52 protein-coding genes, 8 pseudogenes and 1 other annotated feature (2 of these 61 cut by a window edge) are annotated in these 57243 nt (G+C 59.3%); of the genes and pseudogenes, 26 read left to right on the forward strand and 34 right to left on the reverse strand.

What is annotated here, in order from left to right; translation table 11 throughout:
* Together ACS5RD_RS08990 and gspL are read right to left on the reverse strand one after the other, a co-directional pair.
* On the reverse strand, positions 1-126 hold the start of the coding sequence (locus ACS5RD_RS08990) for a type II secretion system protein M (RefSeq protein ID WP_489930900.1). The gene continues 354 nt to the left of window position 1, outside the view; only the first 126 of its 480 coding nucleotides appear in the window; it begins with the start codon at positions 124-126; its stop codon lies off the left edge, out of view.
* Positions 123-1322, reverse strand: coding sequence for a type II secretion system protein GspL (gene gspL, locus ACS5RD_RS08995; protein ID WP_489930901.1), 1200 nt, complete (start codon positions 1320-1322; stop codon positions 123-125). The genes ACS5RD_RS08990 and gspL overlap by 4 nt, the downstream gene beginning before the upstream one ends.
* Before the next feature lie 118 nt (positions 1323-1440).
* Here gspL and gspG point away from each other — a divergent pair, with 118 nt between their 5' ends.
* The 9 genes and pseudogenes from gspG to ACS5RD_RS09040 all read left to right on the forward strand — a co-directional run bounded on the left by gspG (position 1441) and on the right by ACS5RD_RS09040 (position 10123).
* The gene (gene gspG, locus ACS5RD_RS09000; RefSeq protein WP_489930902.1) at positions 1441-1965 is read left to right on the forward strand and encodes a type II secretion system major pseudopilin GspG; all 525 of its coding nucleotides are present in this window, start codon (positions 1441-1443) and stop codon (positions 1963-1965) included.
* Positions 1966-1985: 20 nt separating this feature from the next.
* A complete protein-coding gene (locus ACS5RD_RS09005; protein ID WP_489931357.1) occupies positions 1986-2504 on the forward strand; it encodes a prepilin-type N-terminal cleavage/methylation domain-containing protein in 519 nt (172 codons plus the stop codon).
* A complete protein-coding gene (gspI, locus tag ACS5RD_RS09010) occupies positions 2501-2881 on the forward strand; it encodes a type II secretion system minor pseudopilin GspI (RefSeq protein ID WP_489930903.1) in 381 nt (126 codons plus the stop codon). The genes ACS5RD_RS09005 and gspI overlap by 4 nt, the downstream gene beginning before the upstream one ends.
* Positions 2878-3720, forward strand: a complete 843-nt coding sequence (locus ACS5RD_RS09015) for a type II secretion system protein N (RefSeq protein WP_489930904.1) — start codon at positions 2878-2880, stop codon at positions 3718-3720. The genes gspI and ACS5RD_RS09015 overlap by 4 nt, the downstream gene beginning before the upstream one ends.
* Before the next feature lie 12 nt (positions 3721-3732).
* Positions 3733-5715, forward strand: coding sequence for a type II secretion system secretin GspD (gene gspD / locus ACS5RD_RS09020; RefSeq protein ID WP_489930905.1), 1983 nt, complete (start codon positions 3733-3735; stop codon positions 5713-5715).
* Between the two features lie 223 nt (positions 5716-5938).
* Complete coding sequence (locus tag ACS5RD_RS09025) at positions 5939-7114, forward strand: hypothetical protein (RefSeq protein ID WP_489930906.1); 1176 nt, start codon at positions 5939-5941, stop codon at positions 7112-7114.
* Positions 7111-8199 (forward strand): HupE/UreJ family protein, encoded by a 1089-nt coding sequence (locus ACS5RD_RS09030; protein ID WP_489930907.1) that lies wholly within the window; start codon positions 7111-7113, stop codon positions 8197-8199. Before ACS5RD_RS09025 ends, ACS5RD_RS09030 begins: the two co-directional genes overlap by 4 nt.
* Before the next feature lie 20 nt (positions 8200-8219).
* Positions 8220-8354, forward strand: a pseudogene (locus ACS5RD_RS09035) (transposase); the annotation flags it as partial.
* 890 nt (positions 8355-9244) lie between these two features.
* Positions 9245-10123 carry an NAD(P)/FAD-dependent oxidoreductase gene (locus ACS5RD_RS09040; protein WP_489930908.1) on the forward strand — a complete coding sequence of 293 codons (879 nt, stop codon included), beginning with the start codon at positions 9245-9247 and terminating at the stop codon, positions 10121-10123.
* A 3-nt stretch (positions 10124-10126) separates the two neighbouring features.
* Here ACS5RD_RS09040 and ACS5RD_RS09045 read toward each other — a convergent pair.
* The 4 genes and pseudogenes from ACS5RD_RS09045 to tnpA all read right to left on the reverse strand — a co-directional run bounded on the left by ACS5RD_RS09045 (position 10127) and on the right by tnpA (position 14092).
* Positions 10127-10884 (reverse strand): IS5 family transposase gene (locus ACS5RD_RS09045; RefSeq protein ID WP_489927796.1). Its coding sequence is split into 2 segments (ribosomal slippage): positions 10127-10566 and positions 10566-10884, totalling 759 coding nucleotides; the frame shifts between segments, so codons are not numbered across the junction.
* Between the two features lie 684 nt (positions 10885-11568).
* Positions 11569-13262, reverse strand: a pseudogene (gene tnpC / locus ACS5RD_RS09050) (IS66 family transposase).
* A gap of 225 nt (positions 13263-13487) precedes the next feature.
* The gene (gene tnpB / locus ACS5RD_RS09055) at positions 13488-13721 is read right to left on the reverse strand and encodes an IS66 family insertion sequence element accessory protein TnpB (RefSeq protein ID WP_489927842.1); all 234 of its coding nucleotides are present in this window, start codon (positions 13719-13721) and stop codon (positions 13488-13490) included.
* On the reverse strand, positions 13718-14092 hold the full coding sequence (gene tnpA, locus ACS5RD_RS09060) for an IS66-like element accessory protein TnpA (RefSeq protein ID WP_489927843.1): 375 nt from the start codon (positions 14090-14092) through the stop codon (positions 13718-13720). Before tnpA ends, tnpB begins: the two co-directional genes overlap by 4 nt.
* A 285-nt stretch (positions 14093-14377) precedes the next feature.
* On the opposite strand from tnpA, the gene ACS5RD_RS09065 reads away from it, so the two are divergent.
* The 8 genes from ACS5RD_RS09065 (at position 14378) to ACS5RD_RS09100 (ending at position 21230) form a co-directional block, all read left to right on the forward strand.
* The gene (locus tag ACS5RD_RS09065; RefSeq protein WP_489930909.1) at positions 14378-15280 is read left to right on the forward strand and encodes a lysylphosphatidylglycerol synthase transmembrane domain-containing protein; all 903 of its coding nucleotides are present in this window, start codon (positions 14378-14380) and stop codon (positions 15278-15280) included.
* Positions 15277-15945, forward strand: coding sequence for a RibD family protein (locus tag ACS5RD_RS09070; RefSeq protein WP_489930910.1), 669 nt, complete (start codon positions 15277-15279; stop codon positions 15943-15945). The genes ACS5RD_RS09065 and ACS5RD_RS09070 overlap by 4 nt, the downstream gene beginning before the upstream one ends.
* Positions 15942-17135 carry an iron-containing redox enzyme family protein gene (locus ACS5RD_RS09075; protein WP_489930911.1) on the forward strand — a complete coding sequence of 398 codons (1194 nt, stop codon included), beginning with the start codon at positions 15942-15944 and terminating at the stop codon, positions 17133-17135. Before ACS5RD_RS09070 ends, ACS5RD_RS09075 begins: the two co-directional genes overlap by 4 nt.
* Positions 17136-17137: 2 nt before the next feature.
* On the forward strand, positions 17138-17395 hold the full coding sequence (locus ACS5RD_RS09080) for a Rieske (2Fe-2S) protein (RefSeq protein ID WP_489930912.1): 258 nt from the start codon (positions 17138-17140) through the stop codon (positions 17393-17395).
* On the forward strand, positions 17392-17994 hold the full coding sequence (locus ACS5RD_RS09085; RefSeq protein WP_489930913.1) for a CDP-alcohol phosphatidyltransferase family protein: 603 nt from the start codon (positions 17392-17394) through the stop codon (positions 17992-17994). Before ACS5RD_RS09080 ends, ACS5RD_RS09085 begins: the two co-directional genes overlap by 4 nt.
* Positions 17991-19127, forward strand: coding sequence for a GTP cyclohydrolase II (locus ACS5RD_RS09090; protein ID WP_489930914.1), 1137 nt, complete (start codon positions 17991-17993; stop codon positions 19125-19127). The genes ACS5RD_RS09085 and ACS5RD_RS09090 overlap by 4 nt, the downstream gene beginning before the upstream one ends.
* Before the next feature lie 779 nt (positions 19128-19906).
* A complete protein-coding gene (locus ACS5RD_RS09095) occupies positions 19907-20380 on the forward strand; it encodes a carboxymuconolactone decarboxylase family protein (RefSeq protein WP_489930915.1) in 474 nt (157 codons plus the stop codon).
* Entirely contained in the window at positions 20319-21230 is a 912-nt protein-coding gene (locus ACS5RD_RS09100) for a sigma-70 family RNA polymerase sigma factor (RefSeq protein ID WP_489930916.1), read from the forward strand. Before ACS5RD_RS09095 ends, ACS5RD_RS09100 begins: the two co-directional genes overlap by 62 nt.
* A 35-nt stretch (positions 21231-21265) precedes the next feature.
* On the opposite strand, the gene ACS5RD_RS09105 is transcribed toward ACS5RD_RS09100, so the two are convergent.
* Both ACS5RD_RS09105 and ACS5RD_RS09110 read right to left on the reverse strand, forming a co-directional pair.
* Positions 21266-21850 carry a glutathione S-transferase family protein gene (locus tag ACS5RD_RS09105; RefSeq protein WP_489930917.1) on the reverse strand — a complete coding sequence of 195 codons (585 nt, stop codon included), beginning with the start codon at positions 21848-21850 and terminating at the stop codon, positions 21266-21268.
* Positions 21847-22002, reverse strand: a complete 156-nt coding sequence (locus ACS5RD_RS09110; protein WP_489930918.1) for an NAD-dependent epimerase/dehydratase family protein — start codon at positions 22000-22002, stop codon at positions 21847-21849. The genes ACS5RD_RS09105 and ACS5RD_RS09110 overlap by 4 nt, the downstream gene beginning before the upstream one ends.
* 322 nt (positions 22003-22324) lie before the next feature.
* Here ACS5RD_RS09110 and ACS5RD_RS09115 point away from each other — a divergent pair, with 322 nt between their 5' ends.
* Both ACS5RD_RS09115 and ACS5RD_RS09120 read left to right on the forward strand, forming a co-directional pair.
* Positions 22325-23710 carry an amidase gene (locus ACS5RD_RS09115; RefSeq protein ID WP_489930919.1) on the forward strand — a complete coding sequence of 462 codons (1386 nt, stop codon included), beginning with the start codon at positions 22325-22327 and terminating at the stop codon, positions 23708-23710.
* 303 nt (positions 23711-24013) lie between these two features.
* On the forward strand, positions 24014-24313 hold the full coding sequence (locus tag ACS5RD_RS09120) for a transposase (RefSeq protein ID WP_489930091.1): 300 nt from the start codon (positions 24014-24016) through the stop codon (positions 24311-24313).
* A gap of 35 nt (positions 24314-24348) precedes the next feature.
* Here the strand turns inward: ACS5RD_RS09120 and ACS5RD_RS09125 are convergent.
* The 21 genes and pseudogenes from ACS5RD_RS09125 to ACS5RD_RS09225 form a co-directional block, all read right to left on the reverse strand.
* Positions 24349-24914 (reverse strand): annotated as a pseudogene (locus tag ACS5RD_RS09125) (transposase); the annotation flags it as partial.
* Positions 24511-24627, reverse strand: a sequence feature (AL1L pseudoknot). Its footprint overlaps the pseudogene before it by 117 nt.
* 49 nt (positions 24915-24963) lie before the next feature.
* Positions 24964-25281, reverse strand: a complete 318-nt coding sequence (locus ACS5RD_RS09130) for a hypothetical protein (RefSeq protein ID WP_489930920.1) — start codon at positions 25279-25281, stop codon at positions 24964-24966.
* Positions 25282-25285: 4 nt separating this feature from the next.
* Positions 25286-26320: a DEAD/DEAH box helicase gene (locus ACS5RD_RS09135; protein WP_489930921.1), complete on the reverse strand. Its 1035-nt coding sequence runs from the start codon at positions 26318-26320 to the stop codon at positions 25286-25288.
* A gap of 296 nt (positions 26321-26616) precedes the next feature.
* Positions 26617-27324, reverse strand: a complete 708-nt coding sequence (locus tag ACS5RD_RS09140) for an IS6 family transposase (protein WP_489930922.1) — start codon at positions 27322-27324, stop codon at positions 26617-26619.
* A gap of 58 nt (positions 27325-27382) precedes the next feature.
* Positions 27383-31324, reverse strand: a complete 3942-nt coding sequence (locus tag ACS5RD_RS09145) for a PAS domain S-box protein (protein WP_489930923.1) — start codon at positions 31322-31324, stop codon at positions 27383-27385.
* Between the two features lie 325 nt (positions 31325-31649).
* Positions 31650-32111: a preQ(1) synthase gene (gene queF / locus ACS5RD_RS09150; RefSeq protein WP_489930924.1), complete on the reverse strand. Its 462-nt coding sequence runs from the start codon at positions 32109-32111 to the stop codon at positions 31650-31652.
* Between the two features lie 17 nt (positions 32112-32128).
* The gene (gene queE / locus ACS5RD_RS09155; RefSeq protein WP_489930925.1) at positions 32129-32863 is read right to left on the reverse strand and encodes a 7-carboxy-7-deazaguanine synthase QueE; all 735 of its coding nucleotides are present in this window, start codon (positions 32861-32863) and stop codon (positions 32129-32131) included.
* On the reverse strand, positions 32860-33216 hold the full coding sequence (gene queD, locus ACS5RD_RS09160; RefSeq protein ID WP_305249327.1) for a 6-carboxytetrahydropterin synthase QueD: 357 nt from the start codon (positions 33214-33216) through the stop codon (positions 32860-32862). Before queD ends, queE begins: the two co-directional genes overlap by 4 nt.
* Positions 33216-33914 carry a 7-cyano-7-deazaguanine synthase QueC gene (queC, locus tag ACS5RD_RS09165; RefSeq protein WP_489930926.1) on the reverse strand — a complete coding sequence of 233 codons (699 nt, stop codon included), beginning with the start codon at positions 33912-33914 and terminating at the stop codon, positions 33216-33218. Before queC ends, queD begins: the two co-directional genes overlap by 1 nt.
* A gap of 108 nt (positions 33915-34022) precedes the next feature.
* The gene (locus tag ACS5RD_RS09170) at positions 34023-34721 is read right to left on the reverse strand and encodes a hydroxymethylpyrimidine/phosphomethylpyrimidine kinase (protein ID WP_489930927.1); all 699 of its coding nucleotides are present in this window, start codon (positions 34719-34721) and stop codon (positions 34023-34025) included.
* The gene (locus ACS5RD_RS09175) at positions 34718-35668 is read right to left on the reverse strand and encodes a ThiF family adenylyltransferase (RefSeq protein WP_489930928.1); all 951 of its coding nucleotides are present in this window, start codon (positions 35666-35668) and stop codon (positions 34718-34720) included. The genes ACS5RD_RS09170 and ACS5RD_RS09175 overlap by 4 nt, the downstream gene beginning before the upstream one ends.
* On the reverse strand, positions 35665-36267 hold the full coding sequence (locus ACS5RD_RS09180; RefSeq protein ID WP_489930929.1) for a thiamine phosphate synthase: 603 nt from the start codon (positions 36265-36267) through the stop codon (positions 35665-35667). The genes ACS5RD_RS09175 and ACS5RD_RS09180 overlap by 4 nt, the downstream gene beginning before the upstream one ends.
* Positions 36264-37049, reverse strand: coding sequence for a thiazole synthase (locus tag ACS5RD_RS09185; protein ID WP_489930930.1), 786 nt, complete (start codon positions 37047-37049; stop codon positions 36264-36266). The genes ACS5RD_RS09180 and ACS5RD_RS09185 overlap by 4 nt, the downstream gene beginning before the upstream one ends.
* Before the next feature lies 1 nt (position 37050).
* Entirely contained in the window at positions 37051-37248 is a 198-nt protein-coding gene (gene thiS / locus ACS5RD_RS09190; protein ID WP_489930931.1) for a sulfur carrier protein ThiS, read from the reverse strand.
* On the reverse strand, positions 37238-38200 hold the full coding sequence (locus tag ACS5RD_RS09195; RefSeq protein ID WP_489930932.1) for an FAD-dependent oxidoreductase: 963 nt from the start codon (positions 38198-38200) through the stop codon (positions 37238-37240). The genes thiS and ACS5RD_RS09195 overlap by 11 nt, the downstream gene beginning before the upstream one ends.
* On the reverse strand, positions 38197-40032 hold the full coding sequence (gene thiC / locus ACS5RD_RS09200) for a phosphomethylpyrimidine synthase ThiC (RefSeq protein ID WP_489930933.1): 1836 nt from the start codon (positions 40030-40032) through the stop codon (positions 38197-38199). The genes ACS5RD_RS09195 and thiC overlap by 4 nt, the downstream gene beginning before the upstream one ends.
* A gap of 226 nt (positions 40033-40258) precedes the next feature.
* Entirely contained in the window at positions 40259-40594 is a 336-nt protein-coding gene (locus tag ACS5RD_RS09205; RefSeq protein ID WP_489930934.1) for a hypothetical protein, read from the reverse strand.
* A 17-nt stretch (positions 40595-40611) separates the two neighbouring features.
* Positions 40612-43056 carry a Hint domain-containing protein gene (locus ACS5RD_RS09210; protein ID WP_489930935.1) on the reverse strand — a complete coding sequence of 815 codons (2445 nt, stop codon included), beginning with the start codon at positions 43054-43056 and terminating at the stop codon, positions 40612-40614.
* Positions 42986-43687 (reverse strand): annotated as a pseudogene (locus tag ACS5RD_RS09215) (transposase); the annotation flags it as partial. The pseudogene ACS5RD_RS09215 and the gene ACS5RD_RS09210, both read right to left, overlap by 71 nt.
* 1 nt (position 43688) lies before the next feature.
* A pseudogene (locus tag ACS5RD_RS09220) lies at positions 43689-44588 on the reverse strand (IS3 family transposase); the annotation flags it as partial.
* A 9-nt stretch (positions 44589-44597) separates the two neighbouring features.
* Complete coding sequence (locus ACS5RD_RS09225; protein WP_489930936.1) at positions 44598-45959, reverse strand: IS110 family RNA-guided transposase; 1362 nt, start codon at positions 45957-45959, stop codon at positions 44598-44600.
* Between the two features lie 455 nt (positions 45960-46414).
* On the opposite strand from ACS5RD_RS09225, the gene ACS5RD_RS09230 reads away from it, so the two are divergent.
* Complete coding sequence (locus tag ACS5RD_RS09230) at positions 46415-47353, forward strand: IS110 family transposase (protein ID WP_489927673.1); 939 nt, start codon at positions 46415-46417, stop codon at positions 47351-47353.
* Here ACS5RD_RS09230 and ACS5RD_RS09235 read toward each other — a convergent pair.
* Positions 47300-47593, reverse strand: coding sequence for a transposase (locus ACS5RD_RS09235; protein WP_489930937.1), 294 nt, complete (start codon positions 47591-47593; stop codon positions 47300-47302). The genes ACS5RD_RS09230 and ACS5RD_RS09235 overlap by 54 nt on opposite strands.
* A gap of 68 nt (positions 47594-47661) precedes the next feature.
* Positions 47662-48318 (reverse strand): annotated as a pseudogene (locus tag ACS5RD_RS09240) (IS110 family transposase); the annotation flags it as partial.
* A 135-nt stretch (positions 48319-48453) separates the two neighbouring features.
* Between ACS5RD_RS09240 and ACS5RD_RS09245 the strand changes: the two are divergent.
* The 3 genes and pseudogenes from ACS5RD_RS09245 to ACS5RD_RS09255 form a co-directional block, all read left to right on the forward strand.
* Positions 48454-48546, forward strand: a pseudogene (locus ACS5RD_RS09245) (IS481 family transposase); the annotation flags it as partial.
* Between the two features lie 329 nt (positions 48547-48875).
* Complete coding sequence (locus ACS5RD_RS09250; RefSeq protein WP_489930938.1) at positions 48876-49286, forward strand: TadE/TadG family type IV pilus assembly protein; 411 nt, start codon at positions 48876-48878, stop codon at positions 49284-49286.
* Between the two features lie 58 nt (positions 49287-49344).
* The gene (locus ACS5RD_RS09255) at positions 49345-50601 is read left to right on the forward strand and encodes a pilus assembly protein TadG-related protein (protein ID WP_489931358.1); all 1257 of its coding nucleotides are present in this window, start codon (positions 49345-49347) and stop codon (positions 50599-50601) included.
* A gap of 230 nt (positions 50602-50831) precedes the next feature.
* Here ACS5RD_RS09255 and ACS5RD_RS09260 read toward each other — a convergent pair.
* Positions 50832-51065, reverse strand: a pseudogene (locus ACS5RD_RS09260) (integrase core domain-containing protein); the annotation flags it as partial.
* Between the two features lie 898 nt (positions 51066-51963).
* On the opposite strand from ACS5RD_RS09260, the gene ACS5RD_RS09265 reads away from it, so the two are divergent.
* The 3 genes from ACS5RD_RS09265 (at position 51964) to ACS5RD_RS09275 (ending at position 56152) form a co-directional block, all read left to right on the forward strand.
* Entirely contained in the window at positions 51964-54057 is a 2094-nt protein-coding gene (locus tag ACS5RD_RS09265; RefSeq protein WP_489930939.1) for a calcium-binding protein, read from the forward strand.
* A 291-nt stretch (positions 54058-54348) separates the two neighbouring features.
* Positions 54349-54810, forward strand: a complete 462-nt coding sequence (locus ACS5RD_RS09270; RefSeq protein ID WP_489930940.1) for a hypothetical protein — start codon at positions 54349-54351, stop codon at positions 54808-54810.
* Between the two features lie 152 nt (positions 54811-54962).
* Positions 54963-56152, forward strand: a protein-coding gene (locus tag ACS5RD_RS09275) for an IS3 family transposase (RefSeq protein WP_156317321.1) whose coding sequence is annotated in 2 segments (ribosomal slippage) — positions 54963-55221 and positions 55221-56152 — 1191 coding nt in all. Because the reading frame shifts where the segments join, the coding sequence is not laid out codon by codon here.
* Between the two features lie 298 nt (positions 56153-56450).
* Here the strand turns inward: ACS5RD_RS09275 and ACS5RD_RS09280 are convergent.
* The gene (locus tag ACS5RD_RS09280) at positions 56451-57206 is read right to left on the reverse strand and encodes a DUF5681 domain-containing protein (protein WP_489930941.1); all 756 of its coding nucleotides are present in this window, start codon (positions 57204-57206) and stop codon (positions 56451-56453) included.
* Positions 57203-57243: the end of a site-specific DNA-methyltransferase gene (locus ACS5RD_RS09285; RefSeq protein ID WP_489930942.1), read on the reverse strand. The gene runs 1267 nt beyond the window's last position; only the last 41 of its 1308 coding nucleotides appear in the window; the start codon falls outside the window, past its right edge; its stop codon occupies positions 57203-57205. Before ACS5RD_RS09285 ends, ACS5RD_RS09280 begins: the two co-directional genes overlap by 4 nt.

The raw sequence follows: 57243 nt of genomic DNA on the forward strand, positions 1-57243 counted from the left end.
CTGCCAGATTACCGCAACCGCAATCCAAACCAGCGCGCAAATACCCAGCACACCCAACAACAGACGTTCGCGCGGGCTGCGCTGCATGAACCAATCTTGTGCTATGGCGCGATAGTTATCCATCATGGCAAGCTCTTGCGCAAAGTCATCTGAACTTCGGCAGCACCGTCTCCAGAGGTTGCAGCGCCTGCAACCACCACTAGCCCTGCATCGCCAAACGCCGTCTCAGCGCTTTGAAGGGCAGCAAGGTCAGGTGCCTCCATCGTCAGGGCCAAGCTGTTGTCGGCCTGTGAATACCGCAAATCCTTAATCTGAACTTGTCCGGCCTGAGGCTGCAAAGCGCTGAAAGCCTGCGCTAACAGGGGCAAAAAGCCCGCTGCGCTGCTCGGTTGCTGTGCTGCCAGTGCAGCGGTCAGAGCGGAGGCAACATCGCTCTCAACGCCTTGACCCGTGGCTTCAAGCGCCAAGCGGACAGCAGCTTCTTGGGTTTTTGCGATCCGACTAAGCCCTGCGACATCCAGCGCAAGCAGCATCAGATGGCCAAACGCAGCGATAGCCAGCACAACCGCCAAAGCGCGCGCACCTTTCGGAATGCTCGCCCCACGGCGCGCAAAACGGCCAGAGCGTAGATCAAAGCCCTTCAGGCTGGGGTCAACACTGGTCGCAAGTTGCCCCATCGCAGCGACAGGAATATCGGCGGGCAACTGACCGCCCAGAAGGACCACGCGCGGAGATCCTGCTGCGTGCCACAGCGTCGTCAACATCGCTGCTGACGCGGCAAAGCCCGTGCCATCCGGCATCCGCACCAGCACGCGATCTGCTTGCGCCAACACTGTCCAATCCCCTGCGTCTGGCACTTGTAAAGCCATAACATCCGGGATCATCGGCGCAGTGGTCGCGGAGTGCGCCGCAACCAGATCGGCCATCACAGCATTGCTGACAACGGCCACCAGCCACGAGCCCCCTTCGGCCACATCATCTTCGTGTTCTTGCGGAGCAAGATTCAACCGCGGACCTAAAACGACATGCACCTGTTCCAACGGCTGGGAAATCGACTCTTCGATGGCAAAACCTACCACGGCACGCCTTTGGCTCGCCGCCATTTTCGGCAAACTGACCTTCAACAAAAGCACATCTTCGCAGGCGATCCAGGTGATGCTGTCATGTAAACCATGCGTGGCAATTTCTGGGCTTTTGGCGATCACTGGCTGCGACAGCCGCGAAACTTGATGTTTTGGGAAGATCCGCGCGCGCAGACGCTCTGGCAGCAAAAAGCGCAAAGCAGGGTACAGCGCGACAGAAACGCCTTTGTGATCAATCATGTTGTCACATCCGCTCCCGGTTGCACCCACGCGCTGAGTATATTTATGATACGAAATGAAACCTAGTAAGTTTCACTGCGTATGTCAGGTATAAGTATCCTCAAGATCGGATGTAAAGATGATCGCGTTCGCTCAGATGTTGTCAGGCCGCAAAACCAAACTTGAACAAATTCGGTTGCAACGCGCACACGATAAATCATGCTCAAATGAATCCGAACGCGCCTCTGACGCCGGCGTCACGCTGATTGAGATGATGGTTGTGCTGGTGATCATTGGCATTGTGGCCGCGCTTATTGTGCCGAATGTGATAGGTCGCCCCGACGAGGCGCGGGTGGCCGTGGCAGGTGCTGATCTGCGCAGCGTGGCGGCCAGTCTTGAGATGTATCGCCTCGATAACCGCACCTATCCCACCACCGAACAAGGCTTGGCTGCGTTGACGCAGCGCCCCTCGGCGGCCCCGGTGCCGATCAACTGGGCGGCGGGTGGCTATCTGCCCTCGGCACCGGTCGATCCGTGGGGCAATCCCTACATCTACAAATCGCCCGCCGAAACCGGCCCCTACGAGTTGATTTCCAACGGCGCGGATGGTGTGCTTGGGGGTGAAGGCGCAGATGCCGACATTCGACACGGCGCTACGAACTGATGACAATCGGCATCGGCCCCATGCAGCTTTTGCGAACGCGGCGGTCTTGCCAAGACAGCGGGATAACCCTGATTGAAATGCTGGTGGTGTTGGCGGTGATTGGCGTGGCGACTGGGGCAACCATGCTTGGGGTCAATGCCTCAGACCGCAGCAGTCGTGCGCAATCGGAAGCCGTGCGTCTGGCGAATAATCTGTCACTGGGGGTTGACGAGGCGATGGTCACAGGCACGCCGCTTGCGCTGATTTGGGATCAAGATGGCTACAGCTTTGTTGCTTGGTCAGCAACACAGCAAGACTGGCGCGCGGCGGCACCGGGCATTCTGGCTGCGCGCCACACGTTGCGCGATCCCTTGCAGCTTGCCGTTGATGGCAAGGCTAACCATGATCCGATCTTAATCGCGCCGAGTGGTTTGGGTTCGCCAATAACCTTTGTGTTGTCATCCGCAGCACTTTCAGACATCGCCACGTCAAACAGCGCCGAATGGATTGTGAATTTCGACGGCTTTTCTGCAACGGCGACTGCCAAGGAGGGGATGTGACCAATATCCGCAGCCCCGAGGCAGGCTTTACCCTGATTGAGACGTTGGTGGCGCTGGTTATTCTGGCGATGTCCGCTATTTCGCTGCTGGGGGCGACCGAAGCCCATATCAACCGCATCGCGGCGTTGGAAAACCGTGCTGCGGCACAATGGGTGCTGGAAAATCACTTGGCAGAACTGACGCTGGGGTTAACGCCCGCACTCTCCCCTGAACCGATGAATGGCGTGGCTTTTACCGTGGCGGTCAACCTTGTGCCAACGCAGGATCCTGATCTTGCCCAAGTAGACCTTACTGCACGCGGTGCCACAGACGGGCGTGATTACACTGTGCTTACAGGCTTTTTGGACACCACGATCAAAGGTCTGCCCGCGCCATGATTGCGCGCATCCCGACATTGCCGATCTGGGGGCTGGCGGTGGCAACTGCCGTGTCATTGGGGTTGTCGGCGGGGCAAGTGTTTTGGCGGCTTAGCGGCGACGATGTTGGCGCACGGGTGGCGTCACGACAGGTGCCGTCCGTTGAAGCCCCGCGCATTGACCTTACACCGATTCTGAGCTTTGCACCCTTTGGCACCTCGGTTGTTCAGGCCCCTGTGCAGACGGTCGCAGGTGAAACCTCGCTTGGTTTGGTGTTGCTTGGGGTGACGATTGCGAAACCGGCCTCAGGATCGCGCGCGATCATCGCGGGCGGCACCGGGCCTGCAAGGGCGTTTTACATTGGCGAGAACATCACCGATATCGCCAGTCTTTCGGTCATAGAATCTGACCATGTCGTGCTGGATGTGGATGGCCGGCTGGAAACCTTATCTTTCGTCAAACCCGGCGATGCCCCTGGGGCCATCAAAAGCAATGGCCCCGATCTGCGCAATCTTATCCCGTCGGCCACCGCCGGGGCTGCGCCCGCCGCAGCCTCAAATGAGCCGGACGCCGTTATCGCCCGCTACCGCGCCGCCATTGCAATGGACGCGCAGGGCGTGATCGACAGGCTTGGGTTGCAAATCACCGATCAGGGCTACCGTGTGACCGAAAATGCGTCGAGCGGTGTCAAACAGGCGGGCTTTAAACCCGGAGATGTGGTCACAACCGTGAATGGCCAGAAAGTAGGCGACATGGCCAAAGATCAAAGCTATTTTGATGAAGTGGCGGCATCAGGCCGCGCGCGGGTGGAATTGGTTCGGGATGGACAGACGATCATCATGTCATTTCCTTTGCGATAGTCAGAGGCAGTCATGAACATAACCCGGATAATTTCTGCAACCCTGATCGCACTGATGCTCCAAACCGCCGCTCCGGCAGGCGCGCAGACAACGCCAAAACCTTCGACTTTCGTGATCAATCTGCGCGACGCGGACATCCGCACGCTTTCAGAGCAAGTCTCAGAAATCACCGGACGAACCTTGGTGCTTGACCCCAATGTATCAGGTACGGTCACTGTGATCTCGACCGAGCCTTTGAATGTCGATGGCGTTTGGGAATTGTTTCAGTCGGTGCTTGCGGTGCAGGGCTTTGCCGCGCTGCCATCTGGCAAGCTCTGGCGCATTGTACCGCAGGCCAGCATCCGCGAGGGCGGCGGTGTGATTGAAAGCAACGGCGATGTCGGTCGTCTTGACGTGATCACCCGACTGGTTCAGCTGAAAAACTTCCCAGCGACTACGGCTGTGGGTGCATTGCGCCCTTTGGTGGCCAGCTTTGGCTATATCGAGGCCGTAGTGGATACCAACACGCTTGTCATCACCGATACTGCGGAAAATGTGCGCCGGATTGAGGGCATCGCACTCGCTTTGGATGCCGATACCGGACAAGAAGTTTTCACAATCCAAGTTCGCAATGCCGATGCGGTCGATGTTGGGGCGGCGGTTGAAAGCGTGCTGAAATCCTCGGCAACCGACGGTGGCGTCGCCCGCGTAACGGTTGATCCACGCTCGAACGTGTTGTTGCTGAAATCGAACCGCGAAACCTACGAGATGGTCGAGCGGGTCGTGGCAGAGTTGGATGTGCCGGGCAAGGCCATCCCCTCGACCGTGCCTGTCACGCGGGTTTATAAACTGCGCTATGCCGATGCGACCTCGATGGCCGAAGTGCTGCGCGGCCTGATCGGTTCGGGCAGTGCGGTCAGCAATCCAGTGGCCGAAGCGTTGCCAGCGGATAATGCGACGGGAGCCGAGGGCGAAGCCGCGACCGATGCAGCCCCCGCCCCGCCACCTGTGATTTCACTTGCCGCAGAAGACATCACCATTCAGCCTTCAACTGAAACCAACGCAGTGGTGGTGCGTGCAAGGCGCGAGGTTCAATCTGATCTGGCGGCGCTAATCGCCGAGTTAGATCAGCGCCGCCCGCAAGTGCTGATCGAAGCTGCCATCGTCGAAGTTTCAGGCGATATATCCGAACAACTCGGCGTGCAGCTTGGCTTTGGCAGCGCTGCGCCGCCTGGCGGTTTTGCTGCCACCTCATTTTCGCCGACAGGGCCAACTTTGGATAACATCCTGACCTTGCTCGGTTCGCCTGCGGCCGTCGGAGTGGCCCCGACGGGGCTGTCAATCGGGCTGTCGCGGCAAGATAAATTTGGTCTGTTGTTGCAGGCCCTTGGGCAGTCGACCAAAGCCAACTTGCTTTCAACCCCCAGCATCACCACGCTGGACAATCAGGCCGCTGAAATTGTCGTCGGCCAGAACGTGCCGTTCCGCACTGGCACCTTTACCGGGAACGGCAACACTCAAAGCACCATTGAACGCCGCGATGTCGGCATCACGATGCGGGTACTGCCAAGGGTCAATCAGGGCGACGTGATCCAGTTGGACATCACACAAGAAGTCTCGTCCTTGGCCGCAGCTGCTGTGGCCGGTGCCGCCGATATCGTCACCAACAGGCGCAGCATCAAGACAACGGTTCTGGCGGATAATGGCGGCACCATTGTTTTGGGCGGCCTGATCACCAATGATCGTCAATCCAGTCGATCCGAGGTGCCGGGGCTTGGCAAATTGCCAATCGTCGGGGGGCTGTTCCGCTCTAAATCGGACTCGTCGCGCAGGCAGACTTTGTTCGTGTTTCTGCGACCTACCATTTTGCGCACCCGCAGTGACATCGCATCCGTCGCCGACAACCGCTTTCAGCGGCTTAAAGCCATCGAGTCTAACCCCGGCGATCCGAAAAGCCTGCTGGCAGAACCGAAACCCGTGCGCAGGCTTCCCGTCGAGATTGACGGTCTTTATTGATTTCTCACCCTGCGGCAGCGCAGCGTTACAATAAACACTGGCAGGGGGCTGTGTTCTGATTTTTGGCGCATAAATCAGCAAACCTCGCTGCAACGGTGAAACCTTCTGAAGTTTTCTGCGTAGCTTCTTCAGTTGGTTCTGGCAGGTTTTCACGCCGGGCCTTGGTTTTGCTGAAAGGGCACGGATGCCAATCATATCGCGCAGGCAGATTGGCGGCATTGCAATGGCTGTCGCGGTTGGTGGCATCATCGTGGTGGTGGCCGTAATCACAACCAACGCACCCACCAAAACCACTGCCGCGCAGTTGAGCGACGCGACCATCGTGGCAAAACTCCAAACTAGTTCAAAGGTTTACCCTGCCGAGTTGCAAGCCATGCTGCGCGCGACCCGTGCAGCCCCTGACGATCTGGTTGCAGCAAAAGCAGCCGCGACTGCCCTGATCGCCGAAGGACGCGCCGCAGGCGACTCGCGCCTTGTCGGTGCGGCGAGTGGTGTTTTAAGTCCGTTCATGGCTGACCCAGATGTAGAAACACTAAATCTGCTGGCGACCGTTCGGCAATATCAGCACGATTTTAGCGGCGCGCTGGTGATGCTGGATCGTGCCATCAAACAGGATCCTGCCAACGCCAGCGCATTGCTGAACCGTGCAACCATCCAGATTGTGCTGGGCCGTTTTGATCTGGCCGCCACCGATTGCAAACGCCTCTCGGATGTATCGCGCCCAGAGCTGGGCTTTTTGTGCCAATCAACGGCGCTGTTGCTGACAGATCGTGCGCCGTTGGTTTATCAACGACTTCAAGGCATTGTGGATAGCCCCGGCCTACTTGACGGCTCTTTGCGGGGTTGGGCGATTGGATTGATGGGCGAGATTGCCAAGTTGCAAGGCGATACCAAGACGGCGAAAATGTATTTTACGGATGTGCTGGCGGCAGACCCGCTGGCGCTGCGCGAGCGGCTTTTGCTCGCCGATCTGTTGTTGAACGATAAGGCCGCAGCCGAGGTTTTGACGCTGCTTGAACCTGCGCCAGATGTCGATGGTGTGTTGATCCGGCGCGTGCTGGCAGCAGAAATGACAGGTGATCAGCAGATGGCTGATGCGGCAAAGGCCGAGCTTGATCGCCGGTTCCGGTTGAACCTCGACTTGGGCCTAACCGCCCATGCGCGGGAAGAAGCGCGGTATTTCCTTGAATTAGCGGGCGATCCACAGCTTGCGTTGCAGCGCGCCGTCGTCAACTGGCATCTTCAGCATGAATTTGAGGATGCACAGCTTCTGATCGACAGCGCTGTCGCCGCCAAAAATCCCGAGGCAGCCGCCCCTGTGTTGGCTTGGATGGCCGAACAATCGGTGGCCGTACCCGCTTTGAATATCCCGGATTCCGTCAGAAAAGCCGCCAAATGACCCCAGTTTTACAAATTTGCGCGCGTTTCATGCTCGTGTTCATGATGTTATGTATGGTAACGGTTGCGCAAGCGCATGAGACGACACGGTCTTATGTGACGATCACGCGAGATGATGGCGCAATGACGGCGCAGGTCCGCATTGCGTTTCGGGATATCGAAGTTGCGGTCTGGATGGACGAAGATCTCGATGGCAACATCACTTGGGGTGAAACCAAGCAACGTCTGTCCGCCGTTCAAGCCTATTTTACTTCGGTTTTTCAGCTAGATACCAGCGGCTCCTGTGCCTTGACGCCAACCGGTGCCGATGTGTCCTCAGACGCCGGCATCGACTATCTTGATCTCGAGTTTTCCGTGATCTGCCCGGTGGCGGATGCGCCTTTGACAGCAACTTCACGTTTGTTCGCCGAAATTGATCCCGATCACCGGATGTTCCTGACGGCCAATCTTGCCGGAGCAATCACGACGACCCTGCTCAGTGTATCGAACCCAACTGTGGTGATCAACAACGAGACCTCAGGCTTGCTGAACTCGTTTCTAACCTATTTCAAATCGGGCGTAGAACATCTGACAGGTGGCACCGACCATCTTGTATTTTTGCTGGTGATAATGTTGCCTGCCGTAGCGTCCGGCATGGGCAGGCGTGCTGCAATACTGAACGTCATCGCAGTGCTGACAGGTTTCACGGCCGCACATGCCCTGTCGTTGACAGCCGCTGCGACCGAACTCCTTCGCCCGCCTTCAACGATAATCGAGATCCTGATCGCGCTTTCGATTGTCGTCACGGCCATAGATAATGTGCGGCCGTTCATCCCGGCACCTCGCGCAGCGGTCGCGGCATTCTTCGGCATTATCCACGGCTTTGGCTTTGCATCAGCCTTGGGCGTGCTGCAACTTTCGGGCAGCGGGCTTGCGGTGGCGTTGATCGGCTTCAATTTGGGGATCGAAGTGGCCCAAATCGTACTGGTTGTGATTGCGCTACCCATTTTGTTCTTGATTGGGAAAAGCAGAGTACTGCTGTGGGCAGGCAGCATTCTTGCAGGCAGCATAGGGATGTTTTGGGTTTGGGTTCGAGTAGGCCTTTAACCTTGGAAGCGGTCTGACAGGGAAACGGGAGTCATCAGCCAAATTACAGCGTTACCGCGATCCAGACTTGCCTGACGATGAAGGTGTTGTTCGGCATGGCATTCCGTCAAATGACTAGGTCCGACGAAAGCATGTTGCACCTGATCGGTCTTGACCGGAAGGAGATGGCCTTCAGAAATTATGCACTGAGCGCATCCAAACGCTTCGGTTGAATTATTTGACGACGATGTTTTGGTTACAACCGGCGGAGCCGCATAGGAACCAAGTAAACTGCGTCAAACTGCTCGTCCATGCGGGGTGTCATCGGACTATCCATCCCAATCAGACACCAATATGACGAGGCGGGATAGCGGAATGTGAAATGCATGACTACGCCGCGCATGTCTGGGGGCAGCGCCACTTTGACTGCAGACCCGAAGGATCGCCTGCCATCGACTAATACGTTGCAAAGGCAGAGATATCCTGCAACGGTCAAAGCGCTGGCTTTGCACGTAAGCGAATGGCTATGTTATTTAGCCGTCGAGTTCCCATTGCGACAACTGACCCTCAGCCAAAAACCATCCGATAATCGCAGTCTATTTGAAGGTAGGCTTTACGATCGCACGGACGGTTCAACAAACCAAATGGAGACTCATGCTTCCCATTGTTCCCCACCCCGATCGGAGCTAGCGTTTTTGCTGTCCAAACTTTGAAAGCGTTGGCGCAGTGATGCTGCAAGACCGACCAATGGCGTCTTTGAGAACGCTGAACTGCAGCGCCGATCGATGTCCCAACGTCGGCTTTGGGCCGGCCGCGTCGACTGTGCCCGCGCCAGGCCGGGCTGTTCCTCTGCTGCGCCGCCGAAAGCCGGCTTCGAGCCCATGTTGACCGCATACTGCATCGCGGCCAATGTCCGCTTTGCGGGAACTGGCCAAAAATCTGACAAAATTAAGCCGAGTTCCGCCAAAGATTTTTTTATCCCACTGATTTCCTGGTGATCTTGATATGTTCGTCTGGTTGGACAAAAACCCCCGTTTTGGGATGCCTCCACATTGGAAAACCGGCCATGAAAGACTGCATTATCATCGGTGGCGGCCCTGCGGGACTGACTGCCGCACTGTACCTTGCCCGGTTCCTGCGCAACGTCATGGTTTTTGACGCTCAGGAAGGGCGGGCCTTGATGATTCCGAAAGCGCACAATCTGGCGCCCTTTCCGGACGGCATTTCCGGGCGCGATCTTCTTGACCGGATGCGCTCTCATGCGCAGCGATATGGCGCCACGCTTGAAAACCGGACGGTCAGCGCGGTCGAAAAGCAGGGAGACGTGTTCCACGTCACGACCGATCGCGGGGTTGAGACCGCGCGCAGTGTTATCTTCGCCTCTGGTGTCGTCAATCATCGGCCGCCTTTGTCGGTCAGCGACCACGATCAGGGTCTAAGCCGGGGGTTGATCCGCTATTGCCCGGTCTGTGATGCCTATGAAATCCGCGGCAAACGCATTGCCGTTCTTGGGAGTGGCGCGAACGGCTTTGCCGAGGCGAGCTTCATTCGCCACTATTCCCTGACCGTCACGCTGATCCCATCTGACGGCTCTGTGGCGGTGGCAAAGGACGGTATCTACGTTCTGGCGTCACCGATGAGTGGCTTGGCGCTGTCGGACTCCGAAGTCATCGTGACGCTTGAGAATGGAGAGACCCAGCACTTTGACACTCTGTATGTCGCCTTGGGCACGACCCCTCGTACAGAGCTGGCGGCTAAGCTCGGTGTTCGTCTTACTGAAGGCGGTTGCGTTATCATCGATGCAAAGCAGAAAACCTGCATCGAGGGAGTCTACGCGATTGGAGACCTCACAGAAGGGCTCGATCAGGTCGCCTGTGCGATGGGCCAAGGTGCCGTGGCAGCAACGGCGATCCACAATGCCCTGCCTAGGGTCCAGACTCATTGATCGTCAAAGCCAGAACAAGACGGTTGCGGCGAGAGCGACGGCGGAGAGGAAGACTTTTGGGCATCTGTCGTAACGTGTTGCCACCCGCCGCCAGTCTTTGAGACGGCCAAACATGATCTCAATCCGATTGCGGCGTTTGTATCGGCGTTTATCGTATTTGACAGGCTTCGCGCGTGACTTCCGGCCGGGGATGCAAGGCGTGATCCCCTTGTTTTTCAGGGCGTCTCGGAACCAGTCGGCGTCATAACCCCGGTCAGCCAGCAGCCACGTCGCTTTGGGTAAGCTGCCCAGTAAGGCCGCAGCGCCGGTGTAATCGCTGACCTGACCTGCGGTCATGAAGAAGCGGATCGGTCGGCCGTTTTCGTCAGTGACGGCATGCAGTTTGGTATTCATGCCACCTTTGGTCCGGCCAATCAGACGACCGCGCCCCCCTTTTTCACCCCAAGGCTTGAAGCCGTGCGGTGCGCCTTGAGATAGGTCGCGTCGATCATCACCGTCTTCGGGACCGCCGCCTCGGAGGCCAACCCTTCCATCATCCGGGCAAAGACGCCCATGTCGCCCCATCGCTTCCAACGGTTGTAAAGCGTCTTCGCCGGGCCGTATTCCTTCGGCGCGTCAGACCAACGCAAGCCATTGCGATTGATGAAGATAATGCCGCTCAAGACCCGACGATCATCGACACGCGGCACCCCGTGGCTCTTGGGAAAGAAGGGTTTAAGTCGAGCCATCTGCTCGTCCGTCAGCCAGTAAAGGTTGCTCATTGCTCAGTCTCCTTGCGGAGCCTGAATCACGGCTGCGTTGCAAAATCAATAGGTCCTGACCCTAGCATAACAGTTGGATAGCCGCCGATTATGTTGCTCATGTAAGCATTCTGGCATTTAGGGAAAAAGTCCCGAGAACGGTTGTTTGCACCAGTATTGACCGTTTGCGTCAGAGGAAAAATCGAAACCGGACCTTCGGCGATCGAATGAGTCGATGAGGTCATGCTATCGGGCGATTATCCATTGCCCGTACAGACGCATAGTGAAAGCAGAAGGGAAGAGTTCGCTGCGGTTTATGGCGCGATCCGGCGTAGCGACGGCATGCGCGAGGGGGCTACAAGCCACGGAGAATGGCAAGATAGCGCGGGGCTGAGGAATTGTTGACGGTTCATTCCCTGCGACTCATATCCTGCAAGCCGCAGGCTAAACTTTGCACTGCAATTCTGGTAAGTTACGGCGGTTGGGTGTCCCCGCAACCAAAATATTAAGCAATATCAACACGCTGCAGCCTCCTCCGGGAGGCTATTTGCATTTGTGCCGCGCCCGTGGAAGCACTGTGGAAGCAGCAGGGGGCAAGTCAGAACTGTGGCGGGCGAGATACATGGAAGAAAAATGCTGATCCCCACATCAAACCTCTTGAGAAAATACCGCATTCGAAAGTAACCGCCCGATAAGGACCGCCATTCAGGCTGCGGCGGCCTGATTTGCGAAGGGTTTCCAGTTCCATGGCAGCAACTCGCCGATGCGGTTGATCTTGTGATCATGGATACGGGCGAAGATGTCGGCGAGGTAGGCTTGGGGATCGAGGCCGTTGAACTTGGCGGTCTCAATAATGGTCATCGCACTGGCGAGGGTTTCGCCCCCGGCGTCTGAGCCTGCGAAGAGGAAGTTCTGGCGGCCGATCACGACCGGTTTGATGGCCCGTTCGGCGGCGTTATTGTCGATGGCGACGCGACCATCGTCGAGGAAGAGGGCGAAGCCTTCCCATCGGTTCAGGGCGTAGCGGAAAGCTTTGGCAAGGTCGCTTTTGCCGGGGATGCGGGTAAGTTGGGCTTCCGCCCATGCCTTGAAGGCGCAGACTTTCGGGCGGGTTTCTTCTTGACGGACAGCCCGCCGGGCATCGCGGGATTGGCCTCTGATCTGACGCTCGATGTCATATAGATCACCGATCCGGTCCAGCGCCTCGCGGGCGATCTCGGATTTGGTGGCGGTGTGGACGTCGAAGAAGTCGCGCCGCAGATGGGCCCAGCAGGCCGCCTCGCGGATGCGGGGTTTGCCTGAGGTATCCGGGGTGTAAAGTGCTTTGAAGCCGGAATAGGCGTCTGCTTGCAGGATTCCGGAGAACCTAGCCAGATGACGCTGCGGATGCTCGCCCTTGCGGTCAACCGAGAAGAAGTAGGCCGCCCCCGGCGGCGCTGTGCTGCCCCACGGTCTGTCATCGCGCACATAGGCCCAGATGCGGCCTTCCTTGACGCCTTTGCCGATCCCATCGATGCGTTTTGACGGGTCGAGCACCCGGACCGGGGTATCATCCGCGTGCAGGCGATCCGAGGCCAGGATCTTGGCGCGGATGCGTTCGACTAGCGGTTCCAGCACCCGAACGCCCTGGCCGCACCAATCGACCAGGGTCGAGGCCGGGATGTTTGCGCCCATCCGGGCAAGTATCTCGTTTTGGCGATAGAGCGGAAGGTGATCGTCGAACTTCGACACCAGAACATGTGCCAGCAGACCCGGGCCGACCATGCTGCGCGGAATGGGGCGCGAGGGTGCGGGCAGTTGGGTGATCTTCTCGCAGCGGCGGCAGGACTTCTTCAGCCGGGCTGTTTCGATCACTTTCAGCTTGGCCGAGATCAACTCGAGGATCTCGCTGACGTCCTCGCCGATCAGGCGCAGGGTGCCGCCGCATTCCGGGCAATCATCACCGGGGTCCAGCACGATGCGTTCGCGCGGCGTGCCCTCTGCCACCAAGGGCTTGCGGCGACGCGGAGTGCTGGGCATCGCAGCTTGTTCGTCTGCGCTGAGTTCGGCGTCGTCATCGGGTGCAATCGCGCTGATCGCCGCCGCCCCGGCAATCTCCAGATGCTCCAGCGCCAGTTCCAGCTGTTCCGCTGCCCGGCAGGGCATTGCGCCGCAATGGCCCGAGAGGGGAGCTCCCGCTCGATGCGTTCTGAGCTGGTGCCAAACTTCTGCTTCTTCAGCCGTGCGATCTGGATTTGAAGCGCCTGAACCAGCGCCTCATGGGCGCGCAGGGTGGCGGATATCTTCTCGATATCGGCTTGAACGCGCATGTTCTCGGCTGCAATTCGGGCGTTCTCGGCCCGCAAGCCCGCGATCATCGCCTTCAAGGCGGCGGGATCATCCGTTGCCCGGTAGGGCATTGCGCAGCAATGGCCCGAGAGGGAGGTAGGATTGCGGGCGTATCGGACATGGCAGTCCATACCATGAGCCTTGCAGAGGCACCATAAAAACAAGTAAAAACAGCGATTTATCTATCCAACTCGGGCGGGCGGCGCGCCCCAATCCGGACGCCGCCAATCGATCCCCTCCCATAGCATTGCAAGCTGCGCTGAGGTCAATCTCGCCGCCCCGTCCTTTGCGGCAGGTCACGGAAACCGCCCCCGCTCCAACACCTTGTAATAGAGGCAGAACCCCTGGCCGTCCCAGTGCAGCAGCTTCAGCCTGTCGCCTCGTTTGCCGCGGAACGCAAACACAGCCCCACCCGCCGCCTTCTGCCGCAACACGTCCTGAGCCAGGGCCGCCAACCCTTCGATGCCCTTGCGCATGTCGGTCGTCCCGCAGGCCAGATAAACCCGAACACCGGTGCCCGGCCCAATCATGCCGCCTCGACCAACCGGATCAGCCGCGCCAGATCATCGTCGCCAATGCCTCCCCGGCACCGGATCTGACGGCCATTCCGCAACACGATCTCCACCATCGGCGCGGCGGACTCCGCAGCCACCTCCGCCTCAGGAACCGGTGGCGGCGCAAAATCGACCGGCAAGAACAGTGCCGCGCCCTCTGGCTCGCAAAGCCCCTTCTTGCGCAGATCATGCCGCCAAGCATAAATCTGCTGCCGCCTGAGATCGTGGCGCTGAGCAACCTGCGTCACCGAAGCGCCGTGACGACCCACCTCGCACACCACAGCAAACTTCTCGGCATCCGTCCAACGACGCCGACGTTCAACCGCACCCAGAAGATCACCTCGCATGCCGCCCTCACATAAGTGACGTCCATAATGACGTCATTATGGACGTCTCTAAGACAAGGCAGACACCATCATAAGGCGACCAATGTCGGGCGGTTACATTCGAAACGGCTTTGAGGCTTGAGCGCGCCCTCCGAAAGTGCCCCGCCGCATTGCTTCGGAACCATTCCTAGCGCTGTGCGTTTGCTGTGTATCGCTGCCTAATGGCATGATCACCTCACCGTTTATGGATGGCGAATGTTAAACACCTCATCGCCATTGCCGCAGCGGACCTCAACGCAGAAACGAATGCTGCATGTGGCAGTCACCGTTGCCGTCATTATATTCGCGTTTTGGCTGGTCGCACAGATTGAGTGGGGCCATGTCGTAGCGTCGTTGGGTAGCCGCTCAGGCGCAAGCATGATTGCCGCAGCTTTGGCGACGGGATTGAGCTTTAGCGGACTGGCTGCATACGACGTGATCGCGGTCCGTCATCTGCGGTTGTCTGGCATCTCAAACCGTCGGGCAGCGACGGCAGGAGCCGTAGCCTACGGCGTGACGAATTTCATCGGTTTTCCGTGGCTGACGGGCGCGATGGTGCGAAATGTGTTCTACCGCGATACCGTGGCGGGCATCGGGGCATTGATGACTGTTGTGCTGTCCTCGTGGGTTGCGTTCTGGGTCACGGCTGCGGCAATTATTGGAGCGGTTTTGCTATTGGACCCCGAAATCACCAAGCGCGCCGGACTGACATCGCACGGCGTAAGATTGGGCGTCGCGCTGCTGCTGGGCGTTGCCAGCCTGATGATATGGCAGGCCGATGGCAGGCATATCATGCTGGTTGGCCAAAGGTTTACCTTACTGAAACGGCGTGTCACGCTGGCGCAATGTAGCGCGGCGCTGATGGATCTGACCGGGTCCGCAACGGTGTTATACCTCTTTTTACCGACCGGGGCCGCAACTGATGTCGCGTCGTTCTTCGGGCTGTTTACGGTCGCTGTGGGCGCAGGCGTCCTTAGCCATATGCCAGCCGGGATCGGAGCATTTGAGGGTACGATTCTGCTGGGGTTACAGGGGGTTGATCAAAACGAGGTCACCACAGCGCTGGCGATGTATCGCGGCATGCGCACGGTTTTGCCGTTCTTGCTGGCCAGCCTAGTGCTGGTTGCCGTGGCGTTTGCCCGACGCGACCAACCGGAGCAAGCGTTATGAAAATCACCACGTTTTCTGAATTGACGATTGATGGCCGTATGACACTGGGCCACGGTCTGTCCAGCAAGGCCCTGTTCGACTTCTACGGAGCCGAGTTGCGCCAATGGTTTCACGGCGAACGCGCGGCGCATGATGCCATCATGGTGGGGGCGGGCACTGTCCGCACTGATAATCCCGAACTGACCGTCCGCCATGTGATAGGCCGTAACCCTCTGCGGGTTATCCCCACGAATGACGGCAATATTCCTTCGGGCAGCCATATTCTGAACGATGGCCATCCGACACTGTTCGCAGTTCCGCGAAACCTGCCGGATGTGGTGCGCAATCGCCTAGCAGCCCATCCCGGCGTAAACCTGATGGACTGCGGCGAGATCGCCGTGGATCTGAAAGAGGTCGCCACGGGGCTGTCTGCGCGGGGCGTTGACAGCCTGATGGTCGAGGGTGGCAGTCGCCTTTTGCACGGTCTGTTCGCGGCAGGTTTGGTGAACCGCATTGTCATCAAACATATTCCGGTGATCAGCGGGGCCGTGGATGCTCCAACCTATCTCGCGGCTGACGCAGGTAGCCTTGGGATGGCGCTGTCGCGCTGGCAGGTCGTCGATTGGCGGCTGATCGGCGGGATCGGCGTTTCAATTTACGAGCCGCTGAAAGGAACACCCGAATGACACGCGATGAGCTTTTGATCCTTGGTGCGGACTTGCGTGAGCGGACGGGTGACGCGCCACCTGCAGTTTATGATCTGCGGATTGACGACCCGAGCCTCGCAGACAGCCACTCACCACAACTGATGGAGCATGTGCAGCATCAAGCGTTGATGCGCAGCTATCAGGGGCGGTTTGTGTTGCTGCCGGATGTCGCAAACGGCTCGGTGGTGGATCAGATGCGCCGTCACTACGACCCGGCCTCCATGCTGCGGCTGGATCAGCACCGCAGCGCGCTAGAGACCGCTTTGATCGGACCGATGGCCGAGCGAGTTGCTGCGGAGGTGACGATCCAGACCTGCGCCGATTACATCGACGATATGTTGGGCGGCATACAATCCGCCCCGCCTAGCGATTTCCTGCTGTGGCTGGATGGAATTGACGAGCGCGAGCATCTCTATCGGAACTTCTTGATTCAGTCGTCCACTGACCTGCTGGCGGAAGCCTCTGCCTCGGCTTTGGGGGTGATTGGGGAATACGGCCCGCCGCAATCGGCGCTGTTCCGCATTCTGATCGACGAATTTGGCTACGGCGTGCATGACAAAAAACACAGCGTGCTGTACCGCAAAACCCTGCGCGGATTTGGCTTGTCTGAACAGTACAACGGCTATTGGCCGCTGTTCGACACTCCTGCGCTTGCGCTGCACAATGTTATCCATTCGCTGTTTCAAAGCCCGCGCAACTTCTTCCGCCAGATCGGTTTCCTGCTTTATGCCGAAACCAGCTATCAGCGCTCGACTGGCGATCACTACCGTCATCTGCGCAAATACCATCCGGCGGTGGATGCCACCTATTTCGGCGAACATGCCCATATCGACATTCATCACTCGGATATGGTGGTGAATGAGGTGGTCAAGCCGCTGGTCGCTCGCTTTGGCGAGGATGTTGGGCAAGAGATCATCTTGGGCGCAGAACTGACCCGCGCCGCATTTGGTGTCGCAGATCGGCACCTGCTGGCGGTGAGCCAAGCCTTTGATGCTGCGGTGCAGGCGGGCGAGGCCAGCTATGGCTTGGCCGCAGTCAACGCGACGGGGCGGTGCGTTACGCCTGATAGTGCTGCGGGTTTCGCCAAACTTCAGGTCGGCGGCATTGGTCAAATCTCGGCTGCCGCCTTTGCCAGCTTCCCCGCCGGCTCCATCGGGCGCGAGGTGTAGCGGTGGCAGCGCATACATGGATCGGCCGCGACCTGCCCCCCATCACCCGCGATGGCCGCGATTACTTTCTGCTGTCGCATCAAGGGGCGCTGTATCTGGTGCATAACCTTTGCCCGCATCGCGGCGGCCCGTTGAAGTTCGGCTATGTCAACGACAGCGATGCGGTGATCTGCCCGATGCACGGCAATGCCTATTCTGCCGAGCGACTGATCGCCCGCCCCACCACCCTGCGTTTGATCATTGAGGAAAACCGACCATGAGCGTGACCTATCTGCTGGATGAAGGCGGCACGTTCAAAGCTGCCAACTTGGTGTCCTTGCTGCGCGGCGTCTTGATCCCGCCGATTGTGGTCTTGCTGATACGCGACATGAACGTGGCGGCACTGGCGCTATATGTGCTGGCAGTGTCGACCGACGGGCTGGATGGCTGGATGGCACGGCGGTCCGGGCGCTGTTCAGAGTTCGGTGCCGTGCTGGATTCCGTGATCGACAACATATTCTCGCTCTCCATCGCCGTCTTTCTGTGGCTCGCTTTGCCCGGTCTCTATGCAGAGTATCCGATGGCTCTGGCCGTGCTGTTCATCGCGCCGATTGCCTATCTGGCCGTATCTTGGGCGATGACCGGGTGCGTGATTATGTTTCATTTTCACTCGGCACGGCTCGGGGCATTGGTGCTGTTTGCGCTGTGGCCAGCGGTGGCACTGACTGGGGCCGCATGGCTGGTGCCTGCCGCCGCACTGATGATCGCGGCCAGCCGCATCGAGCAGATCCTGTTCATGGCGCGCGGCGGCCGCGACCCTGACGCGCGGCACCTGTGGCAAGCCATTGCGCCCGCACCGTCAGAAGGACGCTTGCCATGAACGCACCGATCCAATGGGGGGCTGCAACGGCATGGTCGCGTGGGCCGATAGTCACCTCGCCCGCGCCCGACCGCAACGCCATCGGTGTGTCCGCCGGCACATATGCCACCTACCGCGCTTTGGCTGTCGCAACCGGTGATCTTAGCCCGAACCATCGACCCGACTATCAAGACACCCAACCCGCCGTTTCGATCGGGCCATTTCCGCAATGGCGGGACAAGGCCAAGATTGTCACCTTTGATCCTTGGGGCCATCGTACAGCGCAGGATTTCCGCATGGATATCGCGGCAGGCCGCAACCTGCGTCCGTCGATTGCCATCACCACCGGTCACCTTGCCATTGCTGAAATCGCGCAGGCCGTACAGCAAGGCGCACTGAGGTCTGATGGCAAAGTTTTGCTTGAAAACAATGAGATATGCGTCACAAAAATCGCCATCGAGCCGGTCTGGTATCTGCCGGGTATTGCCGCCCGTCTGAAGGTTGACGAGGGCGTCATGCGGCAGGCCCTCGTCGATCATTCCGGCGGGATGTATCCCGAACTGATGACGCGCCCCGATCTGAAGCTATTCTTGCCGCCCATTGGCGGATCGAGCGTCTACATTTTTGGCGATCCGGCGTTGCTTGGACAAAGCCATGCGCGCGTGACAGCCCGCGTGCATGATGAATGCAACGGATCGGACGTGTTCGGCTCGGATATCTGCACCTGTCGTCCCTATCTGATCCATGGCATCGAAGAATGCATCCGCGGCGCGCAGGCAGGTGGGCTGGGGATCGTGGTCTACAATCGCAAAGAGGGGCGGGCTTTGGGAGAGGTCATGAAGCTGCTGGTTTACAACGCCCGCAAGCGTGCGAATGCAGGCGACGTTCCTGCCGCCTACTTTCAGCACACCTGCGCGGTTGCAGGCGTCGAAGACATGCGGCTTCAGGCCCTGTTCCCCGATGTTTTGCATTGGCTTGGGGTGCGACGCATTTGGAAATGGGTGTCGATGAGCAACCTGAAAAGTGCGGCATTGTTGGCGGCTGGGATCACGATTGACACCCAAATCGAAATCCCAGCTGAGCGCATCTCGATCAACGCGCAGGTGGAGATTACCGCCAAGATCGCCTCTGGCTATTTTAGTGGGCGGCTATGACAGATCAGGTCTGCCGTCAAAGTTTCTCGGAGTTGAATAGGTCCCAATAAGGTCACGGACTTTTAGTACTACGACCGCTCACGTGGATGAGCCCGGCCACGAGTTGAAAGTGACACGCCCCCGGGAAGTCGAGATATGCTTTTGAAGCCAATGGCATCTGTGCTGAGCGATATCTGAAATTGTTATTGTAAAGTAGTGCTTCTTCGCGAATGACCGCCAACTGGCATCTCGGTCCAAACGGCACTCTTGCTGGGTCGGCTCGACCATAGCGATGAGTCTCTTCTGCACCTTGATTGAACAACAGCTTTCCGGATGCAGCGGCGCAGCGCACCCGGAGACCGAAAGTCAGCTTAGGCGAAGTTGCACTGCGGCCTGCCACACTCGTAACTCAGCCGCGCAGGCCCGTGAATGACAGATACCTCCTTTCGCTGCAACACACGTCGAGTGGCGGCATTGGGAAGCGCTGCCCCGCAGCAATCGAATGTGCCGACCGGCAGCTCAGGACCGGAAGGCGCGTGCGCTTTGTACTGTCGGCCACCTCTGGCATATGAGAGTGGCGCGGAAGCTGGTTCGAAGATGGGCCAGTAGTTGAACGGGTGCAGACGATTTACCTGCTACATTGGCGGATAACAGTGGCTCGCCATTCCCCGATGCGGTCAGGGACTCGCGTTGCCACTGCCAGCATTGCCTCCTTGGCCGCGTGAAAAAATCTGGTGAGTCATGTCACATACGGCTGGCTTGCCGCGTCATCGAGATGTCAGATGAAACAGGAGAGACCGATGACCCCCCGCATGACCGACCACTTCAAGCGCGCCGAGACCGGGTTCAAGCCGTTGTTCGCCCTAGAGGCTGCAATCAAGACCAGCTCGCTGGAGCATGGCCTGCTGCATTTGGTCAAGCTGCGCGCCAGCCAGATCAACGCCTGCGCCTATTGCGTCCACATGCATACCGCCGAAGCCCTGAAGGATGGCGAGACTCCGTTGCGCTTGCATATGCTAGTGGCCTGGCGGGAAAGCCCGCTTTATTCCCAGCGAGAGCGCGCCGCCTTGGCATGGACCGAGGCGCTGACGCGGCTGGAACAGACCGGCGCGCCGGATGCCGACTGGCAGGCGGTGAAGGATGCGTTCACCGAGGATGAGCGCGCTTGGCTGTCCCTGGCGATTGGTGCGATCAATGTCTGGAGCCGGGTGCATGTCGGCTTTCGGGCAGCGCATCCGACCGACCTGCTGGGCGCAAAAGCCCATGCCGCCTGATCGCGGCACCGAAATCTTTCAGGCGCAGTGGCCCCGGCTGCTGCGCTTGGCATATCGTATGCTTGGCTCGCGCCACGATGCCGAGGATGTGGTGCAAGAGGCGTGGTTGCGCTGGCTGCGCAGCGATCAGGCTGTGGTGCAGGAACCGGCGGCCTGGCTGACACGGATCGTGTCGCGCCTTTGCCTTGACCAGATGAAATCGGCCCGGATCCGGCGAGAAACCTATCCGGGCACATGGCTGCCCGAACCGCTGATCGAACCCGAGGACGACGCCCTCAGCCCCGACAACCTGACGCTGACCCTGATGATGGCGCTGGAACGGCTGTCACCGCTGGAACGCGCGGCCTTCCTGCTGCATGACGTCTTCGGCCAAAGCATGGACGAGGTGGCGGCCACGATTGATCGCAGCCCTGCGGCTACGCGCCAGTTGGCGTCGCGCGCCCGGGCACATGTGCAGATTGACCGCCCCCGCTATGACATGCCGCGAGAGGCCGCAGAGACCTTGGCCCGCGCGTTTTTCGCGGCTTGCAAGTCCGGCGACGCTGCGGCGCTTGGCGCGATGCTGGCTGCAGGGGCCAGTTTCCACGCCGATGGTGGTGGCAAGGTCACCACCTATCCAAACGTGATCTCGGGGGTGGAAAATCTGATCCGGCTGTTTCAGGGCTGGTCACGCAAGTTCGGCGCGAAGATGGAGCTGGTGGAGCCTGTGATCATTGACGGGTTGCCCGGATTTGTCAGCCGGATTGACGGCCAACCACAGACCACCGCCCTCCAGATCGAAGCAGGCCGTATCACGGCGATCTACATCACCCGAAACCCCAACAAGCTGGACGGTGTTATCCGGCATTGACCTAGCCGGGGCATGAGACCCGGCCGGGCAGTGGCTTACAATAGGCCTTCCGTCGCCATTGCCCGCTGCACAGCAGGACGCGCGCGCAGCCGGTCGCGCAGGTCAGCCATTGCGTCCGGCACCTCGACCTTGAAACGCTGAGCCCAAAGCAGCATGACGAACAGATAGCTATCGGCGACCGACAGCCTGTCACCGAACGGATAGTCGCCCTGCATCGTCCCGGCCATCAAGGCCAACAACCCCGTCACCGTCACCGCCGCCCGTGCGCGATCCCGGTCTGTGCCCGCGTGCCACATCGGCTTGAAGGCCCGGTGGATCTCGGTCGAGATGAAGGCCAAGGCCTCCAGTTGTCGGCTCCGGCCCATCGGTCCTTGCGGGGCAAGGGCCGGAAAGCTCTCTGACAGCCAATCCAGCACCGCGATGTTCTCAGTCAAGATCTGCCCATCCGCCAGCACCAGCGCAGGAACATAGCCCTTGGCGCAGATTTGATGGAAGTCCTGCCCCGTCTCGGTCAACTTGCTGCGCATGTCGACCCGTACGAGGTCGAAGGCCACACCCACTTCGTGCAGCGCGATATGGTCGGCCAGACTGCAGACCAGCGGCGCGTAGTAGAGCCTCACAATCGGAACTCGCCACGGGCAAGGTAGGCACCTGTGTAGGTATCCACCCCAGTCGAAGGCGCAACCCCCGAGACGTCATGCCCGCGGGCCTTCAACACCGCCACCGTCTTGGAACCGATCAACCCGGTCCCGCCAATTACCACGATCTTCATTTTGCACTCCTGTTGCTTGTACAGCGATGACGAGGTGATGCGGCGGGATGTGACATCGTGGGTGAAGAAAGTTCCGCCTGCATAGCGAAAGTTCGAAGGCTGGGGTGCTATTCAGCATAAATCAAGGCCGACGGGCCGCTTTAGGCCGTGACCAACAGCAACACGATTGCCCTAAGTGCTGCATCTTCGTCGTTATATCGCGCTGGCCTCATGAACTGCCGAATTTGCCAGTTTTTGCCGATTGTCGCGCTCGGATTGGACTGTCATCCTGCCCTTGCCGGGCCGACATCTGAGCAGCGGCTGGCCTTAGTGGAAAGATCATATGACTGCGCTTTGGAAATTGACTGCAAGCGAACTGGCGCCTCTCATTGCCGAGCGGCAGATTTCCGTCAAGGAAGCTGTTGCTTCGGTACTGGAACGGATCGAGGCCGTGAACCCCGCCCTGAACAGCATTGTGCAGCGGATGGATGAGCAGGCTCTTGCAGCGGCAGAAGCCGCAGACATCGGTCTGGCCCGTGGCGAGGTTCCAGGTCCACTGACTGGCATCGCGGTGACGATCAAGGTGAATGTCGACCAGACTGGCTTTGCCACCACGAACGGTTTGCGCACCCAGACCGGGCTGATGGCAGAGGTCGACAGTCCCGTGGTGGCCAACCTGCGCAAAGCCGGTGCGATTGTCGTGGGTCGCACGAACACCCCCGCCTTTTCGCTGCGATGGTTCACCCGCAACAGCCTGCACGGCGCGACGACAAACCCGCGCGATGATACCCTGACGCCGGGGGGATCGTCCGGCGGGGCCGGGGCTGCGGTCGCGTCGGGCATGGGGGCGATCAGCCATGGCACCGACATTGCCGGGTCGATCCGATATCCGGCCTATGCCTGCGGCGTGCATGGCCTGCGCCCGTCGCTGGGGCGTGTTCCCGGTTTCAACGCGACCGCCGGAGATCGACTGATCGGCGGGCAGTTGATGGCGGTGTCAGGACCGTTGGCACGCTCCATCCCAGATCTGCGACTTGCATTGGCTGCAATGGCTGCTCGGGACATGCGCGATCCTTGGTGGCAGCCGATGCCGCTGCGGGGTGCCGATATGTCGCGCAAGGTCGCCTATGTCGAGGCGCCCGATGGCATGGAGGTGGCCCGGCCAGTCCGCGATTCACTTCGTGCTGCTGCAGCCAAACTCAGCGACGCGGGGTATCAGGTTGAAGATGTGACACCGCCGCCCTTGCGCGAGGCGCGCGACATGCAGTTGCGCCTGTGGATGGCCGAGTTCAGACAGGACGGCACAGCCGCGTTGCGCGCCGAAAACGATCTGGATGCAAATTTCGTCTATGCACAGATGACCCGCCATTGCCCCGAGATTGATCTGCCCGGCCTGATGGCCACATTGAAAGCGCGTGCGCGCCTCACCCGGCTGTGGCGGACCTTTCTGGCGGAATGGCCGCTGGTGCTGTGCCCCGTTTCAGGTGAGTTGCCGTTCCTCAATCACCAGGATGTCGCCTCGCCCGCCGCGTTCGATGCGGTGCTGGAGGCGCAGCTTACGCTGATCGCCATTCCATTCATGGGCTTGCCGGGCCTGACCGTTGCCGCTGGTTCCGTGGGGTCAAAGCCGGTCGGGGTGCAGCTTGTGGCCGATCAGTTTCGCGAAGACCTACTGCTGGCGGCTGGCGAGACGCTAGCCCCGGAACCCGTTGGACTGGCGATGGCGTAACGAAAGCGAAGCGTGCACCGATGCACTCGTCTGGGTTAAAGCTGGTCTCGGATGAGAAATTGCTTGTCCCTGATCAATCACTTTGTATGACCTTTGGTTGCATCTATTTACAAAGGCGGCTGCGGGGACAATGTGCATCCGGGATGCCGAGGCGTCAAAAGCACGCAAAGGACCGGCTGCGTCGATGTGGCTTTGAGTTGAGCGATGGGCGGAAAGCGCTCTGTGAGCTACCCCCCGAAAATCGGACAGTGACGGAAGCTACGATCTGAAGTCTGCTGGTCTCCAAGCACGAGGAGAACAGAGATGTCGAAACGCAGGAACCATGACGCAGCCTTCAAGGCGCGTGTGGCGTTGGAGGCGTTGAAGGGTGAGCGCACGGTGTCGGAATTGGCGACCGCCTATGAGGTCCATCCGACGATGATCCATCAATGGAAAAAGGCACTTCTGGAAGGTGCCACGGGCATCTTTGAGCGCGGTAGCAAGGCGGTCGCCACCGCTGAGGTCGCCGAGGATACGGTCCGCGAGCTGCATGCCAAGATCGGAGAACTGGCGGTCGCCAACGATTTTTTGGCAAGAAAGCTCAAGCCCTGGACCGGGAAGTGAGGCGTGGCATGATCGAACGGACCCGCGGCACCTTCACCTTCACGGCACAACTGTCGCCAGGTTTTGCGAACCCCATAGACCTGCCAGTTATCATTCCAGACTTTCGTTATTTTGGGTCACAAGACCAAATCCCTCTGCTTTCGTGCGGAAGCTTTGGCCGGATCGGCACGCACAGCGAGACAGGCATAGTAAGTAGATGGGGCAATCGGCAGCACCCTGCAGATCGACTCGACCCCATGCACCACGCGATGATCATCAATAAAGCCGATCATGGCTTGAACGGGCGGTCGAGTTCCGCCTGAGCAAAATAAGCAGACGCCTTGCGCAGGATCTCGTTTGCCTGCCGAAGCTGGCGCACCTCACGTTCAAGTTCCTTGATCCGGTCACGCTCAGCACTGGTGGCACCATCGCGTGCCCCACTGTCACGTTCTGCCTGCCGAACCCAGACCCTCAAGGTCTCCGGGATACAGCCGATTTTGGGCGCAATCGCAGACACTGCCGCAGATTGCGTTTCATAGGAGCCTTGATGCTCCAGCACCATGCGAACGGCCCGTGCCCGCATCTCAGGTGAATAGCGATTTGATGTCTTACTCTTTTCCATAGCCCTCATCCTTAGTCAGGTTGAAGGTCTCCGGCAAACCCGGGGCGGTTCAGATCAGCACATTGGTGTCACTCTGAACCGCGACCTGAATGCCGGTTCGCGAGACAAACCTCATGGCGGACAGTGCCTCGGCGTAAGCAAAGAATTCTGCAACATCCGGATCATGCGGTTCCCACCAAAGGGGGCCTATTCTTGTCCGGTTCGAAACCTTGCGTCGTGCCAGTTCTTCATTGAGGGCGTCTCGCAAGCGTGTGGCTTGCAGGTGCTTGGGATCTTTGCTCAGAACCCTATTGGCGTTCACCAGCAGATCCCTGAGTTTCCTCGTTTCGGTATTTGGCAGATCACTGATAGTCTTTTCGATGTTCATCTGGTTACCAATCTGACAGCCCACACAGAGTATTCACCAGTCGCATCTGCTCGACGGTCTCGCACTTTGCTTCGCGAAGGCGTGGTGCTCCGAACACCAAGGAAAGCCCCTTGGCGCGCGACACCGCCACGTTGATCCGGTTGAGAGAGAACAGGAATTCCATCCCGCGCGAAGTTTCCTCGGCCGATGATGCGGTCATGGAAACGAGGCAGACGGGCGCTTCCTGCCCTTGGAACTTGTCCACGGTGCCAACGCGGATGCCATCGGGCAGCGCATCGCGGAGGGCATTCACCTGAGTGTTGTATGGGGCGACGACGATGATGTCCGTCTGCCGCATTGGACGGGTTGAGCCGTCCTTCTCCGTCCAGGTGCCCAGCAGCAGTTCCCCGGTAGCGGCTTGAATGGCGGTCACTTCTTCCATGGAAATTTGCGCGTTTCCTTCATGCGAAACCGGCACCCAAAATGCTCCAGCCTCGGGAAATGGTGTGCCGGTGACGCATTGGCGGGCGGTCTCGGGGTGGCTGGCAAGCCGGCCTTCATAGACCTGATCGGAAATGAAGCGGCAGACATCTGGGTGCATCCGGCGCGAAACAGGCAGAAAGATTCCGCGATCGGGCGGCACGGTCGCATGTTCGCCCAGCATCCAGTCAAGGCAGGAAAGGTTTGCAGGCTCGGGATGCGCGCCCTGGATAACCTGCGGCAACTGTCGGGGGTCGCCAACCAGCACGATGTTGCGCGCGGCCCGGCCCATCGCGGCCATGTTCGCAAGGCCGACCTGTCCGGCCTCGTCCACGAACAGCCAGTCGAAGGCTTGCACATTCTCGTCGCGGGAAAAGAACCAGGCAGTGGCCCCGACCACATTCCGGCCGCCTGCGGCATCGTCATTGCTGGTGGTCCGCCGGACGGGGCAATCTTCGGGATAGCCGTCATCGTCGCCCGAGGTCTTGTGGACGAGATCGAGTGTGATCGGCAGATCGTCATCTTCCAGCGCACTCAAACAGCCCATCAGGACGTTGCGGATCTCTGTTCCATCCGGCACCCAGATGAATCTGCGAAATCACCGCAAGGTACAGATCAACAAAACATGGCGAAAGCAATGACTTATAGCTGTTCACCGGAACAGCCGCGGTTAACAGGTCCGGAGAATATGGCAACGGAGAGAACGCTTTCCACCTTCTCGGCGCTGGGGGCGGTTAACAGCCCCACCCGCATAACCCTCGAAAACAACGCAAAAATCCTGCCGCAGCCGGATCGGGAGAACGCTTTCGTGAGGGTAATTGGCGGTGGTGTCAGACAAACGCGAACCAGTCTCAGTTTACGAACTCTAGCAATGTGTTAGGCCGCAAATAGGCCACGCCACTCGGCGAGAGCGACGGTGCGGTTGGCCTTGAAATTCTGCCGGCTGTAGAGATGGCGCTCCGTGTTGAAGTGGTTGTGGATTGAGGCGTGAACGGCGACGAATTTCTGTAAGGTTCGCATGCTGCGGAACCGCAGCATGGCTCGTTCTCGTCGTCGAAACGGCAGATGAGAGTTCTCAGCCCTGTTGTTCTGCCAGCGGCCTGTTTCCTGCCGAGATGCATTGCCAATGACCTTCATCGCGGCACCATAAGATCGCAGTTTGTCGGTCACGATAATCTCTGGATTTCCGTATCGCTTCATTGATTTCTTTAGGGATTTCAATGCTGCTTTGCGATCCCGGCGTTTGGTCACATAGCTTTCCAGCACTTCGCCTTCGTGGTCGACTGCCCGCCAAAGATAATGCGTCTCGCCGTTGATCTTCACGAAAACCTCGTCTAGGTGCCATCGCCAGTTCGAGTGCGCCCGCATCCGGCTTGCTCGGTTGCGACGGATTTCGGCTGCAAACATCGGGCCAAATCTATTCCACCAGAACCGAACCGTTTCATGGCTGACGGCGATGCCGCGCTCATGCAGCAGATCCTCGACATTTCGAAGCGAAAGCGGAGATCGAACGTACATCATCACCGCTAGGCGGATGATCTCGGGGCTGGTTTTGAAATACCGAAAAGGGGAGCGTTTTGTCATTCGGCAAAGCTAGGCGGACGCCCAGCCCAGCTTAAGCCAGTTTCCTCTGACAAGACCGTTATAACGGGTCGACGCAGGTCATGATCGCCCTCGTCAAATTTGTCATGTTGATCGGTTTCGAAATATGTGTATCAAATCCTTCTACAATATATTGAGCAATTTGATGTGCCATGGCGTTCGCTGTAACCGCGATGATTGGAATTGGCGTAATCATTGCTGCGGTTTCGATTTCACGAATTTTGTGCAATGCGCTGATGCCGTCCATCACAGGCATGAAAATATCAAGTAAAACAACATCAAAATCACCCGGCCTCCAGGCCTGCACCGCCTGCAAGCCGTCCGTGACGATCGTTACTGTTGCCCCTTGTATCAGCAGCATACTTTCCAGCACATCACAGTTCGTCCTGTTGTCATCGGCGGATAGAATGCGCAGACCCGCCAAACTCATGGCAGCAGCCACCGGCAATTGGTCCGAAACCACAGCAATTTCACTAACGCGCAGCGGCAACGATATCGTTACGGTGGTGCCGACCCCGATTTCAGAATCCACTCTAATCTGCCCGTCCATCATGTCGACCAGTTTTCGGGTAATGGCCATGCCAAGACCAGTTCCGCCAAAGCGACGCGTCATTGAACTATCCGCTTGGGTAAACTCTTCATGCAAGAGTGCTACTTGTTTTGGTGTCATACCGATGCCCGTGTCGCTTACCTCGATCTTCAGCGTCTGATCTTTGCGCCCGCTCAACTTGACCGTAACGGCTCCACGCTCAGTGAACTTAAGTGCGTTGCTCACCAGATTGTGCAGGATCTGACGTACCCGATGCGGATCGCCAAGGCGTACAACATCCGCACCCGATCCCCACAGTACCTCAAAGGACAGGCCTTTTTCCTCGGCGCGAAGACTATACAGATCTTCGATCCGTTCCGCCAAATCGGCGGGCTTAAATGGCACTACTTCCAGTTCCATTTTTCCAGCTTCGATTTTAGACATGTCCAGAATGTCGTTCAGGATATTCAACAACGCTTCGCCTGACTCCCGGATCGTTCCGATCATGCGTTTGTGGTCTTGGTCCACAAGCGAAGCGTCGAGCAATTCGGCCATGCCAAGTACACCGTTCAGCGGCGTTCGAATTTCATGGCTCATATTTGCAAGGAACATTGATTTTGTGTGGTTGGCGCTTTCCGCACGAGCTTTGGCCATAACAATTTCAGTTACGTCAGAGCCAACTCCACGATATCCTAAGAATACCCCGGTTTCATCAAATACAGGCGACCCACTTATTCTGAACCAGGTCTCTTCGTTACTTTCACTGTTTGGTGCGCGGTAGATAAAATTGCGGAATGGTTGTTGAGCATTTAGCTTGGTTCGCAAGCCCGCCCAATCTGCACTGGAAACACATTCGGGGAAGCCCTCCAACCATTCCTCGCGAGTCCTGCCTAGCATTGTCTCGGTCGTATCACCCTCCAGACTGAACAATTTCTGCTTTGACAGGAACGTGTACCGCAGATTGCCATCCTGTTCCCAGATCCAGTCTTCGCTTACCGTGGTAATGTCTGAAAAGCGCTTTTGGGCAACGTTGCGTTCTGCAAGAGCATCTTCCAACTCGGCTTTTGCAATTTCCAAAGCGGTCTCTCGAGCTTTTTGCTCACTGATATCAATTTGAACGCCTGCCAATAATTCTGGTTCGCCACTGACATCGCGACGAATAACCCGGCCATTGTCGAGCACCCATACCCAATGGCCATCCCTGTGACGCATTCGATATTCAGCCTGATAAACCGTAGTCTCAGCTGCTATGCAGCGTCCGATACGCTCCTCCGCCAAGGCAACGTCATCAGGATGTACCAGATCATGCCATTTGGCATAACTCATTGGTTCCAATTCGCTGCGCCTATAGCCCAACATCTCGGCCCAGCAATCATTTATATGTTGTGCTCCGGTCGTCGGGGTCCATTCCCAGGTGCCGACTTGCGACCCTTCGATGACATTTAAGAGTCGTTGCTCGGCATTTTTCAGTTGGGTTATATCTGAATGCACCCCCGCCAGTGCCACAGCCTCGCCTTTCATATTTCGATTCATGACGCTGCCGCGCGACAGGATCCATACCCAATGACCGAGCTTGTGGCGCATCCGGAATTCTTGTTCAAACCTGTGAATCTGGCCGGACAAAATACCACCGGCCGGTGCATCCAATGCCACGAGGTCGTCAGGATGAACCAAAGCCCTGAAAGTACCGATGGTGACTGGCTCCAGCTCCTCCCTTCTGTAACCTAAAAGCTCTGCCCAACGATTGTTGATATGATTTTCATTTGTGGCCAGTGACCATTCCCATGTCCCAACCTGAGCGCCGTCGATCACGTTGCGCAGTCGTTGTTCCGCCTGCTTCAGTTCCGTGATGTCCGTCAGGAGCGCGATTGACTCCCCGTTTGGCATCGCACGCTCGACGACACGCAGAATCCGCCCGTCCAAAAGTTGATGCTCCACGGCGGGGACATCAGATTTATTTCGGACAGTTGGTCCGATCTGACCTTCGTGATAACCTGTGGCAGGAAGAAGGTTTCCGGCAAAAAGTTCACGCGATAAACCGATCAATCCTGAGTCCCTAGGGAGGTCAGGAACAACCTGAGCCAAGAGCTCGCCAAATCGTTGGTTGCAAATCAGGAGTCTGCCACGCTGGTCAAACAGAACGAAAGCATCATCCAACGCCTCTATCGCGCTGCGGAGCTGATCGTGTGACTTTACTGCCTCTTCGTTGCGGATATCCATTTGATCTGCAATCCGTTTACGCTCCGAGATGTCCGTCTCAACCGCCATAAATCCAGTCAAGTTGCCAATCTTGTCGCGCAAGGGTTCAATGCTGATATCCAGCCAATATTCAACACCATGCTTGGAGCAGTTCAGAATTTCAACCTGGACAGGTTCGCCCCTGTTCAACGCATCGCGCATTTTGGCTGAGGCTTCGGGGTCTGTATTCTTGCTCTTCAAGAATGAACCGGGCCGCTTTCCTTTGGCTTCGGCTAAAGTGTACCCCGTCAACCGTTCGAAAGCGTCATTCACATATTCGATACGCTGATCGCTGTCCGTTACGATCACCAAGTTGATCGTCCGGCGTGCCACTTCACTCAGTCTTTCGAGTGCATTTCGTTGCATTATTTCTGAAGTCAAATTGCGGCTTACGAACAGGTATGTGGACTTTGCGTTCGCGCCTTCGCGTCGGGCAGCTCGCACGCTGTACCAACGTTGCCCGGTGATAGTGTCTATCTTGTATGTCCGGCCCTCAGGACTTACTCCTCGATCCAATTCCGCCATCATCTCGCGGCGCTGAAAAGCCACTTCTGGCGGAAAGACGTCTTCCATCCGGCGCCCCAACATTTCTTCACGCGGCCTTACCAAATCTTCCGGATTTGCGGCTTGCACGTACATGAACGTGCCATCAGCATCTACTTCAAGGACGATATCCGGCATCGCTTCCAACAAAGTCTGAAAGCTTTGATCCTGACGGTCATCGGAAGTATCCGTTTGCCCTGACCCGGCATTTGGCCATCCCATAGTGGCAAGAATCCCCTCCGTGACAGGTGTGAGTGCGCCTAGTTCGGTCAAAGAAAGAGAATTTCCATTTTCCGGGGCATGCAAAACCAAAATGGCTGCACCCGCTTGCCCATCTCCCAAGGGCAGGATCGCCAGATTTCCACCAGCCCAGTCCACACAGGCCGGAAGATCAGCAACATGGTCCCGCAGAAGAAAGTTGGCGCCAAGAAGGATTGGGGCTGGTTTAGAAAGCGGTCTGGTCGCAGCGTCTTGCAGATCCCGCACAAGCCCCGCAAGATCAGGCATGTCCGTAGACCGCTCGGCCGCCGCCCAGGAACTCGACAGCACGGGTGCGCCGGTGGCTTTCAGTCCTAAAATTTGGACGGAACTAGCGTTGAAGTATCGTCCCAGCAAACCCAGAGCTGACGCGACGGCAGGTCCGGATCCTGTTGTTGGAGCTTTCAGGAGCATGCTAAGAACATCTATTGTCAGCGATTGAACAGAGAGATTTCGCTTCATGGCAATCCAAACCTTGACCAGTCCGCGCTTGTTGGCGGTCTCTTTGATCCTAAGATTTATTGAACGCTTTCCGCAAGATGTACTGCACACTTAGGGGATGCCACTGGCATTCCCTCGGCTTTGTGAACAGCGGGTTGGCTTTCTTGCTGGCTGAGACGCGTCCGACATCGAATAGCGCAGATGGCGAACAGCTATGCCGACGGTTCAGACCCGCTTCCTTTCGCCAGATACCATGTCTTCTCGGCTAAGATGTTGGTTTTGCGGTCGGTTTGGGGGCTTAACCGCGTCCACGGTAGGACGGCACGCCTTGATCCGGAATCCACAGGTTCTGTGGCGCAGGTCCGGTCTGGTAGAACACATCAATCGGAATGCCGCCGCGCGGATACCAGTAGCCGCCGATGCGCAGCCATTCGGGGTCGAGAAGTTCCACCAGCCGCTTGCCGATCGAGACCGTGCAATCCTCGTGAAACGCGCCATGATTGCGGAAAGACCCGAGATAAAGCTTGAGCGACTTGCTTTCCACCAACCAGTGCTGCGGCACATAGTCGATCACCAAATGCGCAAAATCGGGCTGGCCGGTCATCGGGCACAGCGACGTGAACTCTGGCGCGGTGAACCGCACACAATAGGCGGTGCCCGCTTGAGGGTTCGCCACCTTTTCCAGCACCGCCTCTTCAGGGCTTTGCGGCAGCGGGGTGGCAGTGCCAAGCTGTTTCAGATCCTTGTAGATATCAGTCATGTCGATCTCCCTCGCGGTCAGACCCCGCGTTTGTTGCCCCACAGCAGAATGTGAAGTTGTGGCAGCACATGGGCGGCAAACCAGCGGTCGGCGATCACCCGATCCACCAGCCAACCCATCCGCTGCATGATCCCGTCGAGGTCGATCAAGGCGTCGTCATCCTGTGGCCCCGGCGGGGTGTGATTGCCCGGTTGCAGATAGACCGGCAGGCCGGGAAACCGTGCTGCGGCATCACGGGCATAGGCATAATCCGCTGCATCGAACACCACGAACTTCAGCACGATACGCGGCCCCACAGCGGCGGCGTCCACACAGGCCCGCAGCGCATCCCAGTCGGTTGTCATCGCACTCGAGGGCGGCTTCGGGCTCAGAACCAGCACGTCAAGATGTGCAAACCAGTTGCGGCTGACCGAACCTTGGGTTTCCAGCGCAAAGCGGTAGCCCTCGGCATGGCCCTGCCGGATCAGCGGCCCCAGCGGCTGTATTGCCGGGTTGCCCCCTGACAGCGTTACCATCAAGGGCTGGCCCCCCGACAAAGCCCGCACGTCGTTCAGCACCTCGTCAGTGGTCATCCCGCGCCAATCGGCGCGAAAACGGGTGTCCACAGCATGCAGGCTGTCGCACCACGAACAGCGATAATCACAGCCCCCGGTGCGGACGAACACCGTCGGCTGGCCGATCAACGCGCCCTCGCCCTGAATCGTCGGCCCGAAAATCTCGGAGATGCGGATGACGCTGCTGTCATCGGTCATGGCCGGTATTCCGCCCATGTCTTGGGCGTCTCGCTGACCCGCACCGCCACGGTTTCGGGCAAAAGTGCCTTGCACCAGTCATAGAAATGCTGTGCCAGAACTTCCGAGGTGACGGCGTCATGGCCCAGCACCTCATTGAGGTGGCGATGGTCAAAATTGTCGTCGATGTAGCGCTTCAGCGGGGCCAGATCATGATAATCGCGCACGAAGCCAAAGGCGTTCAGCTTGACCGCCGCCAGCTCCACCACCACGATGTAATTATGCCCATGCAACCGGGCGCATTGGTGATCGGCAGGCAGTTGGCACAGCTGATGCGAGGCGGAAAAGTGGAATTCCTTAGTGATGCGGAACATCAAACCGCCCCCCGCTTGACCGCTTCGCGCCAGAAATCGGCATCGGCATAGGCCGTAGGATCGGCAACCCCCGCCAGATCAAAGGCCTCGCGCCGTTCGACACAGGTGCCGCAACGCCCGCAATGCAAATCACCACCCTTGTAGCAAGACCATGTTTGCGCAAAGGGCGTGCCGTGCAGCGCCCCATCGGTGACAATGGCCGATTTCGGCAGGTTCACATAGGGGGCGTAAAGCGCGATGTTGGCATACCCCTCAAGGGCATGGCGCTGCATGGTCTGGAAGGCGTCGATAAAGCCGGGACGGCAATCGGGATAGATGAAATGATCGCCGCCATGCACGGCCGTGGCGACGGCATCGGCGCCCCGGGCGGCGGCCACGCCAAAGGCAATGGCCAGCATGATGGCGTTGCGGTTCGGCACCACAGTGATGCGCATGGTTTCTTCGGCATAATGCCCGTCCGGCACCGCCAGATCATCGGTCAGCGCCGAGCCGGACAGGCTGCGGCCGATATCGCAGATGTCGATGGTCTGATGCGGCACCTGCAACCGTTCGGCGCAGGCCGCCGCAAAAGTGACTTCCTTGCGGTGACGCTGGCCGTAATCAAACGATAACAGGCCCAGCAACGCATGCTCGGCGGCGACCTTGTGGGCCAATGAAACAGAGTCCAGTCCGCCGGAGCAGATGACGATGGTTTTCATGCGGTGTCCTTGTTTTGACCGGGTAGGCTGCGACCGGTATTCTGAATGCAGGCCTATACTGCGCAGATGGCAGTATGTGAAGCCGAAAGCGGCGCGTCGGGTTTCGGATCACCACCAGCCATTCAGATAGTGTTTTGCCTCTGCGCAGGCCGTGGCCAGATCGTCACCCGGCGCCAGGCGGGCGGCGATGGCGCTGGCCAGCGTGCAGCCGGTGCCGCGCTTTGCGCCGGGGTGACGCGGGGCGGCAAATCGCAGTGCGGCGATGCCGGGGCGCAGCAGCCAATCGACTGATTCAGGACCTTCGGCATGGCCGCCCTTCAGCAGCACCGCTTTCGCGCCCAGGGCGAAAAAGGCGGCTGCGATGCTGTCCAGTCCGGCATCTGGCGCAAGGCCGGTCAGAATAACCGCCTCGGGCAGGTTCGGGGTGATCAGGGCCGCACGCGGGATCAGCCGGGCGATCATCGCGGCGCGTCCGGCGGCATCCAGCAGCGGCACCCCGGCGCTGGTGGCCAGAACCGGGTCCAGCACGAAGGGCACGTTGGGCAGGGCCGCCGCAATGGCCTCGACGATGCTGGCGTTGGTCAGCATCCCCAGTTTGGCCGCGCGCACTGGACCTGCGGCGCGGATCTGGGCGGCCACCATCGCCGCGGGCACCGGATGAATGATGCAGCCGCCCGTCGCATCCTGTGCTGTCACCGCCGTGGCCGCCACCCACGCCGCGATCCCGTGATCGGCCATCACCGCGAGGTCACGCGCAAGGCCAGCGCCGGTGGAACTGTCCAGCCCGGCGATGATCAGCACGCTCATAGCCCGTCCGCCAGCAAGGCCAGCGCTGTGGCACCACGTGCCGTCAGCACTTGTGCGCCGCGCCAGGCCCGCAGGCCGGTAGAGCAGCACAGCACCACCCGGCCCATGGGGATCGGCCAATCGTCCAGATCGCCGGGTGCCACCACTTGCGCGCCGGGCAAGAGTTGCACGGTGCCCGCCGGGCGCAGGTCGATCACCGTATCGGTGGCGGCAAGCTGGGTGGCGGCGACAAAGCCGAAACCGGGCACATCCATCGCCCCGGCAAATCCAAACCCGCCAAAGCGCCAACTTGCCATGTCCAGCGTGACGATCCGGCCCAAAGGCGACGGCTCCAGCCCGATCAGCACCGAAAGCGCCATCTGCGCTTGCACCGCGCCAAGGGCGGCCACGGCTGGCCCCATCACCCCGGCGCTGGCACAACTGGCCGCCTGCGCGGGCAAATCGGGGAACACGGCGCGATAGCCGGGGGCCGTTCCACAGAACCCGCCCGCATAGCCCGCCCGCCCGATGACTGAGGCCGAAATCAATGGCTTGTCCGCCGCAAGGCACAGATCGGACAGGGTATAGGTTACGGCAAAGCTGTCGGCGGCGTCCACGACCAGATCGGCGGCGGCAATCAGACCGGGGGCATTGGCCGGATCGAGCCGGTCAACAATCGCGGTCGTCTGACCGTCGGGGTTCAGCGCGCGCGCACGGGCCGCAGCGGCAATCGCCTTGGGCTGGCCGATGTCGGCGACGGTGTACAGCGTCTGGCGGTGCAGGTTGGTCAGTTCCACCCGATCAGGGTCGATCACGGTCAGCCACCCGACCCCCGCCGCTGCAAGCGCCGGGATCACCGTGCAGCCCAGACCCCCGGCCCCGACGATCAGCACCTGCGCCGCCGCCAGCCGCGCCTGCCCATCCACCCCGATGCCCGGCACCTGCATCTGGCGGGCATAGCGGGTCATGTGGCACCCCCGGCGGCCTGAACCCATAGGCGCGTCTGCGCCTCGGGGTCGGGGGCTGTCACCAGATCGGTAACCACCGCCGCCACATCAGCCCCGGCGGCAAACGCTTCGGCCAGGCGCGGCAGGGTAAGGCCGCCGATGGCCACCAGCGGAATATCCCCGATCCGCGATTTCCAGCGCGTCAGCTTTTCCAGCCCCTGCGGCCGCCATGGCATCTGTTTCAGCAGCGTCGGCCAGACCGGACCCAGCGCGATATAGGTGGGGTTCAGGGCAAGGGCCCGGTCCAGTTCCGCGCGATCATGGGTCGACACCCCCAGCCGCACCCCGGCGCGGGCAATGGCGGCGGTGTCGGCGCTGTCAAGATCCTCTTGCCCCAGATGGATGAAGTCCGCGCGCTGATCCAGCGCCGCCTGCCAGTGATCATTGACCACCAGTTGCGCGCCGTGCCGGGCACAGATGGCCAGCGCCGCCGCGATTTGCGCGGGAACCTGCGTCTTGTCGCCCTTGAACCGCAACTGCACCAGCCGCACGCCCATAGGCACCAGCCGGGCAATCATCGCGACATCGGGCAGCACCGGGTAAAATCGGGGCAGGATCATCGCAGCCCTCCCAGCCCCAGATCGGCCATACCAAGAACCGGGGTCGATGGCACCGCCATATCACGCGGCGGCATCAGCCCCGCCTCAAACGCCAGCCGCCCCGCCGCAACCGCCTGCCCGAAGGCGCGCGCCATGGCCACAGGGTCGCCCGCCTTGGCAACGGCGGTGTTCAGTAGAACCGCATCAAACCCCATTTCCATCGCCTGCGCTGCCTGACTGGGCGCGCCGATCCCGGCATCAATGATCAACGGCACGCTGGGGAAATGCCCCCGCATCGCGGTCAGCGCATCCACGTGGCGCAGCCCCCGGCCAGACCCGATGGGCGCGCCCCATGTCATCAGCACCCGGCAGCCCGCATCCAACAGGCGTTCGGCCACGATCAAGTCTTCGGTAGTGTAGGGAAACACCGCAAACCCATCGGCGCAAAGTATCCGAGCCGCCTCGACCAGCGCAAAGGGGTCAGGTTGCAGCGTGTCGGCGTTGCCGATCACCTCCAGCTTGATCCAGTTGGTGCCGAACACCTCGCGCGCCATCTGCGCCGTGGTGATCGCCTCTTGCGCCGAATGGCAACCGGCGGTGTTTGGCAGAATGCGCGCGCCGGTGGCCTGCAAGAGCGGCCAAAAGCCGTTTGCGCCGCCGCCATTTGCGGTTTCCCGGCGCAGGGATACCGTGATCACCCCGCAGCCAGAGGCCGCAATGGCATCGGTCAGTACCAGAGGTGAGGGGTATTGCGCCGTTCCGAGCAGCAGGCGCGACGATATTTCTACATCATAAAGCCGCATCTCAGCCCCCTTGCATCGGGGCCAGAACCTCGACCCGGTCGCCATCATGCAGCGTGGTCGTGGCACGGGCCGAGGCGGGGATGAAACCGCCGTTCAGCGCGGTGGCCAGCGCCGCGCCGCCAAAGCCAAGCGCCATCAGCGCATAGGCCAGATTTGCGGCGGCGACTTCGGTCGGGATGCCGTTCAGATCAATGCGCAAGGGCGGGCTCCTGTCGTGACTGGGTGAGGATATCGGCCAGTTGCCCGGCCAGCGCCGGGGCGGTCAGAAAGCCGTGGCGATACAGGCCATTCACATGCCAGCGCCCGCCCGCCTGTGTCAGGCGCGGCACATTATCGTCAAAGGCGGGGCGCAGGCCGCTGCCCATCTCGACAATCGCCGCCTCGGCAAAGCTAGGATGCAGGGCGAAGACTGCCGACATCAGCTCACTGGCGCTGCGCAGGGTGATCGGGCCGGGGTCATCGCTTTCCAGCATCGTCGCACCGACCATGAACTGCCCGCCTTCGCGCGGCACGACATAGACCGGAAAGCGCGGATGCAGCAGTCGGATCGGACGCGACAGCGCCACCTCCGGGCAATGCAGCAGCAGCATTTCGCCCCGCACGGCGCGCAAGCCGGGCAAGCCGTCACGCGCCGCGATGCCCCGGCAGTCGATATCGGCCTGATCGGGCGCAAGATGCGTGTCATACCGGATGGCCACCCCGCGATGGCACAAACCATCCACCAACGCCCGCAAGGCCTGGCGCGGGTCAAGATGCGCCTCGTCCGCATAGTAAAGCGCGCTGGCAAAGCGCCCCGCCAGAGCGGGTTCAAGCTCTGCAATCTGGTCGGGACCGATGCGCGCGTGGCCGATTGTACGGGCGGCGAACCGGTCGAGTTCTGCCCGGTCGCGGGCCGGGGCCACGACCAGCGTGCCATGCCGCACGACGCCGGGCACCCGTGCGGCCCACCAGTCGGCGGCAACGGCTCCCAGCCGCGCCACCTCGGGCGGGGCACTTTCGCCCTCGACAAAGGGGGCCAGCATCCCCCCCGCCAGCCAGCTTGCGCCCGCACCCTCCGGGCCGCTGTCCACCACCTGCACGGACAGACCGCGTTCGGCCAACACGGTCGCGGCGCACAGCCCCGCAACCCCGGCCCCTAGAATGGTGATCATTCCGCGACCTCTGCGGCAGGCAGATAAACCTCGCCCTTCTCGCGGAACTTGGCCGCCATCGCCGCCATGCCGTCCTTCTGCGCCTCGGCGCGGATATCATGGCTGATCCGCATCGAGCAGAATTTCGGCCCGCACATCGAACAGAAATGCGCGGTCTTGTGCGCCTCTTTCGGCAGGGTTTCGTCATGCATGCTGCGCGCGGTTTCGGGGTCAAGCGACAGGTTGAACTGATCTTCCCAGCGAAACTCGAACCGCGCACGCGACAGCGCATCATCACGCGCCTGCGCCCCCGGCAGGCCCTTGGCCAGATCGGCGGCATGGGCGGCGATCTTGTAGGTGATCACGCCCACCTTCACATCGGCGCGGTCGGGCAGGCCCAGATGTTCCTTCGGCGTCACATAGCACAGCATCGCAGTGCCAAACCAACCGATCATCGCCGCGCCAATGGCGCTGGTGATATGGTCATAGCCGGGGGCGATATCGGTGGTCAGCGGCCCCAGCGTATAGAACGGCGCCTCGCCACAGGTGGCCAGTTGCTTGTCCATATTGGCCTTGATCTTGTGCATCGCCACATGACCCGGCCCTTCGATCATCACTTGACAGTCCTTGGCCCAGGCGATTTTCGTCAGCTCGCCCAGCGTCTCCAGCTCGGCAAACTGCGCCGCGTCATTGGCATCTGCGATGGAGCCGGGGCGCAGGCCGTCGCCAAGGCTGAACGACACGTCATAGGCCCGCATAATGTCACAGATTTCATCGAAATGGGTGTAGAGAAAGCTTTCGCGGTGGTGATGCAGGCACCATTTCGCCATGATCGAGCCGCCGCGCGAAACGATGCCCGTCACCCGGTTTACCGTTAGCGGGATATAGTGTAGCCGCACACCGGCATGGATGGTGAAGTAATCCACCCCCTGTTCAGCCTGCTCGATCAGGGTGTCGCGGTAAATCTCCCATGTCAGGTTTTCGGCGATGCCATCGACCTTTTCCAGCGCCTGATACAAGGGCACCGTGCCGATCGGCACCGGGGCGTTGCGCAATATCCATTCGCGGGTGTTGTGGATGTTGCGCCCGGTCGACAGGTCCATCACCGTATCGGCACCCCAGCGGATCGACCACACCATCTTGTCCACTTCCTCGGCCATCGACGAGGTCACGGCACTGGTGCCCATGTTAGCGTTGATCTTGACCGCGAAGTTGCGGCCGATGATCATCGGTTCCAGTTCGGGATGGTTGATGTTGGCCGGGATGATCGCGCGCCCGGCGGCGATTTCCTGACGGACGAATTCCGCAGTGACGTAGTCCGGGATCGACGCCCCGAAATCCTCGCCGTCGCGCGGGGTGGGCAGGGCGGCGGCGCGGCCCAAATTCTCTCGGATCGCCACATATTCCATCTCGGCGGTGATGATGCCCGCGCGGGCATAGGTCAGTTGGGTGACGGACTTGCCGTCGCGGGCGCGCAGCGGGTCGGTCTGCACCGGAAAGCCGGGCACCAGCCGCGTGCCGGTTGCAAAGCCGTTGTCGGCGGGCTGGACGCTGCGCGCCGTATAGGCCTCGCAATCACCTCGCGCCGCCATCCACGCGCTGCGGACGGGGGCCAGACCCCTGGCAATATCGGTTTGCACTGCCGGGTCGGTATAGGGGCCGGAGGCATCATAAATGGTTACCGGAGGCTCGCCAGCCGAGGGATGTACGGCTATTTCGCGCATCGGCACGCGGATGTCGGGATGGATCACCCCCGCCACATAGCGTTTGGAAGAGGCGGGCAGCGGCCCGGTGGTAACGGCAGGCAACGCAGGTGCGGTTGCGAGCGCGGTGGTCTGGTCAATCTGGTTCATCAAAGCCTCTTTGCGTTGATGACCCGTCATAAAGGGAAAGAAGCCGGGATTGCCCCGAAACCGCCCCGCCCGAAACCGGGCAAGAAGAGCGACCGCTTGTGCTTCCTACGCCAGTATCAACTGGGTCAGGTTCAAAGGGTCGCTTCACCGCACGCCAGACGTTGACGTCTAACTTGCTATCAGCCTCTCAGTCCCTTAGGCGGGACTCCCCTGACGTACGGTGTAACTAGACGCTTGATTGGTGTGCGTCAACCGGCGGCAGAAGATGTCCGTCCCGCAAAGTAATGATACAGTTGGGTGTCTGCTGGCGTGTGTGGTTTGAACCCGGACCCGTTTCAATGCGGAATATCCCGAATTGTTTGATGTGGCCGTCAAACAGGAAGCGAAACATCAGTTTAATAACTTTCGGTTGCGTCGATTTGGCGGAGCAGGTTTTTTCAGAGCGACAGCGCAGCAACGAGCGGCCGATCGTGATTCTCAAGTAGTTTGGATTCGACTCACTCTCAAGTTCATGCGGGCTGGAGCCCTCAACCGGCAGCTTGACAGGCATGATCAGAGCCAATTCAGCCCCGCGCTACGTCATGCGTCAAGCAGCACCCTCGCTTCGTACCCCTTCAGCGACAGCCGCGCGGCCTGGAAATCGAGAGCGCCCATCGTCAACTCTGGGAACAATGCTTCGATCTCGGCGCGTTGCTCACTGTCCATGTTCGACAGGGTGCGATCCGCTGGCTGGAAGCTTTCGGTCCACGCCCCATCGGCACGAATGATTTCGTGGCGGTCGAACAACAGATGGACATAAGTTACCCCATAGGTCTGCATCTGTTCGATTCCGGGCATTGTGGTCTGATGGGTTGCCGCGACCAGCACTTCCGGCTCGCCAAACAACATCTCGGCCCGCGCCCCTTCGATCAGCATGCGGTGCTGCGGCGAAACCATCATATCGCGCGCTGGCAGACCGCGATCAAGTGAGCCCGCGGCAATCCGGATCGGTTGCAGCTTGGGCTGCACGATCAAATCCGCAATACTAAAGTCGCGCTTGCCGATCCAACGCAGGGGTTGCAGCCCATTGTCCAGCGTTTCCACCAAGTAGCCGGGTTGCATGTCCTCGACCGCGATCACACCGTGATCCGTCAGGATCATCGTGCCGGGGGTGAAGCAGGGCAACACCTTCTCAATGTTCGTGAAACCCATCGAACCAATGACATGCCCCGACGCGTCGAGGAACTGGACACTCCCATTCTCGTGGTTCAGCGGGTCATAGATGATGTTGGTTCGCGACCAGCCCCAGGCGCTTAGGTCCAGCAGATCGTTGTCGGTCGACCCTTCGCCGCCATCTATAGTATCACCGATGCCACCGAAGAAGGTGTCGTTGCCATTGCCGCCGCTCAGCGTGTCATCGCCCGCGCCGCCGTCCAGCACGTCGCCGCCGTCGCCGCCGATCAGAAGGTTGTTGCGGTCGTTGCCGGTCAGGCTGTCGTTGAAGGCCGAGCCGGTCAGGTTCTCGATCCCGCTTAGCGTATCGCCCGCTGCATCGCCGCCCGAGCCAAGTCCGGTGACCAGGTTCACCGTCACGCCCGCCGCAGAGGCCGAGTAATCCGCCGTATCGGTGCCCGCGCCGCCGATCAGGCTGTCCGCCCCGGCACCGCCGACCAGCGTGTCATTGCCCGCGCCGCCATCCAGCACATTGGCCCCGGCATCGCCGGTCAGGCTGTCCGCCAGACCGGAACCAATCAAATTCTCAATGCCGGTGAGGGTATCACCTGCGGCATCGCCGCCCGAGCCAAGTCCGGTGACCAGGTTCACCGTCACGCCCGCCGCAGAGGCCGAGTAATCCGCCGTATCCGTGCCGCTGCCGCCGATCAGGCTGTCCGCGCCAGCGCCGCCCACCAGCGTATCATTGCCCGCGCCGCCATCCAGCACATTGGCCCCGGCATCACCGGTCAGGCTGCCGTTGAAGGCCGAACCGGTCAGGTTCTCGATCCCGCTCAACGTATCGCTCGCCGCAGCGCCGCCCGCGCTAAGTCCGGTGGTCAGATTGACAGTGACACCCGCCGAGGAGGCCGAGTAATCCGCCGTGTCCGTGCCGCTGCCGCCGATCAGGCTGTCCGCGCCAGCACCGCCGACCAGCGTATCGTTGCCAACGCCGCCGTCGAGCGTGTCGTTGCTCGCACCGCCGTCGAGGACATTGGCATTGCTGTCGCCGGTCAGGCTGTCGGCAAAACCCGTGCCGGTCAGGTTCTCGATTCCGGTGAGTATATCGCCTGCGGCATTGCCGCCCGAGCCGAGCCCAGTGACCAGGTTCACCGTCACGCCCGCCGCAGAGGCCGAGTAATCCGCCTGATCGGTGCCAGCGCCGCCGATCAGGCTGTCCGCGCCGGCACCGCCGACCAGCGTGTCGTTGCCCGCGCCGCCGTCCAGCACATTGGCATTGCCGTCGCCGGTGAGTAGATCGTTGAAGGCCGAGCCGGTCAGGATCTCGATTCCGCTCAGCGTATCGCTCGCCGCAGCGCCGCCCGCGCCAAGGCCGGTGGTCAGGTTGACGGTGACACCCGCCGAGGAGGCCGAGTAATCCGCCGTGTCCGTGCCGCTGCCGCCGATCAGGCTGTCCGCTCCGGCACCGCCGACCAGCGTGTCGTTGCCCGCGCCACCGTCGAGCACGCTGGACCCGGCATCACCGGTCAGGCTGTCGTTGAAGGCCGAGCCGGTCAAGTTCTCGATTCCGGTGAGTATGTCGCCTGCGGCATCGCCGCCCGTGCCAAGGCCGGTGTCCAGGTTGACGGTGACCCCCGCCGAGGAGGCGGAATAATCTGCCGTATCGGTGCCGGTCCCGCCCGAGAGCGTATCGGCCCCAGAGCCCCCAGCAAGGAAATCGTCGCCATCCCCGCCGTAAAGTGTGTCGGTCCCGTCGCCGCCGTAAAGGCTGTCGTTGCATGCATCGCCGGTCAGCAGATCATTACCCGCCGCCCCCCAGAGGAGGTTCGTGCCCGAATCCCCCGTCAGCGTATCGGCAAATGAGGACCCCATGAGGTTCTCGATCCCCGTTAGTGTGTCGCCCTGTGCGTCCCCTGCTGTGGCCGTCCCGGCTACGATAGGGTTCGCCAGATTTGATCACGGCGTGAATAGTGCGTGCCATCTTTGCGGCGATGGCGGTGTAGGCCTTGCGGCGCAGATCTGGATTGTGTCGGTCCTGCGCGATGTAACGCTCGAACTTGTCTCGGAAGCTGTTCGCTTTCTTCAGGAACGCGGTCTGCCCTGCCAGCCACAAAGTGCGGCGCAGGCGGGCATTGCCATACTTGGATATCTTGCTTCGACCGCGAAACATGCCGGACTGGACGGTGGCCAGATCCATACCGCAGAACTTCAGGAATTGCCGGTGATGATGGAACCGCCGCAGGTCGCCGGTCTCGGCCAGGATGGTCAGAGCATTGATTGGTCCTATGCCGGGGATGGTGCGCAGCAGCTGATAATCCGGCCGATCCCCTAGCAATGCGACGGCACGATCTTCGATGGCATTCCGTTGGCGGATCAGGCTTCTCCCTTCAGCCAGCATCATACGGAACATGCGGATGGCGTCTGAATCCGGCGACACCGGCAATCCTGTCGACACCTTTACTGTCTCGTAAATATCTGACAACAAGTGAATAGCCCCTAGTTTGCTAGACGCCTTGCAGTTTTAGTTTCCGCTGCTGTTCGAAGGCGATTGGTGACAGCATTCCGTTTCTAACGTGTTTGCGCTGCGGGTTGTAGAAGAACTCGATGTAGTCGAACACGTCCCGCCGCGCCTCTTCGCGGGTTTTGTATTTCTTTCGCCGGATGCGTTCACGTTTGAGCAGGTTGAAGAAGCTCTCCGCCACCGCGTTATCCCAGCAGTTCCCACGGCGGCTCATGCTGGGGGCCAGATTGTGCTGCTCAAGAAACTCCTGCCACTCATAGCCGGTGAACTGGGAGCCTTGGTCGGAGTGCACATAGACCTTGGTCTTTGGTTTGCGCCGCCAGACGGCCATGAGCAGAGCCTGCAGCGGCAGGTCGGTGTAGGTGCGGCCCTGCATAGACCAACCGATGACGCGTCGGGAAAACAGATCGATCACGACCGCAAGATACAAGAAGCCCTCATGCGTGCGGATGTAAGTGATGTCGGTGAGCCAAAATTGGTCAGGCGCATCGACGTCGAACTCCCTGTTCAGCGTATTATCCGCCACGACGGCCGGGCTGCCGCCATAAGAGCCAGGCTTCTTTTTGTAACCAATCTGGGCCCTTATGCCCGCCAGACGGGCCAGACGCCAAGCCCGGTTTGGGCTGATGTCTTCGCCGAGGTCGCACAGATCATCGTGCAGCTTGCGATATCCATACACCTCGCCGCTGTCATCCCAAGCCTGCTTCAGCAGCACAGTTTGGCGCTGATCCTCCAGCGCCCGTTGGGAAAAGGGTTCGCGCAGCCACGCATAGAAGCCGCTGGGATGAACCAGAAGCATCCGACACATGGCCCTGACTGCAAAGATCAGCCGATTCTCGGCAATGAAGGCATACCTCACCGGGATTCCCTGGCGAAGTATGCGGTCGCCTTCCTAAGAAACAGCCTCTGCGACGGGTATGGGCGCAAGCGAAAAGCCGAGCGATTTGGCTCGACGCTGGAGGTTGGCTAGAACCCGCGAGCGATGGCGTTCTTCGTAGGCGGCAGCACCGGGGTCAATGTAGGTCATGCCAAAGCGCAGGGTATTGTAAAACAGGACAGCGATCTTGCGGGCTGTCGCAGTTACAGCCTTCTGTTTGCCGACCCGCGATGACAGGCGGCGGTAAAATGCTCCAAGTGCTGTGTCACTCCGGCCAATCGTGACAGCTGCCAATCGCAAAAGTGCCGCAGCGCGGCTTGAAGATCGCCGCGTTCGCGAAGACAAAAGTTTGCCGCCCGATATCTTGTTGCCAGGGGCAAGGCAGAGCCAGGAAGTGAAGTGTTTGGCGCTTGGCCATGCCCGAAGATCTGTGCCGCATTCGCCGACAAGCTTCAGGGCCAAGGATGGTCCGAGGCCATGGATTTGGGTCAAATCGACGCCGATCACGCCGTAAAGGGCCGCGCGCAAATCGAAAGATGGGGCGTTCACTTGGCGTGTTTTGACCCGCGCCTTGGGCGGCAGACCGGGGGGCGTCGCCGCTTTAATCTCGAGCGCAGCAATCGCAGCTTCCAGCTTGCGATCACATTCCAGCATCTTGGCTTGGTAAAAGTCGTAGAGGTCCAGCGACTGGGTCAGGGCGAAGATATGTTCATCGCGGTCATTGCCGACCAAGGATGCTCGGATCGTCTCGATGGACGAATGGCAACGCACATCGCGGAACCCCGCCAGAATGTCCGGATCCCTCTCGCCTGCCACAATGGCGCGAATAATCCTCATGCCGGTCGCTCCGGTGATATCGGAGACGACATGATGGAGTTGCAGATTCATCTCCATCAGCGCCTTCTGCATGTGCTGAATATGGGCCGCCGCATATTCGACCAGCCGCTCTCGCTGGCGTAAATAGGCACGCAGGGTGGCAATCTCTGCTACAGGACGGAAACTTCCCCGCAAAAGTCCATAGGAATGCAGTTGGCGCAGCCAACCGGCGTCGCTGACATCGGTCTTTCGCCCGGGCACATTCTTGGCATAGCGGGCGTTGACAAGAATAACCTCCAGCCCGTGCTGCTCAAGGATCTCAAAGGCCGGGATCCAATAGATGCCGGTGGATTCCATCGCCACAGACGTGACCCCACAGGATTTGAACCACTGCGCCAGATCGTGCAAATCATGGGTGAAGGTCCCAAAAGCGCGTATCGGCGTGTCCGTGAGGTCAGGGTTCACAGCTGCCATATGCATCTTCGATCCGATGTCGATTGCAGCGGCATTTGGATTGAGCGGTTTGAGCTGTGCGCGGTCGCCCGTCGTCATTTTGGTCATGATGCGTCCCTCCGTTCAGTTGCAGCGGAGGGTCTGGACCATGCCAATCCGTCATCTTCCTAACCGGGATCACCGCCACGGCGGTGTCACCACTCTCAAGTGCGCATCAGCCCATGTGCCACGTTTTTTAACGGGGTCGAAGCCTCCAATAAGCGAACGGCAACTACCCTCCTGCCGCTGAACATAGCACAGGCTGTTTATACCGCGCACAGGCGGGCAATAGCCCGGGACGGTTTTTTAAGATGTCCCGCTTGTCTTATCCTGAATCCAGCTCTTGTGCGATACTGGAGCCGTTGCCCGGCACGGCATTTATGCCGGGCAACGACGGGGGTCGGATCGTTTCCCGCTTGGTCGTGCTGGACCGTGGAGGAGTATGGTCGCCTTCGTCTTTTCTCTTGACCTGAACGGATACTGGGGCCTTGGGCCCGTATGACAAGACAAGGTAGAAAAGACACATGGATGATATCATCGGAATTGATGTTTCCAAAGACACGCTTGACGTCCATCGGCTTGCAGATGGATCAAACCGCCAGTTTCCAAATGGGACAGTTGGCCATAGCAAATTGCTCAAATGGCTTGAGACGCTGCCATCATTGCCCTTGGTAATATATGAAGCGACGGGTGCATATCATCGACAGCTTGAACGGCGACTTGGGGCAAAGGCTTTGTCCTTTGTAAAAGTGAACCCAAAGCAGGCACGCCGGTTTGCCCAAGCCAGCGGCAAGTTGGCAAAGACGGACCGCGTTGACAGCGAAATGCTGGCAAGGATGGGCGTGGCGTTACAGTTGACGCCAAAGACAATACAGGCGGAAAATCTGTATGATCTTAAAGAGTTACTGGCAGCGCGGCGGGCATTGATCAAGGATCGGACTGCCGCCAAGACGCGAAGAGCGACCAGCACCGTAGCGTTGATCAAGGTCCAACTCGACAGAAGGCTGCGCCAGATCGCAGACGACATCGGCAAGATCGATGCGCAAATGTTGGAAGTGGCCAGCAAAGATCAGAACATGGCAAAGCGGATGGAGCAATTGATCAGCATACCAGGGATCGGTATAAATACGGCGCTCATGATCTTAGTTGACATGCCCGAGATTGGCAGCCTGACCAACAAACAAGTCGGCAGCCTCGCGGGTCTTGCTCCGATGTCACAAAGCTCGGGGAAATGGCAGGGCAAGGCGCGGATTTTGGGCGGACGTCCCAACCTGCGCCATGCGATATTTATGCCCGCACTTGTCGCGATCAGGTTCAATTTGGATATGAAGCTGAAATACGCAGCCCTGATCGCTGCGGGGAAAGAAAAGAAGGTCGCGATCACAGCCGTCATGCGAAAGCTTCTTGTGTTAGCAAATGCTCTGCTGCGCGACGATAGAAAATGGGCCGCAAAACCGACTTGACCAAGACGGATACTCCTCCGTCACCCGCGCCAAATCGCGCTTCAGGCGGCGGATCTCATCGGCTTGTGCATCGACTTCCTGGATCACCTTCGCCGGCCGCGAAAACAGCCGCTGCCATGTGCAGATCGACTTAGTGCTGACCCCTAAACGCTCGGCCACCTCGCGGACCGGATAACCCCGTTCCTCGACCTGGGCCACCGCATCACGCTTGAACTCGTCTGTGAATTTAGCTCCGGACATCTCGTCCTCCTTGCTTCCAAAATTACCAAGCAAGGCGTCTACAAATCTAGGGGCTATTCAAAGAGAGACTTCTCAACCTTGCGCCCAACCACTTCCCACGCAGCCTGGATGAACTCCACCTTGGTCATGGCGCTGATCATGTGCGGAGAGGGGAACATCTCGAGGAACGCCAGAAACCAATCGGTGCGCGAACTCCGGTGGAAGCGATCGGCTTCCGGGAAGTAGAGCGGCAAGTAATGGGTCAGGATGCGGTGCCACAGCTCGGTCTTGGCCCGCGACACGGCATCATGGGTCTTGGACAACTCCTGAATTTCGTTCGTGCCGGCCACCATCGGGTCCTGGAAGATCTGCACCGCCCCGATCTGCAGCATGTGCAATATGACTTGGGCATCCTTCGGATCGTTTTTGTCCCAGCTGTTGTGCAGCGCCTCCCGCGTCCGGGCCAAAGCGACCGAAGACACCAGCTTAAGGTCGAACCCGGCGACGCCCAGATGATACATCAGCACCCGATGATAATTGCCAGTTGCCTCAAAACCGATCCGGACGGGCAGGCCGTATTCACGCAAGATCGCGATGAGCCGCATGGAGTCATCCGTGCTGTTGGTGATCGTCAGGCGTCGACGACGCGCCTTGCCCGGGACGGCAATCAGCACCTCGTGCCGGTGTTTGGAAATGTCGATGCCTACCAGAACACGGGCATCCGAAGTATGCTCAACCTTGGCCATAGCCGATCTCCTCTGTGGTGTGGTTCGCAAAACCACCATAGAGACCCGAGACCCGGTTATGGCCGCCTGCTGCGCAATTTGGGGGCTGCGCAGGCGGCCATAACCTTCAACGGCGCGTCATTCCCAACATGCTACGGCCATGAGTTCCAAGCGAAATTCCATTGGCACGTCGAGGACAAAGGCATCCGCCACGCCTACATCAAACCCAGTTCGCCGCAACTCAACGGCTGGACGGCAACCACCCCATCTATTCAGATGGCCACCCCGGTTACACCGTCAGCGCGGCGCAAAAGTCCACCACGTCCTCGGACACTACCAATTGAGCTTCGGGAAGCACCGGACGCCTCAACCGCGAGGTCACGCCCGGCTCGTTTCACAGGTAGCGGTAGGGATTCTCTGCACGCCTCAGGTGCAAGTTGCGCGACAACGCCATATTTGCACCATAATGTTACCCATATTAAAACCTATTCGGCACAGATGGCGCTTCGCTTTCACAGCACAGAGCCACAATTTTGTCGAATGAAATAATTGTTGAATCAGAGAGCTTCGGAGGGCGTATGAACGGAAAATGGAAACTTGATCGTTCAATTGCTCGCGGACTCTCGGATGAATGCGGAGCCGCGACTGTCGAATTCGTACTTTGGTTGCCCGTTATGGCGGCGCTCTTCGGTCTGATTGTAGATACTTCGATAGTTTTTGGAGACCAGTCGCAAATTCTGAGGGTCGTGCAAGATGTCAACCGTGCGGTTTCCATTGGACGCGTGCGAACATCAGATGACGCAGAAGCAATAATTCTTGCAGATATTCATAATATAGCCCCCAACGCATCTGTAGAGACGACTTTGTCGAATGGTATCATCGCGAGCACAGTCACAATCCCGGTGAGCGACCTGAGCGTGACCAACCTGATCGACGTTTTTCATGACTTCAACGTAACCGTGTCGGCCCAGCACCTTTCGGAGAATTGATATGCTTTCGTCATCTCTCAAAAAAATACGGCAATTCTATTCTGACGAGTCAGGTGGGATGACGGCGTTTAGCATGTTCATCTTGATTGGCACTCTGTTTGTCGGAGGCTACGCCATCGATGTCGGGAACGTCATGACAGCCCGTACCCAACTGCAGATCGCCGCCGATGCCTCCGCGCATGCAGCCTTGCTTACCCGCGAGCTCAAATCCGAAAGCGAGGCGATTGCCGCAGCACATGAGATAGCTCTCCTCAATATGCCAGAAAGCGTGTTCGGAGCCGTTCTAAACGATGCCGACATTGTTTTTGGTCAGTATGACTCCAATGCGCAAAGCTTTGTGCCCAAGTCGGGTTCCCGGGGCGCTGTACAAGTCACCACACGAAGAACGTTAGAAAATGGCAATGAAGTTGCGACTTATCTGCTGAAGTTGGTCGGTCTCGACGACTGGAATCTGACGACAACCGCGATCTTTACGACCTACCGCCCAACTTGCCTCCGCGAAGGCTTTGTTGCCGAAGGCCCAGTCGACGTACAGAGTAACAACACCTATTCGAACGGATTCTGCATTCATTCGAACAGTTACGTTTCGCTCAACAGCAACAACTACTTTGAACCCGGCACGGTCGTCTCCATGCCAAATCTTGACGATATCGAGCTGCCGAATTCCGGATTCAAGACCAACACGGGACTTGCCGACGCTTTGAGAGAAGGGTCTTGGAACATTCGGATCATAAATCGCATTGATGCTCTGATCAGCGGTTTATCGACGTTTGATTCGCTCTATTTGCCCTCTTACATTACCTCGCACACCGATAAGGGTTTTTCATCGCGCTATGTGACCCAAGCCGATTTGGAAGAGGGCAGGCTGCATACTTATACCTGTTCAGGCGGCGCTGCGCTAACAATCAAAGCGGACGTGATTGTCAAAAATGTCGTCATCGTCACAAGCTGCGACGTCAAATTCGAGCAGGGGGTGCAAATTATCAACTCAGTGATCGCGACAACCAGCACCTCGTCCAAATCGATGTCAGCAAGCTCTGGCCTTCAGGTCGGCTTGAATGACAACTGTGCTATCGGAGGTGGCTCACAGCTTGTGACCGCAGGGAGCATGAGCTTTCCATCAAATCTGCAAATCTACGGCAGCCAGCTTCTGGCCAAGAATGATATCAGCTTTTCGGCCAATGCCGATGGTATACAAGGTGCCGCAATCGTCGCAGGGGGCACGATTTCAGGCACGTCGAACATGGCGATGGGATTCTGCGGAACCGGCATGGATGGTAACTTTAACGCAGGATATTTCAAGCTCGTCTATTAAGATCCGCATGCCCCGAACAAGTAGTCAGACATTCTGAACCTCGTGGAGACATCCACTAATTCAAAACTAGTGATGTTCCAGCTTTCTCCATTCTGGCGCAGGCAAAGCCATCGAGAACAATTTTTGCGCTCATAAGCAGCGCCGCCATGACGACGACATGAGAGGTGGTTCAGTTTGTCTGAACAGGCTCGGGGTGTTTTCTAAATGGTTTTTCCGCCTGGGTCACGCAGCTACCGTCTCGAGTGTCGGCTGGAAGAAGGCATGATCGGGGTTTTCCCGTCAAGCGATGAATGTGGTCGGCGACTGTGGCAGAAGCCGAGATAGCGGCCGGTGCCTGCGGGGGCCTCTGAGACGTCGGCATTGGCTCGCAGGTAGACTTCCTCGTATTTGATGGCCCACCAGATGCGCGAGACGAAGACGTTGTCCTGCTAGGCCCCTCTGCCGTCCAAGCTGATTTTGATCTCGCGGGCAGCCATCACCTTGAAGAAGTGCGCGGTGAACACCGGCTTCAGCTCATAGGCCGCCTTGCTGAACCGCCGCAAGGCGCCAACCTTGACTATGAATGTTGCAGCGCAGATCAGCTTGACCCCACGCAATGCTTGCGGATGTTCCACCACCGGAGCCAGCGGCCTGTCGATCAAGCTGTCCTCAATCCGCTTTTCCAATAGGACCGGAAAGATCTTGTCGTGCCGCAACAGAAAAGATCGTATCTCCTGGCGCTTGCGGGTGCGGTCCTTCACGGAAGCCTCGCGGGCGAGGATCAAGTCACGCATGGCTTCGAGCGCAACATCCGGTGTCCAGATCTCAGTCAGTTTGCAAGCCCTATCCAGACGCGCCAACATCTCCGCGTCACGACGGTTAGTCTTGATCTGGTCATCGCAGACCCACCTTGGCACACCGATGCCGTCGGGGGGCGGTCACATCATCAACGCCGGTGACAGGCGATGAAGTGTTTGCGCTTGCTATGCAGCGGTAACTCAGCATGATTCGGAATGCCTATTCGATAATCGTAGGTTGAGCATTGGGAGACCGACGCGACCATTATTGTCACTGATTCTGGATAATTTCAGCAGTAACCATTGTGAAATTCGTATGGCGAAAAACCGCCAATAAAGGGATGTTTTGGTCCGATACACACTTACCTCCATTTTCTTGGAGAATTTTTAAAAACAGCCGAAATGTGAGTCCACATGCTTTCGGCCCAGGTCCATAAACTCTGGTTTATGGCACATTTTTTTCAGTGTTTGACCAATAGTTTATTCGCAAAAGCAGTATGATTGGTCAGCTTGCTTTGACAAGCCCGGGGGGCGATATGCTCCCAAACGGCACTCATCTTTTTGCATACATCGAAAGGGTCCAACAATGTCCATTACCGCTGACGGCCGCTTCTCCTTCATCTTTGACGAAAGCGGTTCAGGAACCGCAATCGCAGAGGTCGACGAGGTCGGGACGATTTTGCCCGAGCCAATAACGGCCGGCGAAACCTTTGCGATTTTGGGCCTCAGCGGCGATGATCTGGATAATGAATTCAACGCCGGAGATGGCGACGACACGCTGAATGGCGATGCGGGCGACGACACGCTGAATGGCGATGCGGGAGATGACGACGTGTCCGGCGGTGACGGGAATGACGACGTGTCCGGCGGAGTTGGCAACGACAGTCTGGCAGGGGGTACGGGCAACGACTTGGTTCACGGTGGCACGGGCAATGACCACGTGTTGGGGGGTATTGGCGACGACGACCTGAATGGCGATGCAGGCGACGACGACCTGAATGGCGATGCGGGAGATGACGACGTGTCCGGCGGTGACGGGAATGACGACGTGTCCGGCGGATTTGGCAACGACAGTCTGGCAGGGGGTACGGGCAACGACTTGGTTCACGGTGGCACGGGCAATGACCACGTGTTGGGAGGTATTGGCGACGACGACCTGAATGGCGATGCAGGCGACGACGACCTCAATGGCGATGCAGGAGATGACGACGTGTCCGGCGGTGACGGGAATGACGACGTGTCCGGCGGATTTGGCAACGACAGTCTGGCAGGGGGTACGGGCAACGACTTGGTTCACGGTGGCACGGGCAATGACCACGTGTTGGGGGGTATTGGCGACGACGACCTGAATGGCGATGCAGGCGACGACGACCTCAATGGCGATGCGGGAGGTGACGACGTGTCCGGCGGTGACGGGAATGACGACGTGTCCGGCGGATTTGGCAACGACAGTCTGGCAGGGGGTACGGGCAACGACTTGGTTCACGGTGGCACGGGCAATGACCACGTGTTGGGAGGTATTGGCGACGACGACCTGAATGGCGATGCAGGCGACGACGACCTCAATGGCGATGCAGGAGATGACGACGTGTCCGGCGGTGACGGGAATGACGACGTGTCCGGCGGATTTGGCAACGACAGTCTGGAAGGGGGTACGGGCAACGACTTGGTTCACGGTGGCACGGGCAATGACCACGTGTTGGGAGGTATTGGCGACGACGACCTGAATGGCGATGCAGGCGACGACGACCTCAATGGCGATGCGGGAGATGACGACGTGTCCGGCGGTGACGGGAATGACGACGTGTCCGGCGGATTTGGCAACGACAGTCTGGCAGGGGGTACGGGCAACGACTTGGTTCACGGTGGCACGGGCAATGACCACGTGTTGGGAGGTATTGGCGACGACGACCTGAATGGCGATGCAGGCGACGACGACCTCAATGGCGATGCAGGAGATGACGACGTGTCCGGCGGTGACGGGAATGACGACGTGTCCGGCGGATTTGGCAACGACAGTCTGGCAGGGGGTACGGGCAACGACTTGGTTCACGGTGGCACGGGCAATGACCACGTGTTGGGAGGTATTGGCGACGACGACCTGAATGGCGATGCAGGCGACGACGACCTCAATGGCGATGCGGGAGATGACGACGTGTCCGGCGGTGACGGGAATGACGACGTGTCCGGCGGATTTGGCAACGACAGTCTGGCAGGGGGTACGGGCAACGACTTGGTTCACGGTGGCACGGGCAAGGACCTCGTGTTGGGGGGTATTGGCGACGACGACCTGAATGGCGATGCGGGAACTGATATTTTGCGTGGCGGAGTTGGCAACGACAGATTAAACGGTGGCGGCGAGGCTGATTACCTGACTGGCGGCGCTGGAGCGGACACGTTCGTCTTCAACTCAACCTCGCTATCTTTTAACGGCCATTCGCTTGACGTAATTTCCGACTTCACCTCTGGCGAGGATATTCTTGACGTGACGGCGCTCCATGTTGCTTACATCGACCAAGCCGACTTCTCGGCATTGGCCGGGGCGGGGGAGATGCGCTTGCAAGACTCTGCCAACGGCGCAACGCTGGAGCTCGACGTGAACGGCGACGGCACTCTAGACATGGCTGTTCTACTTAAGGGAGTGCACAGCATCGACGCGGCTCACGACTTTTTATTCTAAGCCACGACAGCGCAAGGCAAGACCCTGCCCACACGGATCATTCCGTGTGGGCAGGGTACATATGATCTTGGCGGATATCTGGGGCTATAGTTCGGCACCGCGTCGAAGTCGAAGCCGGACAGGGTCTTGCCCGGCGGCAGGTGTGCTTCGGTGAGGTGACGTTCGATTCGTCGTTGCCCGCGTTCAGAAATCTCGTGTTCTGCGAGGGCAGAGAACGCAGCCATCTAGCAGGGCCGCATCGCCACAACTCAAAAAGTCGAAACGCTGCTGGAATCTGGCCTGATCGATATGGTGATTGACGCGACGGGCATTCCCTCGGTCGGTGCAGAGATCGGCCTTGCGGCCATGGAACGCGGCAAGCATCTGGTGATGATGAACGTCGAGGCCGACGTGACGATTGGTGGCCGTCCGGCCCGCACGGCCAGCCTTGTGGCCCGCTTTGGCCGCGTCACGCTCAAGCGCCCCGCCAATCTGGCTAGGCAGGCGGGGTTGGCCGAGACTGTGGAAGTCAGCCTTGTCGAGGTCTGCGAGGTGGATGCGCCGCCGGGCGCCGAGCCCATCCTGTGGCGGCTTCTGACCACCCACCGGGTCGAGGATGCGGCGATGGCCTGGCGCGTGATTGGCTGGTACCCGCAGCGCTGTCATATCGAGCAATTCCTCCGCACCCTGAAACAGCAGGGACTGCAACTGGAAGACAGCCAGTTGGAAAACGCCGTGGTTGATCAAGCTGACCGCGATTGCTGCCCGTGCTGATTGCACCACCATGCAACTCCTCCAGGCGCGCGATGGCAGGTCCGGGCAGGACGCCAGGGTCACCTTCTCGCCCCCCGAACTCGAAGTGACGTTGCCCCCTGCGGCTAATCCAGTTTGAGATAGACTCTGGCCCAACCGAAAGGACCAGAGAGATGAAGCGCAGCAGGTTCACCGAGGATCAGATCATCGGCATTCTGAAAGAGCATGAGACCGGGATTTCTGTGGCCGACCTGTGCCGCAAGCACGGTGTCAGCGATGCGACCGTTTACAAATGGAAGGCCAAGTATGGCGGCATGGATGTCAGCGAGGCAAAGCGGCTGAAGGGCCTCGAAGACGAGAACGCCCGGCTGAAGCGGTTGCTGGCGGATGCCATGCTCGACAATGCGGCGCTGAAGGATCTCCTCGGAAAAAAATGGTAGCGCCCGCCGCGCAGCGGCAAGCGGTAGCACAACTTGTGGAGGGCCATGGGATGAGCGAGCGGCGGGCGTGTCGGGTGATCGGATGTTGCCGGATGACCATGCGGTATGAGGTGGTCCGTCAGGATGACGCGGTGCTACGGGAACGGCTGAATGAATTGGCCAAGGTCCGACGCCGGTTCGGCTACCGGCGCCTCCATGTGTTCCTGCGGCGCGAAGGCCACGAGGTCAATCACAAGCGCTTGTTTCGCATCTATCGCGAAGAAAGGCTCCAAGTGCGCCGTCGGGGTGGGCGCAAACGGGCGATCGGCACGCGCGCTCCGATGGCGCTGCCGTTTGCGCCGAACCAGCGGTGGTCATTGGATTTTGTGTCTGACCAGTTGACCGATGGACGCCGGTTCCGGATCATGACCGTTGTGGATGATTGCACGCGCGAATGTCTGGCGTTGGTTGCCGACACCTCACTCTCAGGCGCGCGTGTGGCGCGGGAACTGGCGACCCTCTTTGAGGCTCGCGGCAAGCCTGCAACGGTGGTCAGTGACAATGGCACCGAGTTCACCTCGAACGCGATCCTGATCTTCGCCGATGACCGAAAGATCCACTGGCACTACATCGCGCCTGGAAAGCCGACCCAGAATGCCTTCATCGAAAGCTTCAACGGTCGCCTGCGGGATGAGCTTCTGAACGAAACCCTCTTCCCGTCCCTGCATCATGCCCGTGTGACGCTGGCCGCCTGGCGCAACGACTACAATACCGAACGACCCCACTCGCGCCTCGGCTGGCAAACGCCCGCCGCCTTCGCCCTGACCTTCACCCCGCAACGGGATCTGACGCTCCGCAATTCGATCAGCTCCGCGCCAGCCCCCGTTGCCCACCCCGCCCAAAAGGGCCAAACTCAAACCCGGAGTCTCGCTCACGCTGGATAAAACTTGGGGGCAACGTCAGAAGGCAAGACCGCGCTCCAGAAGAACCCTCATCCGCTTGAAACGCTTGCCTGGGCCGCGTGGATCATCGCCAAGCTCGGTGGATGGGACGGCTATCCAAAATCCAAACCGCCCGGCCCGATAACCTTCCGCCACGGTCTCCAATACTTCAAATCCCTCGCCCACGGATGGAGGCTCAGAGATGTGTGAATCGCCTAGCGCTTTTCAGGGGGGACTCGTCAAACCAGGGTCGCCGTGATCGAGGACCACCATTGCTTTCGTCACTCAGACCATATCTTCCTCACAGCAGTCCCTTTTCTGCCCGCCGCAGGAACTCGACCACCTTCCAGGTGCTTTCGATTTCAGCCTCAAGGAATGCACGGTGTTTTTCATCCGTCTCGCTCTCCAGGCTGGTTTCAAGTTCGGCCAGTTCCTCCTCAAAATCAGCTTTGCGCGATATCCAAAGGTCCCAAGTCGCCTTTTCCTCCTTGGTCGACGGACCCACAACACGCGCTGTGCCGGCGCGGAGATCAATCAGCACATTGTCGGGATGCGGTAAGGGTTCAGGCAGACCTATAATATTATGCCGTTTCCGCCGGTCCAGTTCACGCTCCCAGTCGACCTTGTAGGAGATTGCGGTCTGCAGCCATTCGTCGTGAAGTGCCTTGTTGCTGTTTTCAACCGAGGCCAGCAGTTCAGCGAAGAGACGTTGTGACCTGTGCTGGCCCTTGACGGCGCTGACCGCCAGTGAACGCAATACAGCCTGAGCGATCGGGACGGTAACGTTGCGGTCGCCGTCCCGTACCTTGATGTCGCGGTAGGCTTCTGCAAGAATGATCGACTTCATCCTTTCTTCATTGAGACCTGGCACCCGGTTCTTGACACCTTTCGGTCTGCCACGCGGGTTGCCTGACTGACCCTTCTGGAAGCGGGTTGTCGCCGGTGGTTTGGCGTAGCCGACCTCATAGCTAGGACGGACAGCCAGTGATCGGGATTTGCCCAGACCCCGTTTGGTCCGGACTGGTTTATCTGGCGGGTCTTGCGGGGTCGAATTCATTCGGCAGCTACCAGCACTGCCGCGGTCGCAACGCGCG

The sequence above is a fragment of the Cypionkella sp. PAMC25878 genome, assembly GCF_058135695.1.

Excerpts from the sequence above, each read along its gene's own strand:
- gspL (WP_489930901.1), bottom strand. The coding sequence starts at position 1,322 with ATGATTGATCACAAAGGCGTTTCTGTCGCGCTGTACCCTGCTTTGCGC.
- gspG (WP_489930902.1), top strand. The coding sequence starts at position 1,441 with ATGATCGCGTTCGCTCAGATGTTGTCAGGCCGCAAAACCAAACTTGAA.
- ACS5RD_RS09005 (WP_489931357.1), top strand. The coding sequence starts at position 1,986 with ATGCAGCTTTTGCGAACGCGGCGGTCTTGCCAAGACAGCGGGATAACC.
- ACS5RD_RS09015 (WP_489930904.1), top strand. The coding sequence starts at position 2,878 with ATGATTGCGCGCATCCCGACATTGCCGATCTGGGGGCTGGCGGTGGCA.
- gspD (WP_489930905.1), top strand. The coding sequence starts at position 3,733 with ATGAACATAACCCGGATAATTTCTGCAACCCTGATCGCACTGATGCTC.
- ACS5RD_RS09025 (WP_489930906.1), top strand. The coding sequence starts at position 5,939 with ATGGCTGTCGCGGTTGGTGGCATCATCGTGGTGGTGGCCGTAATCACA.
- ACS5RD_RS09030 (WP_489930907.1), top strand. The coding sequence starts at position 7,111 with ATGACCCCAGTTTTACAAATTTGCGCGCGTTTCATGCTCGTGTTCATG.
- ACS5RD_RS09040 (WP_489930908.1), top strand. The coding sequence starts at position 9,245 with ATGAAAGACTGCATTATCATCGGTGGCGGCCCTGCGGGACTGACTGCC.
- tnpB (WP_489927842.1), bottom strand. The coding sequence starts at position 13,721 with ATGATTGGGCCGGGCACCGGTGTTCGGGTTTATCTGGCCTGCGGGACG.
- tnpA (WP_489927843.1), bottom strand. The coding sequence starts at position 14,092 with ATGCGAGGTGATCTTCTGGGTGCGGTTGAACGTCGGCGTCGTTGGACG.
- ACS5RD_RS09065 (WP_489930909.1), top strand. The coding sequence starts at position 14,378 with ATGCTGCATGTGGCAGTCACCGTTGCCGTCATTATATTCGCGTTTTGG.
- ACS5RD_RS09070 (WP_489930910.1), top strand. The coding sequence starts at position 15,277 with ATGAAAATCACCACGTTTTCTGAATTGACGATTGATGGCCGTATGACA.
- ACS5RD_RS09075 (WP_489930911.1), top strand. The coding sequence starts at position 15,942 with ATGACACGCGATGAGCTTTTGATCCTTGGTGCGGACTTGCGTGAGCGG.
- ACS5RD_RS09085 (WP_489930913.1), top strand. The coding sequence starts at position 17,392 with ATGAGCGTGACCTATCTGCTGGATGAAGGCGGCACGTTCAAAGCTGCC.
- ACS5RD_RS09090 (WP_489930914.1), top strand. The coding sequence starts at position 17,991 with ATGAACGCACCGATCCAATGGGGGGCTGCAACGGCATGGTCGCGTGGG.
- ACS5RD_RS09095 (WP_489930915.1), top strand. The coding sequence starts at position 19,907 with ATGACCCCCCGCATGACCGACCACTTCAAGCGCGCCGAGACCGGGTTC.
- ACS5RD_RS09100 (WP_489930916.1), top strand. The coding sequence starts at position 20,319 with ATGTCGGCTTTCGGGCAGCGCATCCGACCGACCTGCTGGGCGCAAAAG.
- ACS5RD_RS09110 (WP_489930918.1), bottom strand. The coding sequence starts at position 22,002 with ATGAAGATCGTGGTAATTGGCGGGACCGGGTTGATCGGTTCCAAGACG.
- ACS5RD_RS09115 (WP_489930919.1), top strand. The coding sequence starts at position 22,325 with ATGACTGCGCTTTGGAAATTGACTGCAAGCGAACTGGCGCCTCTCATT.
- ACS5RD_RS09120 (WP_489930091.1), top strand. The coding sequence starts at position 24,014 with ATGTCGAAACGCAGGAACCATGACGCAGCCTTCAAGGCGCGTGTGGCG.
- ACS5RD_RS09130 (WP_489930920.1), bottom strand. The coding sequence starts at position 25,281 with ATGAACATCGAAAAGACTATCAGTGATCTGCCAAATACCGAAACGAGG.
- ACS5RD_RS09140 (WP_489930922.1), bottom strand. The coding sequence starts at position 27,324 with ATGACAAAACGCTCCCCTTTTCGGTATTTCAAAACCAGCCCCGAGATC.
- ACS5RD_RS09145 (WP_489930923.1), bottom strand. The coding sequence starts at position 31,324 with ATGCTCCTGAAAGCTCCAACAACAGGATCCGGACCTGCCGTCGCGTCA.
- queF (WP_489930924.1), bottom strand. The coding sequence starts at position 32,111 with ATGACTGATATCTACAAGGATCTGAAACAGCTTGGCACTGCCACCCCG.
- queE (WP_489930925.1), bottom strand. The coding sequence starts at position 32,863 with ATGACCGATGACAGCAGCGTCATCCGCATCTCCGAGATTTTCGGGCCG.
- queD (WP_305249327.1), bottom strand. The coding sequence starts at position 33,216 with ATGTTCCGCATCACTAAGGAATTCCACTTTTCCGCCTCGCATCAGCTG.
- queC (WP_489930926.1), bottom strand. The coding sequence starts at position 33,914 with ATGAAAACCATCGTCATCTGCTCCGGCGGACTGGACTCTGTTTCATTG.
- ACS5RD_RS09170 (WP_489930927.1), bottom strand. The coding sequence starts at position 34,721 with ATGAGCGTGCTGATCATCGCCGGGCTGGACAGTTCCACCGGCGCTGGC.
- ACS5RD_RS09175 (WP_489930928.1), bottom strand. The coding sequence starts at position 35,668 with ATGACCCGCTATGCCCGCCAGATGCAGGTGCCGGGCATCGGGGTGGAT.
- ACS5RD_RS09180 (WP_489930929.1), bottom strand. The coding sequence starts at position 36,267 with ATGATCCTGCCCCGATTTTACCCGGTGCTGCCCGATGTCGCGATGATT.
- ACS5RD_RS09185 (WP_489930930.1), bottom strand. The coding sequence starts at position 37,049 with ATGCGGCTTTATGATGTAGAAATATCGTCGCGCCTGCTGCTCGGAACG.
- ACS5RD_RS09195 (WP_489930932.1), bottom strand. The coding sequence starts at position 38,200 with ATGATCACCATTCTAGGGGCCGGGGTTGCGGGGCTGTGCGCCGCGACC.
- thiC (WP_489930933.1), bottom strand. The coding sequence starts at position 40,032 with ATGAACCAGATTGACCAGACCACCGCGCTCGCAACCGCACCTGCGTTG.
- ACS5RD_RS09210 (WP_489930935.1), bottom strand. The coding sequence starts at position 43,056 with ATGGGGTCCTCATTTGCCGATACGCTGACGGGGGATTCGGGCACGAAC.
- ACS5RD_RS09225 (WP_489930936.1), bottom strand. The coding sequence starts at position 45,959 with ATGACCAAAATGACGACGGGCGACCGCGCACAGCTCAAACCGCTCAAT.
- ACS5RD_RS09230 (WP_489927673.1), top strand. The coding sequence starts at position 46,415 with ATGGATGATATCATCGGAATTGATGTTTCCAAAGACACGCTTGACGTC.
- ACS5RD_RS09235 (WP_489930937.1), bottom strand. The coding sequence starts at position 47,593 with ATGTCCGGAGCTAAATTCACAGACGAGTTCAAGCGTGATGCGGTGGCC.
- ACS5RD_RS09250 (WP_489930938.1), top strand. The coding sequence starts at position 48,876 with ATGAACGGAAAATGGAAACTTGATCGTTCAATTGCTCGCGGACTCTCG.
- ACS5RD_RS09255 (WP_489931358.1), top strand. The coding sequence starts at position 49,345 with ATGACGGCGTTTAGCATGTTCATCTTGATTGGCACTCTGTTTGTCGGA.
- ACS5RD_RS09265 (WP_489930939.1), top strand. The coding sequence starts at position 51,964 with ATGTCCATTACCGCTGACGGCCGCTTCTCCTTCATCTTTGACGAAAGC.
- ACS5RD_RS09280 (WP_489930941.1), bottom strand. The coding sequence starts at position 57,206 with ATGAATTCGACCCCGCAAGACCCGCCAGATAAACCAGTCCGGACCAAA.